This is a genomic window from Seonamhaeicola aphaedonensis (assembly GCF_003386195.1).
Taxonomy (GTDB): domain Bacteria; phylum Bacteroidota; class Bacteroidia; order Flavobacteriales; family Flavobacteriaceae; genus Seonamhaeicola; species Seonamhaeicola aphaedonensis.
Genome location: NZ_QRDX01000002.1, coordinates 153,844 through 211,514, shown reverse-complemented (window position 1 = coordinate 211,514; position 57,671 = coordinate 153,844). Strand labels below are relative to the sequence as shown.

The 57,671-nt window shown below is 32.4% G+C and carries 55 protein-coding genes (1 of these 55 running past the window's edge); 32 read left to right on the top strand and 23 right to left on the bottom strand.

Translation table 11 applies throughout. The features are described 5' to 3' along the window. Nucleotides 1-50, top strand: the end of a protein-coding gene (locus DFQ02_RS04645; RefSeq protein WP_116039828.1) for a hypothetical protein. 1,204 nt of this gene lie to the left of the window's left edge; 50 of the gene's 1,254 nt are visible here — the last part of the coding sequence; its start codon lies beyond the left edge, outside the window; the stop codon is at nt 48-50. A gap of 71 nt (nt 51-121) precedes the next feature. Here DFQ02_RS04645 and DFQ02_RS04640 read toward each other — a convergent pair whose 3' ends face one another. The 4 genes from DFQ02_RS04640 to DFQ02_RS04625 are packed head-to-tail and all read right to left on the bottom strand — an operon-like array spanning nt 122 to nt 5,624. After that, nucleotides 122-1,582 (bottom strand): lipopolysaccharide biosynthesis protein, encoded by a 1,461-nt coding sequence (locus DFQ02_RS04640; RefSeq protein WP_116039827.1) that lies wholly within the window; start codon nt 1,580-1,582, stop codon nt 122-124. Continuing rightward, nucleotides 1,582-2,859, bottom strand: coding sequence for a glycosyltransferase family 4 protein (locus DFQ02_RS04635; RefSeq protein ID WP_116040053.1), 1,278 nt, complete (start codon nt 2,857-2,859; stop codon nt 1,582-1,584). The genes DFQ02_RS04640 and DFQ02_RS04635 overlap by 1 nt, the downstream gene beginning before the upstream one ends. A gap of 1 nt (nt 2,860) precedes the next feature. Continuing rightward, nucleotides 2,861-5,305, bottom strand: coding sequence for a YfhO family protein (locus DFQ02_RS04630; protein WP_116039826.1), 2,445 nt, complete (start codon nt 5,303-5,305; stop codon nt 2,861-2,863). Nucleotides 5,306-5,336: 31 nt separating this feature from the next. Next, nucleotides 5,337-5,624 carry a DUF4834 family protein gene (locus tag DFQ02_RS04625; RefSeq protein WP_116039825.1) on the bottom strand — a complete coding sequence of 96 codons (288 nt, stop codon included), beginning with the start codon at nt 5,622-5,624 and terminating at the stop codon, nt 5,337-5,339. 146 nt (nt 5,625-5,770) lie between these two features. Between DFQ02_RS04625 and DFQ02_RS04620 the strand changes: the two genes are divergently transcribed. Continuing rightward, nucleotides 5,771-6,769 (top strand): transporter, encoded by a 999-nt coding sequence (locus tag DFQ02_RS04620; protein ID WP_116040052.1) that lies wholly within the window; start codon nt 5,771-5,773, stop codon nt 6,767-6,769. A 37-nt stretch (nt 6,770-6,806) separates the two neighbouring features. After that, nucleotides 6,807-7,928, top strand: coding sequence for a GTP cyclohydrolase (locus DFQ02_RS04615; protein WP_116039824.1), 1,122 nt, complete (start codon nt 6,807-6,809; stop codon nt 7,926-7,928). A gap of 57 nt (nt 7,929-7,985) precedes the next feature. On the opposite strand, the gene DFQ02_RS04610 is transcribed toward DFQ02_RS04615, so the two are convergent. From DFQ02_RS04610 to DFQ02_RS04600, 3 genes are all read right to left on the bottom strand, one after another. Continuing rightward, entirely contained in the window at nt 7,986-9,245 is a 1,260-nt protein-coding gene (locus tag DFQ02_RS04610; protein ID WP_116039823.1) for an aminotransferase class I/II-fold pyridoxal phosphate-dependent enzyme, read from the bottom strand. A gap of 245 nt (nt 9,246-9,490) precedes the next feature. Further along, the gene (locus DFQ02_RS04605; RefSeq protein WP_116039822.1) at nt 9,491-10,531 is read right to left on the bottom strand and encodes a PLP-dependent cysteine synthase family protein; all 1,041 of its coding nucleotides are present in this window, start codon (nt 10,529-10,531) and stop codon (nt 9,491-9,493) included. Between the two features lie 77 nt (nt 10,532-10,608). Continuing rightward, nucleotides 10,609-12,747: a S9 family peptidase gene (locus DFQ02_RS04600; protein WP_116039821.1), complete on the bottom strand. Its 2,139-nt coding sequence runs from the start codon at nt 12,745-12,747 to the stop codon at nt 10,609-10,611. Between the two features lie 66 nt (nt 12,748-12,813). Here DFQ02_RS04600 and DFQ02_RS04595 point away from each other — a divergent pair, with 66 nt between their 5' ends. Next, complete coding sequence (locus DFQ02_RS04595) at nt 12,814-13,137, top strand: YbaB/EbfC family nucleoid-associated protein (protein WP_116039820.1); 324 nt, start codon at nt 12,814-12,816, stop codon at nt 13,135-13,137. A 45-nt stretch (nt 13,138-13,182) separates the two neighbouring features. Here DFQ02_RS04595 and DFQ02_RS04590 read toward each other — a convergent pair whose 3' ends face one another. Continuing rightward, complete coding sequence (locus DFQ02_RS04590) at nt 13,183-14,214, bottom strand: threonine aldolase family protein (protein ID WP_116039819.1); 1,032 nt, start codon at nt 14,212-14,214, stop codon at nt 13,183-13,185. Nucleotides 14,215-14,329: 115 nt separating this feature from the next. Between DFQ02_RS04590 and prfB the strand changes: the two genes are divergently transcribed. The 3 genes from prfB to arsC all read left to right on the top strand — a co-directional run bounded on the left by prfB (nt 14,330) and on the right by arsC (nt 16,400). Then, nucleotides 14,330-15,440, top strand: a protein-coding gene (gene prfB, locus DFQ02_RS04585) for a peptide chain release factor 2 (RefSeq protein ID WP_116039818.1) whose coding sequence is annotated in 2 segments (ribosomal slippage) — nt 14,330-14,392 and nt 14,394-15,440 — 1,110 coding nt in all. Because the reading frame shifts where the segments join, the coding sequence is not laid out codon by codon here. A gap of 1 nt (nt 15,441) precedes the next feature. Further along, nucleotides 15,442-16,059: an HAD family hydrolase gene (locus DFQ02_RS04580; protein ID WP_116039817.1), complete on the top strand. Its 618-nt coding sequence runs from the start codon at nt 15,442-15,444 to the stop codon at nt 16,057-16,059. Further along, nucleotides 16,059-16,400 (top strand): arsenate reductase (glutaredoxin), encoded by a 342-nt coding sequence (gene arsC / locus DFQ02_RS04575; RefSeq protein ID WP_116039816.1) that lies wholly within the window; start codon nt 16,059-16,061, stop codon nt 16,398-16,400. The genes DFQ02_RS04580 and arsC overlap by 1 nt, the downstream gene beginning before the upstream one ends. A gap of 171 nt (nt 16,401-16,571) precedes the next feature. Here arsC and DFQ02_RS15155 read toward each other — a convergent pair whose 3' ends face one another. After that, nucleotides 16,572-16,739: a hypothetical protein gene (locus DFQ02_RS15155; RefSeq protein WP_181896353.1), complete on the bottom strand. Its 168-nt coding sequence runs from the start codon at nt 16,737-16,739 to the stop codon at nt 16,572-16,574. 199 nt (nt 16,740-16,938) lie between these two features. On the opposite strand from DFQ02_RS15155, the gene fumC reads away from it, so the two are divergent. Beyond that, nucleotides 16,939-18,336: a class II fumarate hydratase gene (fumC, locus tag DFQ02_RS04570; RefSeq protein ID WP_116039815.1), complete on the top strand. Its 1,398-nt coding sequence runs from the start codon at nt 16,939-16,941 to the stop codon at nt 18,334-18,336. Nucleotides 18,337-18,483: 147 nt separating this feature from the next. Here the strand turns inward: fumC and DFQ02_RS04565 are convergent, their stop codons facing one another. The 5 genes from DFQ02_RS04565 to DFQ02_RS04545 form a co-directional block, all read right to left on the bottom strand. Next, nucleotides 18,484-19,059: a Crp/Fnr family transcriptional regulator gene (locus DFQ02_RS04565; protein WP_116039814.1), complete on the bottom strand. Its 576-nt coding sequence runs from the start codon at nt 19,057-19,059 to the stop codon at nt 18,484-18,486. A 114-nt stretch (nt 19,060-19,173) separates the two neighbouring features. Beyond that, on the bottom strand, nt 19,174-20,178 hold the full coding sequence (locus DFQ02_RS04560) for a glycosyltransferase family 9 protein (RefSeq protein WP_245940197.1): 1,005 nt from the start codon (nt 20,176-20,178) through the stop codon (nt 19,174-19,176). A 127-nt stretch (nt 20,179-20,305) separates the two neighbouring features. After that, nucleotides 20,306-21,607, bottom strand: a complete 1,302-nt coding sequence (locus DFQ02_RS04555; protein ID WP_116039812.1) for an MFS transporter — start codon at nt 21,605-21,607, stop codon at nt 20,306-20,308. Between the two features lie 6 nt (nt 21,608-21,613). Beyond that, complete coding sequence (locus DFQ02_RS04550; protein WP_317124689.1) at nt 21,614-22,462, bottom strand: DMT family transporter; 849 nt, start codon at nt 22,460-22,462, stop codon at nt 21,614-21,616. Nucleotides 22,463-22,491: 29 nt separating this feature from the next. Continuing rightward, a complete protein-coding gene (locus DFQ02_RS04545) occupies nt 22,492-24,048 on the bottom strand; it encodes a DEAD/DEAH box helicase (protein ID WP_116039811.1) in 1,557 nt (518 codons plus the stop codon). Between the two features lie 423 nt (nt 24,049-24,471). Between DFQ02_RS04545 and DFQ02_RS04540 the strand changes: the two genes are divergently transcribed. Genes DFQ02_RS04540 through DFQ02_RS04530 form a run of 3 tightly spaced genes read left to right on the top strand, consistent with a single transcriptional unit; the run spans nt 24,472 to nt 27,005 of the window. Beyond that, entirely contained in the window at nt 24,472-25,242 is a 771-nt protein-coding gene (locus DFQ02_RS04540) for an MlaE family ABC transporter permease (RefSeq protein ID WP_116039810.1), read from the top strand. A gap of 3 nt (nt 25,243-25,245) precedes the next feature. After that, complete coding sequence (locus DFQ02_RS04535) at nt 25,246-26,001, top strand: ABC transporter ATP-binding protein (protein WP_116039809.1); 756 nt, start codon at nt 25,246-25,248, stop codon at nt 25,999-26,001. Between the two features lie 14 nt (nt 26,002-26,015). After that, a complete protein-coding gene (locus DFQ02_RS04530) occupies nt 26,016-27,005 on the top strand; it encodes an MlaD family protein (RefSeq protein WP_116039808.1) in 990 nt (329 codons plus the stop codon). A 30-nt stretch (nt 27,006-27,035) separates the two neighbouring features. On the opposite strand, the gene DFQ02_RS04525 is transcribed toward DFQ02_RS04530, so the two are convergent. From DFQ02_RS04525 to DFQ02_RS04500, 6 genes are all read right to left on the bottom strand, one after another. Further along, nucleotides 27,036-27,485: a pyridoxamine 5'-phosphate oxidase family protein gene (locus DFQ02_RS04525; protein ID WP_116039807.1), complete on the bottom strand. Its 450-nt coding sequence runs from the start codon at nt 27,483-27,485 to the stop codon at nt 27,036-27,038. A gap of 136 nt (nt 27,486-27,621) precedes the next feature. Then, nucleotides 27,622-28,833 (bottom strand): metallophosphoesterase, encoded by a 1,212-nt coding sequence (locus tag DFQ02_RS04520; RefSeq protein ID WP_116040050.1) that lies wholly within the window; start codon nt 28,831-28,833, stop codon nt 27,622-27,624. Nucleotides 28,834-28,840: 7 nt separating this feature from the next. Continuing rightward, nucleotides 28,841-29,437, bottom strand: a complete 597-nt coding sequence (locus DFQ02_RS04515; protein WP_116039806.1) for a CDP-alcohol phosphatidyltransferase family protein — start codon at nt 29,435-29,437, stop codon at nt 28,841-28,843. An 11-nt stretch (nt 29,438-29,448) separates the two neighbouring features. Then, nucleotides 29,449-29,739, bottom strand: a complete 291-nt coding sequence (locus DFQ02_RS04510) for a chaperone modulator CbpM (RefSeq protein ID WP_116039805.1) — start codon at nt 29,737-29,739, stop codon at nt 29,449-29,451. After that, complete coding sequence (locus DFQ02_RS04505; protein WP_116039804.1) at nt 29,739-30,623, bottom strand: DnaJ C-terminal domain-containing protein; 885 nt, start codon at nt 30,621-30,623, stop codon at nt 29,739-29,741. The genes DFQ02_RS04510 and DFQ02_RS04505 overlap by 1 nt, the downstream gene beginning before the upstream one ends. 139 nt (nt 30,624-30,762) lie before the next feature. Beyond that, entirely contained in the window at nt 30,763-31,170 is a 408-nt protein-coding gene (locus DFQ02_RS04500) for a hypothetical protein (RefSeq protein WP_116040049.1), read from the bottom strand. 135 nt (nt 31,171-31,305) lie between these two features. Between DFQ02_RS04500 and DFQ02_RS04495 the strand changes: the two genes are divergently transcribed. From DFQ02_RS04495 to mgrA, 15 genes are all read left to right on the top strand, one after another. Continuing rightward, the gene (locus tag DFQ02_RS04495; protein ID WP_116039803.1) at nt 31,306-33,219 is read left to right on the top strand and encodes a PAS domain-containing sensor histidine kinase; all 1,914 of its coding nucleotides are present in this window, start codon (nt 31,306-31,308) and stop codon (nt 33,217-33,219) included. Nucleotides 33,220-33,233: 14 nt separating this feature from the next. Further along, a complete protein-coding gene (locus tag DFQ02_RS04490; RefSeq protein WP_116039802.1) occupies nt 33,234-34,274 on the top strand; it encodes a response regulator in 1,041 nt (346 codons plus the stop codon). An 83-nt stretch (nt 34,275-34,357) separates the two neighbouring features. Then, a complete protein-coding gene (locus DFQ02_RS04485; protein ID WP_116039801.1) occupies nt 34,358-35,200 on the top strand; it encodes a universal stress protein in 843 nt (280 codons plus the stop codon). A 10-nt stretch (nt 35,201-35,210) separates the two neighbouring features. Next, nucleotides 35,211-35,597 carry a hypothetical protein gene (locus DFQ02_RS04480; RefSeq protein ID WP_116039800.1) on the top strand — a complete coding sequence of 129 codons (387 nt, stop codon included), beginning with the start codon at nt 35,211-35,213 and terminating at the stop codon, nt 35,595-35,597. Between the two features lie 597 nt (nt 35,598-36,194). Continuing rightward, complete coding sequence (locus tag DFQ02_RS04475) at nt 36,195-37,034, top strand: universal stress protein (protein ID WP_116040048.1); 840 nt, start codon at nt 36,195-36,197, stop codon at nt 37,032-37,034. Nucleotides 37,035-37,046: 12 nt separating this feature from the next. Next, nucleotides 37,047-37,877, top strand: a complete 831-nt coding sequence (locus DFQ02_RS04470; protein ID WP_116039799.1) for a universal stress protein — start codon at nt 37,047-37,049, stop codon at nt 37,875-37,877. Between the two features lie 78 nt (nt 37,878-37,955). Next, nucleotides 37,956-38,222 (top strand): hypothetical protein, encoded by a 267-nt coding sequence (locus tag DFQ02_RS04465; RefSeq protein WP_116039798.1) that lies wholly within the window; start codon nt 37,956-37,958, stop codon nt 38,220-38,222. A 58-nt stretch (nt 38,223-38,280) separates the two neighbouring features. Beyond that, nucleotides 38,281-39,135, top strand: a complete 855-nt coding sequence (locus tag DFQ02_RS04460) for an ATP cone domain-containing protein (RefSeq protein WP_116040047.1) — start codon at nt 38,281-38,283, stop codon at nt 39,133-39,135. Next, nucleotides 39,128-40,501 carry an MBL fold metallo-hydrolase RNA specificity domain-containing protein gene (locus DFQ02_RS04455; RefSeq protein ID WP_116039797.1) on the top strand — a complete coding sequence of 458 codons (1,374 nt, stop codon included), beginning with the start codon at nt 39,128-39,130 and terminating at the stop codon, nt 40,499-40,501. The genes DFQ02_RS04460 and DFQ02_RS04455 overlap by 8 nt, the downstream gene beginning before the upstream one ends. Before the next feature lie 188 nt (nt 40,502-40,689). After that, nucleotides 40,690-41,184: an Hsp20/alpha crystallin family protein gene (locus DFQ02_RS04450; RefSeq protein WP_116039796.1), complete on the top strand. Its 495-nt coding sequence runs from the start codon at nt 40,690-40,692 to the stop codon at nt 41,182-41,184. A gap of 286 nt (nt 41,185-41,470) precedes the next feature. Further along, nucleotides 41,471-41,686 carry a hypothetical protein gene (locus tag DFQ02_RS15050; RefSeq protein WP_147297730.1) on the top strand — a complete coding sequence of 72 codons (216 nt, stop codon included), beginning with the start codon at nt 41,471-41,473 and terminating at the stop codon, nt 41,684-41,686. 12 nt (nt 41,687-41,698) lie between these two features. After that, nucleotides 41,699-42,367 carry a hypothetical protein gene (locus tag DFQ02_RS04440; protein ID WP_116039794.1) on the top strand — a complete coding sequence of 223 codons (669 nt, stop codon included), beginning with the start codon at nt 41,699-41,701 and terminating at the stop codon, nt 42,365-42,367. Continuing rightward, the gene (locus DFQ02_RS04435; protein ID WP_116039793.1) at nt 42,348-43,001 is read left to right on the top strand and encodes a hypothetical protein; all 654 of its coding nucleotides are present in this window, start codon (nt 42,348-42,350) and stop codon (nt 42,999-43,001) included. The genes DFQ02_RS04440 and DFQ02_RS04435 overlap by 20 nt, the downstream gene beginning before the upstream one ends. Before the next feature lie 158 nt (nt 43,002-43,159). Then, the gene (locus DFQ02_RS04430) at nt 43,160-45,463 is read left to right on the top strand and encodes a S9 family peptidase (RefSeq protein WP_116039792.1); all 2,304 of its coding nucleotides are present in this window, start codon (nt 43,160-43,162) and stop codon (nt 45,461-45,463) included. A 99-nt stretch (nt 45,464-45,562) separates the two neighbouring features. Continuing rightward, on the top strand, nt 45,563-46,576 hold the full coding sequence (mgrA, locus tag DFQ02_RS04425; protein ID WP_116039791.1) for an L-glyceraldehyde 3-phosphate reductase: 1,014 nt from the start codon (nt 45,563-45,565) through the stop codon (nt 46,574-46,576). On the opposite strand, the gene DFQ02_RS04420 is transcribed toward mgrA, so the two are convergent. Then, entirely contained in the window at nt 46,573-47,262 is a 690-nt protein-coding gene (locus tag DFQ02_RS04420) for a hypothetical protein (RefSeq protein ID WP_116039790.1), read from the bottom strand. The two genes, mgrA and DFQ02_RS04420, sit on opposite strands and share 4 nt — an antisense overlap. A gap of 642 nt (nt 47,263-47,904) precedes the next feature. On the opposite strand from DFQ02_RS04420, the gene DFQ02_RS04415 reads away from it, so the two are divergent. Further along, nucleotides 47,905-48,465, top strand: a complete 561-nt coding sequence (locus DFQ02_RS04415; protein WP_116039789.1) for an ExbD/TolR family protein — start codon at nt 47,905-47,907, stop codon at nt 48,463-48,465. A gap of 162 nt (nt 48,466-48,627) precedes the next feature. On the opposite strand, the gene DFQ02_RS04410 is transcribed toward DFQ02_RS04415, so the two are convergent. Next, complete coding sequence (locus tag DFQ02_RS04410; RefSeq protein ID WP_116039788.1) at nt 48,628-50,631, bottom strand: alpha-ketoacid dehydrogenase subunit alpha/beta; 2,004 nt, start codon at nt 50,629-50,631, stop codon at nt 48,628-48,630. A gap of 134 nt (nt 50,632-50,765) precedes the next feature. Here DFQ02_RS04410 and DFQ02_RS04405 point away from each other — a divergent pair, with 134 nt between their 5' ends. The 5 genes from DFQ02_RS04405 (at nt 50,766) to DFQ02_RS04385 (ending at nt 54,792) form a co-directional block, all read left to right on the top strand. Then, nucleotides 50,766-51,716, top strand: a complete 951-nt coding sequence (locus DFQ02_RS04405; protein ID WP_116039787.1) for an isopenicillin N synthase family dioxygenase — start codon at nt 50,766-50,768, stop codon at nt 51,714-51,716. An 80-nt stretch (nt 51,717-51,796) separates the two neighbouring features. Then, the gene (locus DFQ02_RS04400) at nt 51,797-52,129 is read left to right on the top strand and encodes a translation initiation factor (RefSeq protein ID WP_116039786.1); all 333 of its coding nucleotides are present in this window, start codon (nt 51,797-51,799) and stop codon (nt 52,127-52,129) included. Between the two features lie 2 nt (nt 52,130-52,131). Next, complete coding sequence (locus DFQ02_RS04395) at nt 52,132-53,073, top strand: DUF1835 domain-containing protein (protein WP_116039785.1); 942 nt, start codon at nt 52,132-52,134, stop codon at nt 53,071-53,073. Next, nucleotides 53,063-53,938: a nucleoside phosphorylase gene (locus DFQ02_RS04390; protein ID WP_116039784.1), complete on the top strand. Its 876-nt coding sequence runs from the start codon at nt 53,063-53,065 to the stop codon at nt 53,936-53,938. Before DFQ02_RS04395 ends, DFQ02_RS04390 begins: the two co-directional genes overlap by 11 nt. Continuing rightward, nucleotides 53,938-54,792, top strand: a complete 855-nt coding sequence (locus DFQ02_RS04385) for a substrate-binding domain-containing protein (protein WP_116039783.1) — start codon at nt 53,938-53,940, stop codon at nt 54,790-54,792. The genes DFQ02_RS04390 and DFQ02_RS04385 overlap by 1 nt, the downstream gene beginning before the upstream one ends. A gap of 54 nt (nt 54,793-54,846) precedes the next feature. On the opposite strand, the gene DFQ02_RS15150 is transcribed toward DFQ02_RS04385, so the two are convergent. After that, nucleotides 54,847-57,671, bottom strand: a 2,825-nt coding sequence (locus DFQ02_RS15150) for a T9SS type A sorting domain-containing protein (protein ID WP_181896352.1), incomplete at its 5' end; no start/stop codon positions are given.

Genomic DNA, 57,671 nt, shown 5'->3' with positions numbered 1-57,671 from the left:
GTTCCTCTAGTAGAGATACAAGATCTACTCTATCTAGAAGAAGATCATAACCGTTTTGGTTGGTTAGTTGGAAAGTCCTGCGATATGTTTGCCTCAAAGCAACGTCGTGGGATTTTCTCTTTTACTGATTTCTTTTGATAGACTTACTTATGATACTCGAAATATCACTAGACAAGTTAAACTTATAAACGACTAGAAGATAACTTACACAAATCAGTATTGATTTCAGTCCTATATTAATAACAGGACTAAAAGAAAAATCCCAAAAATAAAAGAGTAAAGCCATTACTATAATAAGGCCTCCTGCCCTTAAACTATGCATCGTAAAAGGTAACATTTTAAAGTATCGATACACAAAAAACAATTTGCCAGTATTGTAGAAAAAAATGGCTAAAAAAGTGGCCAGAGCTGCACCATTAATACCATACAAAGGAATAAAAATCATATTAAGAACTATCATTGATACAACTAAAACAACTCCTAAAATTAAAACTATTTTGTAATAATCGCTATTAAATAAAATGGCATTATTACTACCTAAAAGGGAGTCGTAAAGTTTTGCTACACTAATCAGTAAGACCACGTTTAAGCCCGAGCTAAATGCTACATCAATTAAAAGATACAACTCATTGATATTTAAAATAATCAATAAAAAAACCAATCCACTTATTACCAACAAGTTTAAAGAACTTTTTTGATACAAATTTTCTAAAGCATCATAATCTTTTTCATTTAAATAAGTAGCTGCGAGAGGTAATAAAATTTGATGCATAGATCTTTGGGGAACCGCTATGACTGTTGCTATAAATATGGCCACATTATAGTAGGCTATCTGCTCTATTGGTATATATTTTCCGAGCATTACTTTATCAACATCTAATAAAACTGTAGCTACAGAACCTGCAATAATTATTAGTGAAGAATATTTTAATATACTCCTTAAATTGCTAATTTTTTTAAAAACTATAACAGGCAATTTAATGCTAAAAGCAAAAAACATCATTATGAAAGTCCTTATCAAATAAACTACCACCAATCCCACCATAAACTGCTCTACATTAATTATATCAATGTAAAGTGACAACAGTAGAATCATGGTGCCTACTCTATGAAAGACCTCTTTCATAAAGTTTCCAAAAACCGTTTTCATTTGTACTTTCGCCCAAGCAAAAAATACCTCAAAGTATGCTAATGCTATGGCTATGAGCAAAGTATGCCATAAGTAGTTTTTTATGATGGTATTTTCTGTTGACAGAAACGCTCCAATTGATTCATGACAGATATACCCAATAACGCTTACAGGAAGCATAATAGCCAATGGTAAGAAAATCATCAAAGTTAAAAAGCTATGCAATGATACACGTGTTTTAAACGATGAATAAAACTTTACTAGGGTATTATGTGTACCAAAAGCCATTAAAGGCATCATAACGTAAGCTGCAGACAACATAAACCCAACCATTCCGTAGTAAGCATCACTTAGAAATTCAGTATATAAAAACAAGGTGTTAATGGCTCCAATCAAAAACCCCAAATAAGTAGTGATAACATTTTTAAAAGATTGTGAAGCAACAATACCCATTAGATTAATTTAGATAATGATTCTGTTAATTTCTTTCTGCTATATTTTTGTAAACCAATAGGAAATGATTGTAACGCTTCATTTTTATAGGCCTTGTAATGACTCAATATAGTTGTTTTTAACAAAGTGTAATCATCATAGCTAAAGTAGTTCCCGGTATTGGTATCCTTTACTATTTTTTCTACATCAGAGCCTTTAGGACCTAATGCAATTATAGGCCTATTAGATATCATATATTCAAAAAGTTTTCCAGGAATTATGCCCTTAGTTTCTTTGGAATTGATTTCAATGAGCAATAAAACTTGAGACTTTTTCTGATATTTCAGTGCTTCTTTATGCGACACATAACCCACATTACTTATATAACTTGTTAAATCATGTTTTTCAAGAGACTCAAGCACTTCGTTGCTTATTGAGCCAACAAAATTAATTTGCAAGTCTGTTGAAAAATTAGGTTCTTCCTTTATCAAATCACTCAAAGCTTTCCATAAAACTTTGGGATTTCGTTTTGACAGTAAAGACCCAATGTGTGATAAACTAAATTTAGAGTCTAATACTACAGGGGCAACAGATTCATAATCATATCCATTAGTAATGACTTCAATGGGTTTTGAGGTGATTTTAGAAAATTCATCTTTGGTAACAAAACTGGTTACAATAATTTGATTGGCGCTATTCAATACGCTTTTTTCTAAAAACAAATGCTTTTTTCTGGAACGCTTGGAAAGCTTCAATTTTTTATGATATCCAATGGTTGTCCATGGATCTCTGAAATCTGCAATCCATTTAACCTTTAAATTTTCTTTAAGCTGTATACCAATTAAATGTAGGCTATGAGGTGGTCCCGTAGTAATAATGGTTTCGATATTTTCTCTTTTAATATACTCAGAAAGAAACTTAACCGATGGTGCTACCCAATGCTTTCTAGCGTCTGGAATAAAGAAATTTCCACGTATGTAAAGCATAATCCTTTCAGTTAAACTCTGTGTTTGCTCATCTGAAATAATACCTTTACTTATCGTATTTGATTTCTTTTTAGAAAGGAATCTCGCCAATTTATAAGGCTCTTTTATGGGTAGCTTCAAAATAGCTACATCTTTAGAAACGTCATCAGTTAAAGTTTCATCAATTAAAGCATAATTAGGGTTTTCAGGTATAAATACAACAGGCTCTATATTAAAATCTGGTAAATACTTTACAAATTTTAACCAACGTTGTACTCCTGGACCACCAGCTGGAGGCCAATAATAGGTGATTATGAGTGCCTTTTTACGCACTTTACGTTTTGTTTTGTTTAAACTCAAAAAATAAACCTCCTAGAACTAATAATACCAATAATACAGAACTAGCTAAAGCAATAGTGCTACCCGTTTTTACTACATCGGGGTCAAATTTGAATTCGATGACGTGTTGACCCTTTGGGATATTCATACCACGTAAGGTGTAGTTTACGCGCACATGATTAGTTGGCGCTCCATTGATATATGTTTTCCATCCATTACCGTAATAAATCTCAGAAAACACCGCAAAACCATCATTTGAGTTGTTGGACGCGTATTTTAAATAATTGGGTTTTACTTCTTTTAAAGTGATTGAAGTTAAAGAATCTACTTCAAAACTAAGATTGTTTTCTGGTTTAAAGACTGAAGCTTTTAGTTGAGATTTGTGTATGGTTGCCACGTTCTTGTTATCTAAACTATCTAGCGCTAAAATTTCTTCGTTGGCAGTTTCAACAACTTTTAATTTTTTAACAAACCAAGCATTACCATTAGCTTTGTCATTTACGTAAGATATGATGCCTTCTTCACTGTCGGCAATGATATATTTGGTGTTTAGCATGTTTAGAACGTTAATGTTGTTCTTTGATACATAAAAGTCAAAAACTTCTCTGTATCGCTTTAATTCGGCAGCATTATATCCATTAAGAGAGTTATGAAAATAGGACGCCTTTGTTCTATTTTGAAGACCCTCATTGGAAATATCAAATACTCTGAAATGCGATTTATCTTTAAGTATTTCCTTATCAGCCGCATTGGCATTAAATGGTTTATTCATAGTAATGGCGGGGACAAAGTCATCATTATTGACATAACGTCGATTAACACCAATCAAATCGAAAAGAATGAGCACTCCAAAAATCACAAGCAACCACTGTTCTTTGAGCTTGCCTTTTAAATAATAGTAAATAGTTGCAGCAGAAAGTAATACCAAAACTAGTGTTCTTATAGTATCTGAAGTAAAAATAGCCCGCCTATCCTCTTTTATGGATCTGATAAAATCTTGCCCGTAATTCTGTATATAAACACCATCAGAAGCTCCAGAGAAATTAAACAACGTATCTTTTAAAAGTAAAAATAATATTGCTAAACCTCCTGTTATAACTGTAGTGTACTTTAATGCTTTTAACTTTTCTTCGTCTTTTTCAAAATTATTTAAGAGCTTTACCAAACTAAATACTGCCAATACAGGAACACATAATTCTAAGAGTACCTGAATAGAGCTTACCGCTCTAAACTTATTGTACAACGGTACATAATCAATAAAGAAATTAGTTAAAAAACTTAAATTTTTACCATAAGAAAGCAATAATGATAAAATTGTACCGCCAACCAACCACCATTTCAATCGTCCTTTTACCAAAAACAATCCTAGAACAAACAAAAACAAAACCACAGCCCCAACATAGGCAGGCGCCTCTACAATAGGCTGTTTTCCCCAGTACATGGGTGCATATTCGGCCGCTTCAAGTGCTTGTGTATGAGAGGCTCCTAATTTTCTATACGCCTCATAGGTATTGGAGTCTTTTCCAAGATTTTCAGAATTACCTCCACCCATAAATCTTGGAATAAAAAGATTAAAAGTCTCTACCAAACCATAACTAAATTGAGTAATATAATCTCTGTCTAAACCAGAAGTTACTTCCTTTGGCGATCCATCTGGATTTATAGTTAATTCACTTTTACCTCTGGTGCTTTCCTTTACATATTCTTTAGTAGCTAAAACACCTGTAGCATTTAATCCAATGGATAAAAAAACAGCTAACACGAGTATTCCAACAGATTTGAAATAATGCGACAACACCTTCTTTTTGTAAGCATCAATTAAATAAACCAAACCCAAAACAATAACTAGCAGTAACAAATAATAAGTCATTTGAAAATGATTAGAAACAATTTCTAATCCCATAGCTATCGTGGTAAGTAGAAAACCAGTAAAGTATTTTCGTTGGAAGGTGAGCAAAATGCCACTTAAAACCATGGGCATATAAGCAATGGCATGTGCTTTACTATTGTGACCTACTCCTAAAATAATAATTAAATAAGTTGAAAATCCGAAGGCTAAAGCGCCAATAGCAGCCAGTTTAAAATCGACTTTTAACACTAAAAGTAATATGTAAAAACTTAATAAATACAAAAATAAATAATCTGCTGGCCTTGGCAGAAACCTCAAGGCTAGGTCTAATTTTTTAATGTAGTTATTTGGATAAATAGCACCCAATTGGTAGGTAGGCATCCCTCCAAAAGCACTGTTAGTCCAATAGGTTTCCTCACCGGTTTCGGCTCTAAAATCCTTTTGTTGTTTAGACATCCCAATGTACTGCTTGATGTCATTTTGAAAAATAGCTTTCCCTTGTAAAACTGGACTAAAATAAGCTAATGAAATCGCTACAAACCCCAATAAAATTAGAATGTGAGGTAAGATTTTTTTAAATGAAATTGGCATGAAAGTGCTTTAAAATCAAATGATGGTGAAATTAATCAATTTCTTCGAAATCTACATAATCACCTACATTTTTATTGGAAGTCTTTTGCTTAGGTATTTTATCAATACTCACTTCACCTTCTTTTTTTGGTTTATCATGTTTTTGATTCCTTTGGAACTGTCCTCCAAATTGCTGACCAAAACGCTCTTCAGCTTTTTTTGCAACAAAGCGTATTAAAAAAGGAGATAATAAGCGTGCTATTATCTTCACCCCAAAATATATTAATAAAATGATAAGTATTGTTCTAACTAAACCCACTGCCGACGCATATTGAAGCATAAAATTTCTTTTTAGCAAAAATACAATTCTACTTGCTTAAAAAACGTTTAAAAATGATAAAAAAAGTATAAAATATCTATCTTTGGTAGCACATTGACAATGTGTTTGTAAAGTTTTTAAGCTTATTAAAACATAAAAAATTAATCATGAAGCCTTTCAAATCTACCCTATTCATTTTATTCTGTTTAATTACAACCTGCTGCTTTAGTCAATATACAGAGGTTATTAACTCCAATCGCCCCGGAGTCTCAAGAAGTGCCTTTTCCGTAGGTAAAAACGTAGTTCAATTTGAAATAGGCCCTTACTTTGTTAAAGAGAAACGAACCCCTGCGACTACTTACGAAGTGTCTGGTTTAGGCGCAGATTTTGCAGCTAGGTATGGCTTATTATTTGAGGAATTAGAGATTAACATTGAAGGCAATTATCAAAATGATATTAAAAAATACACCTATAATGCTGATGCAGAAGATAAACGGGCTAATTTTAAACACCTTTCTTTTGGTGCTAAATACTTAGTTTATGATCCCTACAAGAATGAAGAAGCTAACAAACCAAATCTATACAGTTGGAAAGCTAATCATGGCTTCAAATGGAACGATTTAATCCCAGCAATAGCAGTGTATGCCGGCATTAATTATGACACAAAAAACAACCCTTACACAGCTCCTGGTATTGAGGGGTTTAGTCCTAAAATAATGATTGCTACACAAAACAATTTTTCTGGTGGTTGGGTGCTCGTTATGAATTTAATAAAAGATAGGATTGGAACAAACCAATCTGATTTTCAATATATCTTAACACTTACACATTCTTTTAACCCAAAGTGGGTCATTTTTGGTGAAACCCAAGGGATTCAAAGTGAATTTTATGCAGACAATCTTTTTAGAGTTGGTGGTGCTCACTTGCTAAGTAAAGATTTTCAGTTAGATGCTGCTATTACATTCAACACAAAAGACACGCCTTCTGTTTTTAATGCAAGTTTGGGAGCTTCCTACAGGTTAGATTTTCACAGAGACCCCGAAGCAGAAAATACAAATGATAACTCATTTAAGCCTACCAAAAGAAATAAATCATCCAGAAAAAATAAAGATTCCAGTGATAATAAAATAAACAAGCGTAAAAAGAAAGCAATAGATTTCGATTAAATAAACCAATTCAACCAACCAAAGACTTTAACTATACATGATTACTATTAAAGAAGTTGGCTCTAAAAAAGATTTAAAGGCATTTGTAAAATTCCCTTTTAAGCTATACAAGGACTCCAAATATTGGACGCCACCAATTATAAGTCAAGAATTAAAAACCTTTGATAAAGACGAAAATCCCGTATTCAATGATGCTGAGGCTAGGCTATTTCTAGCTTATAAAAACAATGAAATAGTTGGTAGAGTGGCTGCCATTATTAATTGGTTGGAAGTGAAAGATCAGAATCAAAGAAAAATGCGTTTTGGCTGGTTTGATTTTATTGATGATTTAGAAGTATCTAATGCATTATTAAAAGAGGTTGAAGCTATTGGTAAAACACATAGCCTTGAATATACCGAGGGCCCTGTAGGATTTTCTAACCTTGATAAAGTTGGGGTTGTTACCGAGGGTTTTGAACATGATTCTCCTATGGTAACATGGTACAATTACCCTTATTATGCAAAACATTACGAAGCCGCTGGCTATAAGATAGAAAAAGGCTATATAGAAAGTGAATTTCCATTTAGCAATGTTAAACCTGAAACCTTTGAGAAAGCACAAGCACTTATAAAGAAACGTTACCAATTAACAGCTTTAAATTTTACCAAAACATCTGAGGTGATGCCTTATGTTGATAAAATGTTTGATTTGTTTAACGAAAGTTACGCATCTCTATCATCATTTGTAGCTATAACAGATATTCAAAAAGAATATTTTAAAAAGAAGTTTATCAGTTTTGTAAATCCAGAATACATAAAGTTTGTAATTGATAAAGATGATAATTTAATTGGATTTGCTATAGTGATGCCTTCTTTCTCTAAAGCACTACAAAAAGCTAAAGGCAAACTTTTTCCTTTCGGTTTTTTACATATTTTGAAAGCAAAAAAGCACAGTAAAGATGTTAATTTCTACCTTATTGGCATTCATCCAGAATACCAAAAGAAAGGGGTTCACGCTGTCATTTTTAATGAGTATTATAATACTTTTACAGAAAAAGGCATTGAATACTGTTACAGAACCCCAGAACTGGAAGACAATATAGCTATTCAAAAAATCTGGAAACATTTTGACCCAGTTATATACCGGCGACGAAAAACTTTTAAAAAAACCTTGTCATAAAAAAAGTCCGATGGTAAATCGGACTTTTTATTTTTCTAATACAATATCTACAATATTTTATTCACCCATAGCAGCCATAACTGCAGCTGACAACCGCTTGTAGGTGCCATTTTCAAGTCTATCTCTAATACCTTCAAAAGCGGCTAATGTTTCATTAACATCTTCTAAAGTATGAGTAGCCGTAGGGATTAAACGTAGTAGAATCATTCCTTTAGGTATTACAGGATAAACTACTATAGAACAGAAGATTCCGTAATTTTCACGTAAATCCTTCACTAAAGCCATAGCCTCTGGAATACTTCCTTTTAAGTATACTGGTGTTACACAACTTTGTGTAGTTCCAATATCAAATCCACGTTTTTTTAAACCAGACTGTAAGGCGTTTACATTTTCCCATAACTTAGCCTTTAATTCTGGCATGGTTTTAAGCATTTCTAAACGCTTTAGTGCTCCAACTACTAATTGCATTTGAAGCGATTTAGCAAACATTTGAGATCTTAAATTATATTTTAAATAATCTATAATTTCTTTGTCTCCTGCAATAAATGCTCCTGTACTAGCCAAAGATTTAGCAAAAGTTGCAAAATAAACATCAATATCATCTTGAACCCCTTGCTCTTCTCCTGCTCCTGCTCCGGTAGCTCCTAAGGTTCCAAAACCATGGGCATCGTCAACAAATAATCTAAAATTGAATTTTTTCTTTAAGGCTACAATTTCTTTTAAACGACCTTGCTCTCCACGCATTCCAAAAACACCTTCACTGATAACTAGAATGCCTCCACCAGTTTGTTCTGCCATTTTACTGGCGCGTTCTAAGTTTTTCTCTAAACTTTCAACATCATTGTGTTTATAGGTAAAGCGTTTCCCCATATGCAAACGTACACCATCTATAATACATGCATGTGCATCAACATCATATACAATAATATCATCTTTTGCAACAAGCGCATCAATAGTTGACACCATGCCTTGATATCCAAAATTTAAAAGATAAGCAGCTTCTTTGTTTACAAATGAAGCTAATTCATTTTGAAGCTTTTCATGTAAGTCTGTGTGACCAGACATCATTCTAGCACCCATTGGATAAGCTGAACCATATTGAGCAGCAGCTTCGGCATCCACTTTTCTAACTTCAGGATGGTTTGCTAGCCCCAGATAATCGTTAATGCTCCACGTAATAACTTCTTTGCCCTGAAACTTCATTCTATTTGAAATCTCTCCTTCTAACTTAGGAAATACAAAATATCCTTCTGCTTGAGATGCCCATTTACCTAATGGCCCTTTATCTCTATAAATTTTTTCAAATAAATCTTTCATTTATATAAATCTAAATGCTATAAAACTATATGATATAACTAAAAAAGGAAGTGCATTATAAGTCAACTGAACAATGTCTTATTTATACGAAATTATCAAAAAATAGTCCTTAGTTAGTTCGTGCAAAATTAACTATTTAAATGATTTAACCATAATTTTTAAAGCCCAATTATTCGTAAAACAAAAAAAGAGATTAAATTCTGCATTATAACAAAACCCAACCTCTTTTTTTGTAAAAAATATTTTTATTTTATGTACTGAACCTTCTGTATGGATTCTTCATGAATACTATCAAAAAACCCTTGGTCATTCATCCATTTATCACTGTAAACTTTACTCATGTATCTGGAGCCATGGTCTGGAAATATCACTACAACCTTATCACTATTTTTAAACTCACCAGCCTCACTAAGTTGTTTTAAAGCCTGAACAGCAGCTCCAGACGTATAGCCAACAAACATACCTTCTGTTCTTGCTATTTCTCTTGCTGTATGAGCACTGTCTTCATCGGTTACTTTAATAAACTCATCTATAGTGTCAAAATCTGTGGCTGTTGGAATTAGGTTTTTTCCTAAGCCTTCAATTCTATAGGGGTATATTTCATTAGCATCAAATTCTCTGGTCTCATGGTATTTTTTAATTACAGAACCAAAAGCATCTACACCAATAACTTTAATATTTGGATTTTGTTCTTTTAAATACTTTGCTGTGCCACTAATGGTACCACCCGTTCCACTACAAGCTACAAGATGTGTAATCTTTCCTTCTGTTTGATTCCAAATCTCAGCACCCGTTGAATGATAATGGGCATCAATATTTAATTGATTAAAATATTGATTGATGTAAACAGAACCTTTTCTTTCTTCGTGTAATCTTTTAGCAACTTCATAATATGACCTAGGGTCATCTGCACTAACATGCGCAGGACATACATAAACCTTTGCTCCCATGGTTTTGAGCATGTCTATCTTGTCTGGCGATGATTTAGAACTTACTGCCAAAACACATTCATAACCTTTAATGATACTAACCATAGCTAAACTAAACCCTGTATTACCAGAGGTGGTTTCTATGATAGTGTCACCTGGTTTTAAAATGCCCTGTTTTTCGGCTTGTTCAATAATGTAAAGTGCTATTCTATCTTTTGACGAGTGTCCAGGATTAAAGGATTCAATTTTAGCGTAAAAATCACCTTTAAATTTAGAGGTTATTCTATTAAGCTTAACAAGTGGCGTATTACCTATTAAGTCTAATACACTGCTATAAACCTTATTCTCTTGTTTCATTAAATGAATTTTATAAGCCGCAATATACTAATTAATACACGTCTTAAAACCTGACAAAAGTAAGGTTTTTTTTTAAATTAATTATTAATACCCTCTAAATCTAACAAAAATGCATATTCTAGAGCTACTTCTTTTAAGCTTTCAAATCTTCCAGATGCGCCACCATGACCAGAATCCATGTCGGTATGCAACAAAAGTATGTTGGAGTCTGTTTTCAGTTCACGTAATTTTGCAACCCACTTGGCAGGCTCCCAATATTGAACTTGAGAATCGTGTAAACCTGTTGTAACCAGCATATTTGGGTAGTCTTTAGCTTCAATATTATCATAGGGTGAATACGATTTCATATAATGATAATACTCTTTTTTATTAGGGTCTCCCCATTCATCATATTCTCCTGTTGTTAAAGGAATGCTATCATCTAACATGGTTGTGACAACATCTACAAATGGAACAGCAGCTAAGACCCCTTTATACAATTCAGGATTTAAATTTATCACAGCACCCATTAAAAGACCTCCTGCAGATCCTCCATAAGCGTATAAATGATGTTTAGACGTGTATTTTTTTTGAATTAAATATTTAGAACAATCAATAAAATCAAAGAATGTGTTCTTTTTAGTTAGTAATTTACCGTTCTCATACCAACTTCTCCCTAAATATTCACCTCCTCTTACATGTGAAATGGCATATATAAAGCCACGATCTAATAAACTCAGCCTAATGGTTGAGAAGGATGGATCTATTGTAGAGCCATAGGAACCATAAGCATATTGTAATAATGGATTGGAACCATCTAATTTTATTCCTTTTTTGTAAACCAATGAAATAGGAACTTGTACACCATCTCTTGCTGTTGCCCAAATTCTTTTAGACTCATAGTTGTTTTTATTAAATTTTCCACCTAAAACTTCTTGTTCTTTTTTAATCTCACTTTGTTTTGTTTTAAAATTGTAATCTATAACAGAGCTAGGGGTTGTTAAGGAGTTGTAGGAATATCGAAGAAACTCACTATCAAAATCTGGATTATTACCTATATAAACGGTGTAAGTTTCAGACTCGAATGGCAGATAATAATCTTCGGTTCCATTCCAACTCATGATTCGTAATTTATTCAATCCATTTTCACGCTCATTAACCACTAAGTGGTTTTTGAAAATCTCAATATCTTCTAGCAAAACATCATTTCGGTGTGGAATAACTTCTTCCCAATGGTTTATAGAAGTGTTATTCTCATCAGTTTTCATTAATTTAAAATTTGTGGCGCCATTGGCATTGGTCATTATGTAAAAACAGCCATTATAGTGAGCTATACTGTACTCTAATTTTTTTTGACGCTCCTGAAACACTTTAAACGAACCATCGGGGTCATTAGCATTCAAAAATCTATACTCTGTTGACAGGGTGCTAGATGAACCAATGATGATGTATTGTCTGGATTTTGATTTATAAACAAAGGTGTTAAAAGTATCATCTGCTTCATGATATACTTCAATGTCTTTCTCAACTTTAGAACCTAACTTGTGTTTGAATATTTTGTGAGAGCGCAGTGTCACTTCATCTTTCGTGGTGTAAAACAAGGTCTTGTTGTCATTTGCCCAAGTTACACTACCTGTAGTGTTTTTAATGTTGTCTTCTAAAATCTCACCAGTTTCTAAGTTTTTAATTTGAATGGTATATTGTCTCCTACTTACTACATCTGTCGAAAATGCTGCTAACTTGTTATCTGGACTTATAGCAATCCCCCCTAACTTGAAATACGCGTGTTCCTTGGCCATATCATTACAATTAAACAGCAATTCCTCTGGGGCTTCTAGGGATTCTTTTTTTCTGACATAAACAGGATAATCTTTTCCTTTTTCATAACGTGTCATATACCAATACCCATTCAGTTTATAAGGAACGGTAGTATCTTCTTCTTTTATCCTAGATTTCATCTCTTCAAATAATATTTTTTGAAAAGATTCTGTATGTTGCATTACTTTTTTAGTATATGCATTTTCAGCATTTAAATAATCAATAACTTCTTTATTTTCTCGCTGGTTTAACCAATAATAGTTATCAATTCTAACATCGTTATGAATTGTTAGTTTTTTAGGTTTTTTTATGGCAACAGGTGCATCATCCAGAATATTAGGTTCTGTCATTTTAGTTTCTTCTTTACACGAAAGCGCAAAAATAATACTTAAGAATAAAATAAAACTCCAACTTTTCATTTTAAAATTTCTATGTCATTAATTTACCTATTAAATTTGTACTTCTAACCATTAAAATTAAGATTTATGTTTGGAGATATGATGAATATGATGGGTAAGCTAAAGGAAACCCAAAGAAAAGTTGAAGAGACAAAAAAACGTTTAGATACCGTTTTAGTTGAAGAAAAAAGTTCTGATGGTAAATTAAGTGTAACCCTTACGGCTAACAGAGAGATAAAATCTATTTGTATTGATGATGAACTACTACAAGATAAGGAGCAACTTGAAGATTACTTAATATTAACACTAAATAAAGCGATTGAAAAAGCAACGAAAGTAAATGAAACTGAACTGGCAGCAGTAGCCAAAGAAGGCATGCCTAATATTCCTGGAATGGACATGTTTAAATAGTGATTAGTGTTTAGTGTTTAGTGTTTAGTGTTTAGTGTTTAGTGTTTAGTGTTTAGTGAAATCAATTTTATTTAGCAAACGTAAAAATTTTTCATGCATATTATTTGTGTAATCTAAATGGGTGACTACTCTTAGTTTATGACCTCCCATACTAATGATGTGTATGTTTTTGTTGGCTAACTTTTGAACAAATTCATTTTCATTTACATCATCATTTAGTTCAAAAATCACAATATTAGTTTCTACAGGTTCTACCTTTTTTATGCAGGATAGTTTAGAAAGCACACCTCCTATGTCTTTAGCTTTTTTATGATCTTCGGCTAATCTATCCATATTGTTTTCTATAGCATAGATACCCGCCGCAGCCAAATAACCTACCTGCCGCATGTTGCCTCCAAAAACTTTTCTAAGTCTTAATGCATTTTGCATGATAGTTTCATTTCCAACTAAAACAGACCCCACAGGACAACCTAATCCTTTACTTAAGCACACCGAAATAGTATCGAAAATTTCTCCATATTGCTGTGTTGTTTCTTTTTTAGCAACTAATGCATTCCACAATCTGGCTCCATCTAAATGAATCCCTAAATTATTATTTAAACAAATATCTTTAATCTTTAGTAGTTCATCATAATCCCAACAAGCCCCGCCACCTTTATTAGTTGTATTTTCAATGGCTACCATACTTGTAGGTGCATACCAATAGTCACTAGGATTAATAGCTTCATCAACCTGTTTTGCTGTAAACATACCTCTATTTCCATTTAGCAATTTGCAGGAAACACCACTATTAAAAGCAACACCACCCGATTCATAATTATAAATATGGGCGTATTTATCAGAAATAATTTGATCACCAGGTTTAGTATGTAGTTTAACAGCTGTTTGGTTTGCCATGGTTCCACTAGGAAAAAACAAGGCTTTATCTTTTCCAAACATATTTGCTATTCGTTCTTCCAATAAATTAACAGTCTCATCTTCTCTAAAAACATCATCACCAACATTTGCTTGAATCATATAATCCAACATAGCTTTTGTTGGTTTTGTAACTGTATCACTTCTTAAATCAATTTTCATATTGAATAATTTATAGAAAGTTATTCTCTTGTTAAAGAGTTAAATCTAAAAAAATATACGAAGTTATTTCAGCTAATCACTATTAATTATATTTTTGTTCCAAACAAATACAACTATGATTACATCAGATCAAATTAAAGATCTTAATACCCGCCTTGACAAACTAAGGCACTATCTTTGACATAGATAGGAAGCTTATTGAAATTCAAAACGAAGAAGAACAAACCTTTGATCCTAATTTCTGGGATGACCCTAAATCTGCCGAAGTAGTTATGAAATCACTTCGAGTAAAAAAGAAGTGGGTTGAAGATTATAACACAATTAAGGCTCAAATTGAAGATTTAGAAGTACTTTACGAGTTCTACAAAGAAGGAGAAACTCCTGCCGAAGAAATTGAATTGCATTTTAATAAATCTGCCACATTTCTAGAAGATATTGAGTTTAAAAATATGTTATCTGATGAAGGTGATGGATTAAGTGCTGTGCTTCAAATTACTGCTGGTGCTGGAGGTACTGAAAGTTGTGACTGGGCCAGTATGCTCATGCGTATGTATTTAATGTATGCCGAGAAGAGCGGTTATAAAGTCAAGGAACTAAATTATCAAGAAGGGGATGTTGCTGGCATAAAAACAGTGACGCTTGAAATTGATGGTGATTTTGCTTTTGGTTGGCTGAAAGGTGAGAACGGTGTACACAGGCTAGTGCGGATTTCCCCATTTGATAGCAATGCCAAACGGCATACAAGCTTTGCCTCAGTGTATGTATATCCATTGGTGGATGATACGATTGAAATAGAAATAAATCCTGCCGATATTGAAATAACTACGGCTCGTTCTAGTGGTGCCGGCGGACAAAACGTTAACAAAGTTGAAACCAAAGTACAGTTAGTTCACAAACCTACTGGTATTCAAATTTCATGTTCTGAAACGCGTTCTCAGCATGATAACAGAGAACGTGCTATGCAAATGTTGCGCTCTCAACTGTACGAAATAGAACTAGAAAAGCAACGTGCCCAAAGAGATGACATTGAGGCGAGTAAAATGAAAATTGAATGGGGTAGCCAAATACGAAATTACGTGATGCATCCTTATAAATTGGTAAAAGATGTGCGCACGGGTCATGAAACTGGTAATGTAGATGCGGTAATGAATGGCGATATTAATTCATTTTTAAAATCCTATTTAATGAGTATGGGACAAAAACAAGAAGAAACAGACCAATTATAATATGCATAAAATAGATACATTTATTTTCGACCTTGGTGGTGTTCTTATAGATTGGAATCCAGAATATGTTTACCTTGATGAATTCAATGGTGATAGAGACAAAATGCAATGGTTTTTTGATAACATTTGTACAAACAACTGGAATGAAAACCAAGATGCTGGTTACCCTATGGCAAAAGCTACTGAAGAGCGTGTAGCCATGTTTCCAGAACACGAAGAACTCATTAGAATGTTTTATGGTCGATGGGTAGATATGTTGGGAGATTCCATATCAGGTACCGTTGAAATTTTGAAAAAAATCATAAATTCTAACAACTATAAAGTTGTGGCTTTAACTAATTGGAGTGCAGAAACTTTTCCAATAGCACTAGATAGGTTTGAATTTTTACAATGGTTTGAGGGCATTATTGTTTCGGGAGAAGAAAAAACCAGAAAACCCTTTGATGAAATTTACCATTTAACTTTAAATCGTTTTAATATAAAACCAGAAAAATCAATTTTTATTGATGATAATGCTCGAAATATTGAAGCAGCAAATAATTTGGGGATTAATGGTATTAGATTTAAAAGTCCAGAGCAACTAATTGAAGATTTAAAACCATACAACATCAATTTGTAATGATTAAAATATATCACAACAATCGCTGCAGTAAATCACGTTTGGGGGTTGCAGTATTAGAAGCATCTGGTAAAGATTTTGAAATTGTAAAATATTTAGAAGATATTCCAAGTAAAAACGAATTACAGAATATTATCAATCTTTTAGGTATTAAACCTATAGCGCTTGTTAGAAAAAGCGAAGCTGTTTGGAAAGAGCAATACAAAGGCAAAGATTTAACGGATTCTGAAATTATTACCGCCATGGTAGAAAATCCTAAACTCATTGAAAGACCCATAGTTGTATATGGCAACAAAGCCGTTATTGGAAGGCCCACGGAAAAAATTCTTGATATAATTTAATTTTGTAATAAAACAAAATAGGATTTAAAATTTATTTTTAAAGGAATACTAATAATTGTATTTAATAAAAAAATAAGGACTCTTGTAAAGGCAGGAGTTTTATCTAACAAAAAAAAGGAAGCTAAATTAGCTTCCTTTTTAATATTTATTTAAAAAATTTATTAAACGTTTTTAGCGCTTAGCTTTCTTGGCTTCTTTTATTTCTTTCATTCTTTCAATAAACGCACCACCAATCCAATATGGAATTACGAATGTTAACAAAAAAATCATTAACCAAAACCCAATGGTCAAAATAGTTAAAAAAGCTAAAAATCCTAAATATTGGTCAAATTCAAACATAATTTTTGGTTGTATTTTTATAAATCTCTTGCAAAGATAATGCAAAGCCATTTGTTATACAACATGTAATTTAAATTTATTAACAGAGTTTTCCACTACACGAGCTTCATGAAAGGATAGCTGAAAAACTAACAAAAATCTTATCAATAACCACTTAAAAAAAGGTAACTTTGTGCTTCATTATTAATAATAAATTACAATGAGTTTCAGAATAGAAAAAGATACGATGGGTGAGGTAAAAGTTCCTGCCGACAAACTTTGGGGAGCCCAAACAGAGAGATCTAGAAATAACTTTAAAATTGGACATTCAGCATCAATGCCTTTGGAAGTAATTTATGGTTTTGCTTACTTAAAAAAAGCTGCTGCATTCACCAATTGTGAGTTAGGAGTATTACCTATTGAAAAGCGCGATTTAATAGCTCAGGTTTGTGATGAGATTCTGGAAGGAAAACATGACGACCAATTTCCGTTGGTTATTTGGCAAACGGGCTCTGGTACTCAAAGCAACATGAATGTTAACGAAGTTATAGCTAACAGAGCACATCAATTGGCTGGCAAAGTTATTGGTGAGGGCGAAAAAACCATCCAGCCTAATGATGATGTTAATAAATCACAATCGTCTAATGATACTTTCCCTACTGGAATGCATATTGCAGCTTATAAGAAAATTGTAGAAGTTACCATTCCGGGAGTTAGACAGTTAAGAGATACATTAAAGAAAAAATCTGAAGCTTTTAAAGATGTTGTAAAAATAGGTAGAACCCACTTAATGGATGCTACGCCATTAACCTTAGGACAAGAGATTTCGGGGTATGTAGCGCAGTTAGACCACGGGATTAAGGCCCTTGAAAATACGTTACCACATTTAAGTGAATTAGCTTTGGGAGGAACTGCTGTTGGTACGGGGCTAAATACTCCCAAAGGTTATGACAAACGCGTGGCAGAGTACATAGCCAAATTTACCAACTTACCATTTATAACAGCACCCAATAAATTTGAAGCTTTAGCTGCTCATGATGCTTTGGTTGAAACTCATGGAGCATTGAAACAATTGGCTGTTTCTTTAAATAAAATAGCCAATGATATTAGAATGATGGCCTCTGGCCCTAGAAGCGGTATTGGTGAAATAATAATTCCTGCCAATGAACCGGGAAGTTCTATCATGCCAGGTAAAGTGAACCCTACCCAGTGTGAAGCCATGACTATGGTATGTGCTCAAGTTATTGGTAACGATGTTACCGTTTCTGTTGGTGGCACACAAGGGCATTATGAATTGAATGTATTTAAGCCTGTTATGGCAGCTAATGTATTACAATCTGCACAACTAATTGGTGATGCCTGTGTAAGTTTTGATGTTAATTGTGCTATAGGAATAGAACCCAATTATACTATTATTAAAGAATTACTTAATAATTCACTAATGCTAGTTACAGCTTTAAACACAAAAATTGGCTATTACAAAGCCGCTGAAATTGCAAATACCGCTCACAAAAATGGTACTACTTTAAAGGAGGAAGCTATTAACCTAGGGTATGTTACTGCCGAAGAATATGACGATTGGGTAAGACCCGAAGACATGGTTGGCAGTATGAAATAAAAAAACAGTAATAATATAAAAAAGAAAAAACAGGTAAATATTTACCTGTTTTTTTGGTTGGTTAGCTATCAATCCTTTATATTTCGTAATTGCGAAAGGAAATCATTCAAATATATTATTTAACATTTTGTTAACTATTAACAAATGTTAACTTTCGTCTATTTTTTTTCTAATTCTACTTAATTGTACGGCTGTTATCCCTAAATAAGAAGCAATATGATACTGTGGAATTAACTCATCTACATTTGGTGTTTGCTCTCTTAAGGCTAAATATCTGTCTTTGGCATCAAGCGATATGAGTTCTACAAGGCGACTTTCATACTTCATATATACCCCTTCCAAAACTTTAGAATAAAGGGTATTTATTGAATCGTCAATTTTACAAAGTCCTCTGAATTTATAATAGTCAATTTCATAAATTTTACAATCTGATATAGTTTCAAAAACAAATATTGATGGTTTTTTTCTAATTAAGGCTGTTAGGGAAGCAAAGAAACATGTTGGCAGGTAAAAACTTTTATTAAATTCTTTACCAGACTCAGTAGTTAAATAACATCTTACAATTCCAGACACTAGCATGTATATTTTTGACGGAACGTCGCCCAATCCTACCAATTCTGTACCTGCTGGAACTCTTCTAAAACTTGTTATGGCCTCTAATTCTGTAAAAGTGCCCTCTGAAACACTAATAAAAGAATTTAAAAAAGCTAAGTTTGGATTCATTCATTTACAAATATGAATTCTAAAATAAGATTTATTATGACGTCCGTCAAACTAATTTCCATTATTTATCAGTAATTGTTATTAAATTCCATCAAAAAAATGTGAAAAATTCAACTAGCTTAAAATACCTTTAATACTTTTAAACCAATCATCTATATTGGTATTATTGGTATTTAGAGCCAAACTACCGTTTCCATAAGACCCATAAACCTCTTCTTTTGTTACTGAAAAAAAGCCAACGGTAGGCACTAACGATGCACTGGCTAAATGCATAACGCCATTATCAGCGGCTATAAAAATAGCTGTATTACTAAGCACGCCTCCCATTTCCCTTATATCTTTACTATAGAAATTTGGAGCTTTAAAATTAATTTTTGAAATGTTTTCTATGGGTAACATTTCTATAATATTATAATCTGGAAACTCTTTTAATAACCTTTGATAAAATGTTTCCCACCACGTTTCAGAATAGCACTTATCTCCTGTGGCATTGGTATAAATACAAATGGTCTTTTTATTATTCTTCACTAAATCATCAAGAATCTTTTTACCAGCAGCTATTTCATTTTTATTTAATTTAATATCTAGAAGAGGTAAAGCTATACCGTTGAAGTCATAACCCACCTTTTTTAAATAATAACGCAAATTATAGATAGGATATTTAGAAATATGTTTGTAATCATCATACTCATTTTTAACAACTTCGATTGATTCTCCAAAAATTTTGAATTTGGCTTTAGCCATTTTAGTTAACAGCCTACCAGAAGAAGAATTCTTATCCCCATTTATAACTAAATCATAAGACTTACCCTTTATGGACAACCAACTTTTAGCATATCTAAACAAATTATCAAAAGGCTTTCTAGGTAGCTTTATAATTTTGTCTACCCTATCATAATTTTGAAAAACAGGATGTGCTACTCCACCCTTTACAAACAAATCTACTTGACAACTGGGAAACGTGTTTAAGACCTCCTGCACAAGTGGCGTGAGTAATAATTGATTACCTAAACGATGATTAGGGCGAATAATTAAAACGTTTTTTACTTCTTCTTTTTTTAGATCTCCCTTTTTAGGCTCTACAGAAACACTACCAATATTTTTGGTTAGCCCTTTCATTAATTTTCTCCTAAAACTATTTATGCGCGATTTAAAGGTCATGTTTCTAATAATCTAATATTTAAAGCATCTAAAAGTACAAATATCGTGGGTTAATCAAAGTAAAAAACACTCTAAATACCACCTTTTATTGTGGGTTCTTTACCTTAAAAAATCCAATAAAAAGAACAGTTAAAAACATCATATTAATTAAACTTATAAATTCATAAGTTCCTAAACTACTATAGGAATAACTGAATATTGTAGGTGCTATGGCACTAGCAACAACTAAAAAACTCATGACTTTACCCGTTATGGCACCCAAATGTTTTCTTCCAAAATATTTTGGCCATGTTACGGCATTTACCACGGCAAACAAACCTCCTAAAACCCCACAGCCTAGTATTAAAAGGTACACCCCTATCATTTCTGACAAAAACAACAACCCAAATGACGCTAAAAACCCACTAATAATCATGAGTAAGATATATATTCTGTGCTTAATGTAATCACTTAAAATATTACATAGCGTTGAAACTATAATGGCGATTATTGAAATGGGTACAAAAACAGCTATAGCTTGAGATTTTGGAAACCCTTGACTTTCAAAAATTGAAACCACATGAAACGTAAAACCCGTTATAAAAAAACTATTAAAGGCTAAAATGAAACCTATAATCCAAAAAGCTCTTGTTTTTTTAGCTTCAGTAAGCGTAAAATCTCTTTTAACCGAAATTTTGTTTGAGTCTTGTTTATTAGCAGAAAAACCATCGGGTATTAAATTAAAATCCTCTGGTTTATCTCTGTAAAACTGCATTATAAAAATGCTAAAAGTAAGCAAACAAAGTGCCAGTATTTGCCAGCTTTTTTCCCAACCATAATTATCTATTAAATAACTGAAAACTATAGGGGAAATTGAAAAACCAAGAGACACCGCTATGCTACTTATAGAGTTTACTTTACCCCTATTTTTATCAAACCAAAGCATAATCATGTTTCTTGATGCCATAGTAATCACGCCTTGTCCACTAAATCGAATTAAAAAAAATAACATGGTCATAACCGTAAACGGTACAAACCAAGACTGGATATTAAATAGCAAGGAAAAAGTTTCACTTATATTAACTGAAAATGAACATAAGATAAGTGAAAACCCAAGTAATAATGCCGCAAAAAAAGCCACAAAACGAGAACCATATATATCAAACCACTTTCCAGCACTTCCTATTAGTAATGAGCTGGATAATGTTCCAATCATATAAGCATTACTAAATTGATTTCTGGTAAGCCCCAAAGCGTCTTTTACAGGGTCTGTAAATACAGAAACTCCCACGGTTTGACCTGGTATACTAGCTAGAACCCCTATGGTTCCAAAAAAGAGAATAACATATCCATAGAATACAGGAGATTTTTTAGGTTCTATAAACGAATACTTGTTTGCTCTATCCATATACTTCTAACTTCTTAATTTTTCCCTAAACTGGGTATTCAAGACTAATCCTAAAATGATTAATGAAATACCCAACAAACTCCAGAATGTATAAACTTCAGCAAAAACAAGGATTCCAAGAAGTAAAGTGAAAATGGTTTCCATATATTTAAGTGGTGCTATTTGACTTGTAGATGATACCGTTTGAAAAGCTTTGGTCATATATACTTGTCCAAAATACCCAAAAACACCTAAACCAAGTAATAATGACCATTCAACACCAATAGGGTTTACCCAACTACCAATTGATAAAAAACCTCCAGCCAAAGTGGATACTGCCATGAAATAATTGACCACTACAACCGGATGCTCGCTCTTTCCTATCTTACTTAGAACAACATAAACTAAGCCGCTAAATATGGCTGAAATTAATATAAGCATGAGCCCATAGCTATTAAGTTCCATATCAAAGCCTTTTAAGATAACAACACCACTAAAGGCCATTAAAAAGAAGAGCCATTGCATGGGTTTCACCGTTTCTTTTAAAAATAAAATAGCAAAAATAGCTGCAAAAATAGGTGCTAAATATCGTAATGAAACTGCGGTTCCTATAGGTAAATACTTAGTAGACATAAAAAAGAGTGTCATTGAGGTAACACCTACCAATCCTCTTAAAACTAAAATCTTTTTGTTATTTCCCAAAATAGGAATACGATTTCTGAGAAGAAATACCATGGTGAAAGCCAAGGTAGAAACAGATCTAAAAAACACTATTTGATAAGCGCTAAAATGGACTAAATACTTTACAATACTGTTCATACAAGCAAAAGACAATGTACTAATGAGCATAAATTTTAAAGCCTTTTTAATATCCAATAGCTTTAGTTTTAAATAGGTATAAATTATTAGTCTTCAGGTGGGTATCCGTGAATGCTTTCAAAAACCTTATCAAAGTTTACACGAATATATGAATTAAGCTTTTTTCTATACTCACCTTTTAACCACTCTACAAAATTATAGGTGCTTTTACTAATACACTTGGTATAACGGTTGATTCTAAAATCTATATCATCACCTAATTTTCTAGCCAAAGTTAAAGCATCATAAACGTCTTCACTATTTTCAATACAAATATGACCGTGTTGTGCAATGGAACGTTCCAGTACTACTTTAGAGGACTCGCCTGCTCTTATAGAATCTACATAGGTTTTTTGAATATCAAAATGAACATCATCAGAATTAGCAAATTCTTCCCTGAGGTCATCTGGCATTTCGTACCTAAAGTTACTTTCTAATTCTTCATCACTTAACAAGGAATCTAAATAGTAATTAGGCGATTTAAAAATACGTTGCCAATCTAAATTATCTCCCCAAGGTCCAAAACGATGAAAGTTATTTCCTAAATCAATGACTTGGAATGTTTTTTTATTTTCTAACACCCTAGAACCTCTACCTATCATTTGGTAGTATAAGGTAAGTGATTTGGTAGCTCTATTTAAAATAATACTTTCAACGGTGGGTTCATCAAAACCTGTTGTTAAAATACTAACTGATGTTAAAATAGCATCTGGTGTGTTTTTAAACCACTTTAAAATTTTAGCTCGTTCTCTTTTAGAGTTTGTATTATCTAAATGTGCAATGGGGTAACCTGCTCTTCTAAAAGTATCATAAACATGTAAAGATGTATTAATACCATTATTAAAGATTAATGTTTTTTTACCTTTTGATCGCTCTTCATAAGCCCTTAAAAGCTTGGTAAGCATATTATCATCGGTATATAAATCTTCTGAAGACTTAACCGTATAATCACCATTAGCTCCAACAACCAAAGAGGTTAAGCCTACATTATAGCTAAACATTTCAGCTCTTGCTAAAAACCCATTTTCAATTAAAGATTCAATGCTTTCACCTACAATTAACTCGTCATAATTATCTGTCATTGGCAGTTCTATGCTGGAGCTTAAAGGTGTTGCTGTAACACCTAAAACAAAAGACTGACTAAAAAATTTAAATAGTTTTGTAAATGAATTGTAATGAGCTTCATCAATAATCACCAAACCAATATCAGATATATCAAGCTTATCGTCATGTAACCTGTTATTTAAGGTTTCTACCATCGCCACAAAACAGCTGTATTGGGCTTGATCACTCAAATCTGCTTTACTATCAACCACTTTATTCACCACACCAAACTCCGTAAGCATTCTAGATGTTTGTTTACACAACTCAATACGGTGTGTCATCACTAAAACTTTTTTCTGATGATTTTTAAGGTATTGTCTAACTATTTCAGAAAAAATTACTGTTTTACCTCCTCCTGTTGGCAATTGATATAGTAAGTGGTAATCTGAAGGCGATTCATCAAAACTTTTGAAAATTTTATCGATAGCGCCTTTTTGATAGCTGTAAAGATCTTTACCGGTTTTTCTTTCTTCTAATTCGATTTGAGATATAACGGACATGCAAATAATTTTGACCAAGCAAAAATAACATCTTTAAAAGGTTTTTGACGAAAGAATACCTTAAAAATATTAATGAAGTTTTAAACTATTCATAAACTTGAAAGTTAAGAACAGAAAATATCCCTTTATTGATCTATTTGTTTTATTCATTAGTTTCTTGCAATTCAAATATTTAAGGTATTGATATTTAAGTAAGGACAAACACCTACATAACAACTAAATATAATGACATGACTAGTATTTATAAATCTTTTTGTGAGTATCACAGACATAACTCTCACAGAATCAAAAGCCGATTTATTACTGATATATTCAACTTTACAAAACACATTAAATGTAATTAACTTAATGTTCCAATATGATATTTATCATTCAGTATCTGCCATTTAATATCTAAATTTAGTAGATTGGAGATTACATGTTATGTCAAAATCAAGTCTTATAAAGTCTTTTTTTATAGAAATAGGTGAGCTTACATATTTTGCTCTTCGGTTCTTCAGAGAACTAATCTCAAAACCTTTTGAGCTCAAAGCACTCATTAAACAGTGTTTCGCTATAGGCTACAAATCGCTATTATTAGTTAGTATAACTGGTTTTATTATCGGCTTAGTTATTACACTACAAACTCGCCCTACGCTAGAAGAATTTGGTGCAGAGTCATGGATGCCTTCAATGGTAAGTATTTCTATAATCAGAGAAATTGGTCCCGTTATAATAGCGTTAACATTTGCAGGTAGAATTGCTTCTGGAATAGGTGCTGAATTAGGCTCTATGCGAGTTACAGAGCAAATAGATGCTATGGAAGTTTCTGGAACAAATCCTTTTAAATTTTTAGTTGTTACTAGGGTTTTAGCTGCCACGCTTACCTTACCTATTTTAGTAATCTTTGGAGATGCTATTGCCTTATATGGTTCATATTTAATAGAAAATATAAAAGGAGATGTGTCTTTTCAATTATACTTTAACAAAGTTTTTAATTCCATAGCCTTTGGCGATATCATTCCTGCTACCATTAAAACTTTTTTCTTTGGATTTGCCATTGGTCTTGTGGGTTGTTATAAAGGCTATTATTGTGATAAAGGTACCGTTGGTGTTGGTGATGCGGCCAATTCTGCTGTGGTTTTTTCATCAATGCTGCTTTTTGTTTTAGATTTTATAGCAGTGTTTGTGACAGATTTATTTTTTGAAACTTAAGAGATGACCAACACTGGAAACATACAAAAGAAGTCGATATTAAAAATTAAAGATTTACGAAAAAGCTTTGGTGATAATCATGTTTTGAACGGATTTAATTTAGAGCTTTTTGAAGGCGAAAATCTTGTAATTATGGGTAAATCGGGATCTGGAAAGTCTGTTATGATAAAATGTTTGGTAGGATTGATGGAGCCCGACTCTGGAAGCATCCATGTTTTGGGAAAAAACTTATTAAACCTCAACCAATTAGAATTAGATGCGCTACGCATCAATATAGGCTTCTTATTTCAAGGTAGCGCCTTATATGATTCTATGACAGTTAGAGAAAACCTTGAATTTCCATTGCGTAGACACAAAAATAAGTTTGGCAATTTAAAAGATACTACACCTCTTGTGGAAGAAACATTGAAAAGTGTTGGATTGTTAAAAGCAATCGATTTAATGCCTTCAGAACTTTCGGGAGGCATGAAACGTAGAATAGCCTTAGCTAGAACACTCATATTAAAACCTAAAATTATTTTGTATGACGAACCTACAAGTGGTTTAGACCCAATAACATCAAAAGAAATTATTGAACTCATGAGACGTGTTCAAAAACAATATAATACCTCATCCTTAATAATAACGCACGATGTAGATTGTGCACGGGTCATATCTGAACGCATGATTCTACTTGTAGATGGTGTAAACTATGCTGAAGGCACTTTTAAAGAACTAGAAGCTTATAAAGATGAAAAAGTAAGAGCGTTTTTTAAATAATTAAAACTACAGTCATGAAAAATACAACCGATGAAAAATTAAAATTAGGTGTCTTTGTTATTGTTGGACTACTTCTTTTTATTGCTGCTATTTACTTAATAGGACAACGTAAAAATATGTTCACTAAAACTTTTACAATAAGTGCCAATTTTAACAATGTAAACGGACTTTTACAGGGCAATAATGTTAGATATTCAGGGATAAATGTTGGTACAGTTAAAAGAATCAACATGATCAACGATTCAACTATTAACGTAATAATGATCATAGACGAAAAAATGGTAACACATATTAAGAAAGATGCTATTGCTACTATAGGGACCGATGGATTGGTAGGAAACATGCTCGTTAATATTACACCAGGTAATGGTAATGCTACTGTCATTTCTAAAGGGGACACTATCAAATCATATTCTAAAATTGGTACAGACGACATGCTTAATACGCTGAATGTAACCAACGAAAATGCAGCCCTTTTAACAGCAAAACTACTAGATATTGCAAACTCAATAACTAACGGAAATGGCACTATAGGTATGCTAATAAATGATTCTATTACAGCTAAAAATATTCAGAAAACCATAAACAATTTGAAACTAACAAGTATAGAAGCCAATAGAACTATGGGAGAAATAAATGAACTTGTGAATGCTTTAAATATAGATGAAAGTATTGCGGGAGTGTTATTAAAAGACACCTTAGAAACTCAAAAAGTTAAACAGGTTATTAACAATCTCGAAGTCTCAAGTAAAAATATTAATGAGGTAGTCATCAATTTAAACGAAACCTTGTTAAATATAAAAGATGGAGATGGTGCAATGAACTATTTGGCTAATGACCCCGAATTTGTTAAAAATCTAGATAAAGCCATAAAAAACATCAATAACGGAGCAGATAAATTTAACAAAAACATGGAGGCCTTGAAACATAATTTTTTGACCCGAGGATACTTTAGAAAATTAGAAAGAAAGCAAAAACGAGAAGCTAAAACAAATATGGAATAATTAGAATGTAATTATTAACCATTGTATTACCTAGTACTCTCTGCTTTTCCCAGTTATATCCATTACTTTTATGGTGTATACTATGGGTATTCCTGAGGTTACTTTACTAGAAAAATCACTTATCAAATCTGGATATTTATTACTTTCCTTAAAAATCATTTTTTTTACTCCCAAAACAAACTTATGCAATTGTTGCTTAGCATATGCTCCTTGAAGTTGTTGAAATTTACCCTGTACCATTACTGACTCCCATTTATTTACATTATCTATTTCGGTTACACAAAAAGACACCAAATCATTTGAACGCATTGCATCTATCTTGTGACCTTCTCCTGAATAGCTAATTATATAATCTCCTTCCTCGGAATAATAATAAGTGATTGGAACAACATAAGGTTTGCCTTTGCTTATATATGACAAGTAGCCAATATAATTGTTCTTTAGAATACAAGAACTTTCAAATTTATTTAAATCTTTCATTTAATTATATAGTTTCGTTTTTTCAGAATAACAGCATCATAACTCAACAGAAAACTAAGATTTTGTTGAATTAGTAAGATGAAACTAACTTATTTTTAAAACTAGAACAATGATAAAAGTCAGTTGTTCAATTTGTTTAAACAATTAGTTCTAAACAAGTAATTTCTGGACGCATACCCAATCTACCCGGGAAACCTAACCACCCCAACCCCCTATTCACATACAAGAATTGCTTGTTTTTTTCATATAAACCAGCCCAATATTTATACTTGTATTTTATAGGGCTCCATTTCAAGTTCTTAAACTCAAAACCAAGCTGCATACCATGTGTATGACCAGAAAGCGTAAGGGAAATATTTGTTTCTTTAACAACAACTTCTTTCCAAAAAGTAGGGTCGTGAGATAATAGAATTTTAAAAGGGGTATCCTTACAGTTTTTCAAGGCAACAGCAATATCGCCATATTGCTTAAAGGGTGGTTTTCCCCAATTCTCAACACCTACAATAGCTATTTCATCACAATTTCTCCTAATAGTATCGGAGTCATTAAGGAGAAGTGAAAAACCTATATCTTTATAGAATTGGGTAATTTTATTAAAGTTTTCAATCTTCTCTTGGTCAGTGTTCCAATTGGAATAATCTCCATAATCATGATTTCCTAAAACCGCATATTTTCCACTTTTTGCTTTTAGTTTATTAAAAATATTTTCCCAACCAACAAGTTCCCAAGCATAGTTATTTACCAAATCTCCTGTAAAAAAGATTAAATCTGGATAAAGATTATTAATGAGTTTAATTGCAGCATTTAAGATCTTATATCGGTAATTGAAACTTCCTAAATGTAAATCTGATATATGAACTATTTTCAAACCATTGAACACTTTTGGTAGGGTATTAAAACGTATTTTATGATGATGTATTTTAAATCGATGTACTGCTTTAAAAATAGCATACAATACAGCTAAAAATGGCACTACACCAGATAGCAAACCAATTAGGGGTATGACAAAAACAGATGTCTGTTCTGAAAACACATAGTTAGTAAAAAACAATATGGATATTACTACCACAAAAATAATTTTGGGAATAAATGAGGCTACAGTAAGACCGTATAGCGACGATATAAACACATGCTTTCGTATTGGAGAAATATCATCTAAAGTTACTTTAAGTATTAAAATAGCTGATACTAGTCCTAGGGCAAAAACCCAGAATAAAATATGTATTAGTACTTTAAAAAATGAAGGCAATAATTTAGTAATAGATTGTAGCCAGTAAAAAGCCAAAATATCTACACCTAAAATCAATAAACATAAAAGTAATATGGCAAATATTGAGTAGCTGCGCATATTATAATTATTTGGAATTATCATTCTTTAACCTACGTTTATCACGCAAAGCCCAATAAACACCTTTAACATCAGACACCCAATTATCATACATAAAAATGAGTGTTATTTCTTCAAAAGTTTCCAGTAGTCCAACAACTATCATGACATAGAATAATATATACTCAGGAGAAAAAAACAAAGACCATAAGATAAAAAGACTTTGTAGTAATGCTGAAAGCTTAGCCAAATATGTATGAAAAGCGGTGGCTTTACCATATTTAAAATAGGCTAAAAACATTTGTAAAATATAAGGTACAAAAGCAATTATTATTAAAACAAGATTTGTTTTTATGAATTGTGTTTCAAAATAGAATAACCCTATTAAACCTACGGTCAGTGTTATTTGATCCCCCATAGAATCAAGCTGAGATCCTCTTGGGCTTGTAATTTTTAATTTTCTAGCTAAATAACCATCAAGAGCATCTGTAACATAACTTACCAATAAAAACCAGGTAAAAACCAATTGTAAGTCAAACCAGATAAGTACCAACAAAAATGGAGCAGCCAATATACGGTAAAATGAAAACCAATCTGCTATGTTAAAGTTTTTAAACGTGAGCATTTTATAATATATTACTCATAACGGTTTAACTTGTTTTTGAGAGACTTAATTTCTTCTTGTAAATCCTCTACTTGTTTCAATAAATTATATATAACATCTACGCCTTCTAAATTAATATTTAGGTCAAAATGTAAACGCATTAGTTTCTCAACTTTTTTTATTTGTGCTACATGAATAAAAAAATCTTCTTGCCTAACAATGACTTCAATGAGTTGATATTCCTGTAATTTTTCTATGAACGAATTTGGAACATTATAACGCTTACAAAGCAACTGTACTGATATTAAATCTTGCTCTTTCATTATTTTCTTATATTTTGTAACGCCTTTATTAACTCCTTTTCTTGAGTGGTTAAGTTGGTAGGTATCTTAATATAGTAAGTAACATAAAGGTCTCCAAATTGTCCTTCTTTTCTATATTTAGGAAAACCCTTGCCCTTCAACTTGACTTTAGTTCTATTTTGAGTTTCTGGTTTTATGTTAAGTTTAACTTTACCGTTAAATGTATCAATGGTAATCTCTCCTCCTAGTAGAGCTATATATAAATCTAAATCTACATCAACATAAAGATTGTTTTTATCTCTTTTAAAATTGGTATGGTTTGAAATTGAAAACTGGATATACAAATCACCATTTGGACCTCCATTTACACCTTTGCCACCATGGCCCTTAATTTTAATTATTTGTCCGTTTTCTACACCAGCAGGTATAGTAATACGTATATTTTTATTGTTTACTGTTAGTGTACGTTTATGAGTTGTATAAACATCTTGAAGGCTTAGTTGTAATTCTGCATTATAGTCTTGTCCTCTAAATTTTACTTGTCCTCCTCTGGCTCTTGAAGATGTACCTCCAAACATATGTTCAAAAAAATCTGAAAAATCCTCTTCTGAATACCCATCAGAACTAGTATAACTGCCTTTGCTTTGCTCTTGCTGTTTGGCCTTCTCAAATTCTTCAGCATGTTGCCAGTGTTCTCCATATTGATCATATTTCTTCCTGTTTTCAGGATGACTCAATACTTCATTAGCTTCATTAATTTCTTTGAATTTTTTTTCGGCTACCGTATCATTTGGATTTAAATCTGGATGGTATTTTCGTGCCAATTTCCGGTAGGCCTTTTTAATGTCTGCCTCAGTGGCAGTTTTTGACACACCTAGTATTTTATAATAGTCTATAAATGACATTTCAATAATTATTTAAAAAAGGGTTATAAACCAAGTAATCTCTTGTTTTTCAAATCAATTTTTGATGTAATAACAATTAATAGGTCAAGTAAATATTACCTTCAATGGAGCATTTTATATAAGAAAACTTAGTCTTAACCTATTTCTTTAATTCTATACTTAAATTGGCTAGCATCATTAGTTCTGATTTATTTATACCTGCAAATGCGTTGGCAATTGTATTACCTGTTTTAAGAATGAGACTATTTACCTCTTCAGTAAATAAATGAGGCTGTTCATTTTTGTAATTTATAAAGGCATCATAGCAAGCTTGAGCATTTAAGTTTTCTTCATTATTCAGCCAATCAAAAACAATTTCTATTTGATAAGCGGCATCTGAATGATACTCATCTTCTGTAGAATCTAAAGGTAACCACTGTTCTCTAACTAACTCCTTAAGCTTATTAAATTCTACTTTTCTTACCTGCTTGTCAGCGGCGGCTATGGCATAGAATAACCTGCCAAGACTTTGATAGAACTTGAGTGTCATCCTTTTTTGAGTTTTCATGTCTACAAAATTTAGTTTTAATAAAACTAGACACTTATTAGCTTTTTTCATATGACAAAAATCAGTCAAATCCAAATGAACAATTCGTAACTTTATAAATAATAATTTGTAATTATTAGAAAAACATAGTGTATCATGTTCAATCAGGATCAAGAGATATTTAATATTTTATTGGAGGCCGTTTTTGAAGGTGTTATTATTGTTGATAATCAACAAAAAATCATGGAGGTTAATCTGGCTGCTGAAAACATTTTCGGATATTCTAAAAATGAGTTGATTGATAAAAAACTAAGTTTACTTCTTCCGGCAGATTATCGTAAAAAACACACTACTTTTTTCAACATTTTTTTAAAAAGGGGGACTCGCAGAAAAATGGGAGAAACCAAAAATATTTATGGCTTAAAAAAAGATGGCGCTATTTTTCCAATGGATATTGAATTGAATCCATTTTCAATATACAACAAAACCTATGTAATGGCTTTGATTAGGGATATTTCTGAAAGAAAAAAGATTGAAGAAAGCCTAATGCTTAGAACCAAAGCATTGCAATCTGCTAGAAATGGTATAATAATAACTGATGCCTTAAAAGACGATAACCCTGTGGTATTTTTCAATTCAGCCTTTCAAGATCTTACCGGATATTCTAATACAGAAATACTCAATCACAATTGCCGATTTTTGCAAGGTAAAGATAGAGACCAAGCACCACTTAAAAAACTAAGAGAAGCTATTAAAAAAGGTGAAAGCTGTCAGGCAACACTTCGTAATTATAAAAAAGATGGCACTATGTTTTGGAATGATCTTTATGTTTTTCCAATAACGAATACAAAGGGTATTGTAACAAATTTCATAGGTATACAAAACGATGTTACCCAACGTAAACAGGTAGAAGAAGAACGACATCATCTAGCCACTATTTTTGATGAATCTTTAAACGAAATTTATGTATTTGATGTTGAAACATTAAAGTTTATAAATGCTAATTACGGAGCTAAAAAGAACATAGGCTTTAGTTTAGATGAATTGCAAGTAATGACCCCTTTAGAAATTACTACTAAAAGCAATGTGTCTAATTTAAAAGAATCTATTAACACCTTATTAAATAGAAATATGGATAAAATTGAGTTTGAAACAGTACATCAACGTAAAGATGGCTCAACCTATCCTGTGGAGGTTCATTTACAAATTTCAGACTTAGGAGAAAAAAAAGTATTTGTTGCTATTGTTTTAGATATAACGGATAGGAAAAATTACACCACCAAACTTGAAAACGAAGTAGAGATAAGAACACAACAATTAGAAATTGCTTTAAGTAAAGAGAAAGAGCTAAATGAATTAAAATCTAAATTCCTATCTCTAGTATCTCATGAATTCAAAACACCTTTAAGTGGCATATTAACTTCTACACAACTCTTAAGTAAATACCAATTGTCCGAACATCAAGAAAAAAGAAATAAGCACATAAATATAATTACTGACAAAGTACATTTTTTAAATAATATTTTAAATGACTTTTTATCTATTGAAAAATTAGAATCTGGTAAGGTAAATTACAAGTATTCCCATTTTAAATTAAGTAAGGTTGTTAATGAGGTCGTTTATGATTACAATATGTTATTAAAAGAAGGACAAAAAATAAATTATCCAGAGGATATTGATGACATATCGGTTTACCAAGATGAAAAGATTATTCAGTTAATTTTTTCTAACCTATTACACAATGCCATTAAATATTCACCTGAAGAAAGCTGTATAGATTTAAACATTAAACAGCATGATGGGTTTACAACTTTAAAAATAACAGACAAAGGTATTGGTATTCCTGAAAAAGATCAAGCAAGAATATTCCAAAGATACTTTAGAGCTGATAATGTCATGAACACTCAAGGAACTGGCATAGGATTAAATATTGTAAAAAACCATTTAGAAAATTTGGGAGGCACTATAAAATTTGAAAGTGAAGAAAATATTGGTTCTACGTTCAAAATTAGCTTTCCAAATAATGCTGAACAAATCCATATGGAATACAACCTTGAAGGCACAAACTAATAAAATTCAAACTCATGAAAACAATTTTATTAATAGAAGATGATGTTGTTTTAAGAGAAAATACGGCCGAACTTTTAGAACTGAATAACTATAAAGTCTTAACTGCATCAAATGGTAAAACGGGGGTAACATTTGCAAAAAAACACCAGCCAGACATTATTGTATGCGATATTATGATGCCAGAACTTGACGGCTACGGCGTTCTAAAAAAACTCTATAAAAGTAATTTAACAAAGTATATCCCTTTCATATTCTTGTCTGCCAAAACAGAGCACGAAGATATTAGAAAAGGCATGAATTTGGGAGCCGATGACTACATTACAAAACCATTCTCTGAAGATGATCTCATAAGTGCTATTGAAAGTCGTTTGGCAAAAGTGTCTATTCTAAAAGAAAGGGATAAACAACCCAAAGAAGATGATGAAAAAATAAAAACACTTAACGATTTAAAGATTTTTTTTGATGATTATGGAGACGAATTTGCTTTTAACAAAGAAGAAATTATATATCGTGAAGGAGACCACTCTAACTATATTTACTTAATAAGCAAAGGGGCAGTAAAATGTTATCAAATAAACGAATTAGGCAAAGAACTTGTTACAGCCTTATATAAAGAAGATGATTTATTTGGATACAATTATTTCACACAAAACTCACCTCATAGAGAAACGGCCTCCGCAATTGAGGACACCAAATTAGTTGGGATTTCTATTTTAGAGTTTAAGAAAATCCTCGATGAAAACCACAAAGTGGCTATTGAGCTTATTGAATTACTGGCTGATAATCTGTCTACTGTAAAGAAAGAACTCATTCAAATGGCTTATAGCTCTGTCAACAAGAAAACGGCAGCTACCATTTTGAAATTTGCTGAAAAAATGAACCGCAATCCAGATAAACTCATTAAAATATCAAGAAATGATTTAGCTAGTGTTGCTGGTATATCTCCCGAAACATTTATTAGAACTTTATCAATTTTTAAAAAAGAAGGCATCATTAAAGCAGATGGCAGAAACATTAAAGTAATTGATATTGAAAAGCTTAAAAAAATCTGTTAGCTAGCTTAATGAGCTTAAAATGACCGATATCATTTCCTTTTAAGTGTCTACTAAATATATTAGTGTAAGTAAAATACTAGCAGATGAAAAATTTACTACTTCCTACAGATTTTTCAGAAAACTCTTGGAATGCAATTAAATATGCTATTAATTTTTTTGGAGACGAAATATGTAATTTTTATTTACTACATATAAATAGGTTTGATAACTTCACGACTGATAACTCTCATTTTATTGCTGAAGAGGATACTATAAATGACGTCCACACCTTAACAGGTAAATTAGAGTTACGCAAGGTGTTAAAACGTATTACAAAACAATTTACTGCAAATAATAAGCATAAGTTTTATACTATTTCAGATTACGGATTTTTTATTGAATCTATTCGAAACCATGTAGAAGAAAAAAAAATAGATTGTATTGTGATGGGTACCAAAGGTGCCTCTGGACTAAGAAAAGTTATAGTGGGAAGTAATACAGGAAGTGTTATAACAAAAGTAAAATGTACTATTCTGGCAGTTCCTGAGCTTGCTAATTTTTCAGGAATTAAAGAAATTGCTTTCCCTACAGATTTTTCATTAACATATGATATTAGCATTTTAGAACCCATAACTGAAATTTTAGAAAAACACCCATCATCATTAAGAATTCTCCATATCTCTAAGAATGGAGTGAATTTAAATAGAGAACAAAATAGAAATAGGGATTTATTAGAGGATTATTTTGCACATTTTAGTCATAGTTTCCACTATTTAACCAATAAAAAAGTTGAGGATGCCATACAATGTTTTGTTGAAAGTAGAAATACAGACATGATTTGTATGGTAGCAAAAAACCTTAACTACTTTCAACAAATTCTATTTCATTCTAAAGTAGAACAAATAAGTTATAATACAGAAACACCTTTTTTGGTGTTACATGAATAATTAAAACACTATGGATATATCAATTTTTTTAGCAAAATTCTGGGGTTGGTATTTACTCATTTTCTTCATGATACTAAGTTTCAACCCAAAGCGCATTAAACAAATCTTTAATGATCTTCATGATGAGAAATTTTTAATTATCTCTGCATTTGTAGCTATTATTGTAGGCTTAATAAATATTTTATTCCATAATGTCTGGGAACCAAACTGGAAACTTTTAATCACAGTTATTGGTTGGTCATCGCTGTTTATTGGCTTATCACTATTTATGTTTCCAAAACGTGCAGTACCAGCCTTACAAATCATGAATATTAAACTAGTGCAAGTTATTTATACTCTACTGTTATTTACAGGTCTATTTTTATTAAATATTGCTTATGAAATTATTCCATCATAAATTTCATTAAAACTGAGGAATATCATTTATTATTAATATTTTCAAGCATATATTAGTACAATAAGTAAAAAGTTCTATTACGTATTGAAAAAGCCTAAGTGTTATTTTAAACAATAACACAAAGTAAGGTGTTTGATGCTATTGTTTAAAATGAAAACATCAGCATAGTTTTTAGTTAAAAAGTTTATGTTGAAGAAAACCGAAAGTTGAACAATGACATTGATTACCTTATAAAAACAGTTTTTGGATTTCAAAATACTAAAGACTGTTTTAGAAATATCTAAATCTATTAGATATCCAAAGATTTAATATAACTATTGAAAATATTAATGATTAGAAAAGGATGTTTAAAAGAATTAAATATTTCAATAAAGGAAACAGGAAGTTCTATCTTCCTGTTTCTGTTTATTTAATGGCTATTAATTATTTCACAACTTGTATTGTGATTGAAAAAGGGAGTTTTTTTATAAATACTCCCTTTTTTAATTTATTATAAACAAAACCTTAACCCCTCCTCATAGCTTAGATTCTATCTGATATATATCATTGTGTATGTGTTTTGAGGTACCTAACTTTGGTAATAAAGCATTAGTAACCATGAAAAAAATACTTTTACCTACCGATTTTTCAAGCAATTCCTGGAATGCCATAAGCTACGCTATGCAACTTTTTAAAGATGTAACTTGTAAATTCTATCTACTACACACTTATACACCAATGATATATCACACAGAGTTTGTTTTAGGCAATCCAACTCAATATGGTTTGGGTGACGCTGTAATGGAAAGAGCGCTTAAAAAGTTTGACCAATTAAAAGAACGAATTGATTTAAACTACAATAACCCTAAGCATGCCATAGAGGTTAAAGCTGTTTTTAACACACTAGTTTCAGAAATAAAGGATATGGTTAAAGAGAAAAATATAGATTATGTAGTTATGGGCACTAAAGGGGCTTCTGGGATTGAAGAAATTTTGTTTGGCTCTAATACTGTTCATGTTTTTAAAAATGTTAAGTGCCCCATTTTAGCAATACCTGAAAATTATGTATTTGAATCACCCCAGGAAGTTTTATTTCCTACAGATTATGAGATTGAATTCGATGATACTCACATGAAACCTATCATTGATATTCTTTCACTTTACGAAACTAGAATTAATGTTTTAAATGTGTCTTACGGCTATGATCTCTCTGAAAAACAAAATATAAATAAAAATAAACTAGAGGCATACCTTAATCGTGTATCATATTTATTCCACAGTGTGAGTAATCAAACGGTTCCTCAGGCCATTAGTGATTTTCAATTAAAAGCACATATCAATCTATTGGTTATGATTAATAATAAACACTCCTTTTTTGAAAATTTATTTTTTAAATCTACAATTAATCAAATAGGTTTCCACTTAAATATTCCCTTCTTAGTGATTCCTGCTCAATAAAAACCAAACAATATGAAAAGAAATATTTTACTACCTACAGATTTCTCAGATAATGCTTGGAGTGCTGCAGTTTATGCCCTGAAGCTTTATGCTGATGTAGAATGCACATTTTACTTTCTAAACTCACAAGTAATAAAGATTTCTGTAATATCAAACCTTTCTAATAAACTATTGGAAACAATGAAAAAGGAATCTTTAAAAGAGTTAAAAGCACTTAAGGAATTATCCGAAACAAGTAATGCTAACGCAAATCATGAATTTGAAACAATATTGAGCACACTAGATTTAACAACTGCAATTAAAAAAGCTATTAAAGATTTAAATATTGATATGATTGTTATGGGTACTAAAGGCAGCACAGCTTCAAAAGAGTTCTTCTTTGGAAGCAATACGGTGCATGTTATTAAAAGTAATCCGTTTTGTCCTTTATTAGTAGTTCCTGATGAATTTGATTTTGTAAAACCTCATCAAGTTGCATTCCCCACAGATTTTAATAGGCTTTATGCAGATAAAGAATTAAACACATTAAAAGAATTGGTTGAACTGTATAATTCTAAAATTAGGGTTCTTCATATTGAAGAAAAAGAATATATAGATGATAATCAAGAACGCAATTTATCTGTTTTAGATAAATTCTTATCTAATTATGAGCACTCATATCATTGGATGCCAAATTATGCAAATAAAACAACTGAGATTAATGATTTCATTGAGGAATTGAACATTGATATTCTAGCCATGGTAAACTATAAAAAAAGTATTATTGAAAAGTTTACCAAAGAGCCAATAATAAAAAAGTTAGGATTTCATCCAACCATACCTTTTTTAGTTATTCCTGCATAGGTACCGCTAATACCTAAACAGATAGACAATGGTTGTTTGAATGATGCTTTTTTCAAGTAAATTAAGATATAGATAATAATGAAACGCAAAATAGATGTTGTACAAGACAGTAAGTATCTAGAACGAGAGAAACATCAATTAAAGGACTATTTTAAAGATTTAGCAATGAAAGTTAAAGATGCTAAGGCTATCGTTCTTTTTAGACCTGCCGAAACTGGATTAAAATTTCATAAGGAATTATCAAATAATTACAAAGATTTGGAATCTAAAGTCATAGATCTAATAAAGGTAGATAGTATGACTAATAATCAAGTAATTGCTTGGGTAAAAACCTACTTTGATTAAACAATCCTTTGCTTTACCAAAATCACTAAGTGCTGCTGCTTCACAAAGTATATCTAAAATGGAAACTAATACAATTGATATTATAAAAACATCTGGTACAAAAGTTAAGTTTTCATTAAATAAGTTAAGAACTTCACTAAACCGAACCGGAGCAGATTCTCAAACAATTGATGAAATAATCAATAAGGTAAGAGACGAATTATATCATGGTATTTCTACTAATGAAATTTACAACAGAGCTTACGCCTTACTTAAAAGAAAGAAAAGTTATCTAGCCTCAAAATACAAATTAAAAAAAGCAATCTATGAATTGGGGCCAACAGGTTTTCCTTTTGAACGTTTTGTAAGTTCTATTTTAGAGTTTTCAGGATATAGAACAGAAGTAGGTAAGATATTGCAAGGTCAATGTGTAACTCACGAAGTAGATATATTAGCTCATAAAAATAATGAAACTACCATTGTTGAATGTAAATTTCACAATGAAGAAGGACTTAATTGTAATGTAAAAATCCCTCTTTATATTAATTCACGTTATAAAGATGTACAAGTACATTGGAACAGGAATTTCAAAAATACTTCTAAGCTTACCAAAGGATGGGTAGTAACTAATACACGGTTCACAGAAGATGCCATACAATATGGTAGTTGTGCTAACCTGTACTTACTCAGTTGGGATTATCCAAAAAATGACGGCTTAAAAGACCGTATAGATCGTTTAGCACTCTACCCTATTACGGTTTCTACACTATTAACGAAAAGAGAAAAACAATTTCTAATAAACCGAGACATAATACTATGTAGAGAACTAATTGGAGATGTTTTCTATCTCGATCATCTAGGAATTTCAGAAATACGAAAAGAGAAGATTATGAATGAAATAGTTATGCTTTGTGAAAGTCAAAATCATGAATAAAAATATAAACATACACTTTTTAGGGGGCGCTGGTGTAGTTACTGGTTCTAAATTCTTATTAGAAACTTCAGAAAAAAACATCTTGATAGATTGCGGCATGTTTCAGGGTTTAAAAGAATTACGAGATCTTAACTGGAATAATATCCCTTTTGATGTTCAAACCATTGATGTAGTTTTATTAACTCACGGGCATCTAGATCATGTTGGTTATTTACCAAGATTAGTAAAACAAGGCTTTAGAGGTGAAATTATTGGTACGGCACCCACTTTGGCTATAGCAGAAATCATTCTAAAAGACAGTGCAAAAATACACGCAGAACATACTGAAAAAGCAAACAAAGAAAAATATTCAAAGCACCATCCTGCATTACCATTTTTCACTGAAGAAGACGTTGAAAAAACAATAACACTATTTAATGTTGAAATGATTGATAAATGGGTTAGGTTGTCTAAGAATATTTCCTACCGTTTTCAATACAACGGACATATTATAGGAGCTACTTTTGTAGAACTAGATATAAACAGTAAACGTTTTGTTTTTTCAGGAGATATTGGAAGACCTAATGATTATTTGTTAGAAGACCCCAAGAAACCAGAATGGGCAGATTTTTTATTTTTAGAAAGTACTTATGGCAATAAACTACACCCTAAGGAAAATATTGAAAACACACTTACTGAACTTGTAAATGAAGTCATTTTAAAAAAAGGAAATCTAATTATTCCAAGCTTTGCAGTAGAACGTTTACAAACTTTAATGTTTATTCTATGGAGACTTTATCAAAAAAACAAAATACCTAACATCCCTATTTTTATAGATAGTCCAATGGGCAATAACGTCTTAGAAGTCTTTAATCGCTTTCCAAAGTGGCATAAATTATCAACTCAAGATTATAATGCCATGTGCTATCACATAAACATTATTCAATCTTACAGAGAAACTTGGGAAACTATAGATGATAAAAGATCAAAAATTATAATTGCTGGAAGTGGAATGGTTACTGGCGGACGCGTTCTTACGTATTTACAACAAATCATAGACAACCCTACAACAACGGTTTTATTGGTAGGTTATCAAGCTGAAGGAACCAGAGGGAGACAATTACAAGAAGGTGCTCATGAAATTCGATTCTTTGGAAAATATTATCCTGTAAAGGCAAACATTAGAACTATAGAAAGTCTATCGGCTCACGCTGATCAAAACGAAATAATTGATTGGATGAAGCTTATTAAAAACATCCCTGAAACCGTTTATTTAACACATGGAGAGCCTTCTGCTTTGGATGCCCTTAGACTTAAAATAAAACATGTTTATAAATGGAACTGTACTATCCCGAAGCTGTTACAAATTGACAAAGTAATGATATAGAATTATCATTTAGTAATAGATTAATTTATATCAGGCTTTTAAACTTCAAAAGTTATTTAAAAAATACTCCATCCTATCTCAGCTATCAAACAATTCCTTTATTTTCAGACTGATATATATCATTGCATAAACCCATTTCTATAAATACATTAGGGCTAGAATCAAGTTTAATCTAAACAATTAATATCATGACAACATTATTAAAACAAAGAAGAAAAAATAGGTTGTCGCCCTTTAGAGACCTATTAATTTCACCTTGGGATAACAGAATTTTTGATAAAAACTGGGGTAATATTTCAAGGTTTGGTGACATTTTTAATGGTGATTTCTTAGAAGAAGATAGCTTAATGCCCGCAATGAATGTTAAAGAAAATGAAAAAGATTTTGAAGTTGAGTTTGCGGTACCCAGCTACAATAAAGATGATTTTGAAATAACCATAGAAGACGATGTGCTTCATGTAAGCGGAAAAAAAGAAATTGAAGAGGAGGAAAAAGAAGATGATTTTACCCGTAAAGAATTTAGTTATAAATCCTTTAGAAAATCATTATTACTGCCTCCATCAATTGATTTTGACCAAAATATTAAAGCCACCTATGAAAACGGTATTTTAAAAATAAATCTTTTGAAAAAGGAAGAAACCAATGTAAAAGAACCTCCTAAAAAAGTAATAGAAGTTCTTTAGAATGTATCGGGCAGGAAGAGTAAAACTTTCTGCCTTTTTTAACTTTAAAATTTATATCATGAAAACAATACAAACCAATCACAAATACCTTGTATGGTTGAGTCCAGAAGTAATGCATAATGATTCAAAAAAATAGTTATCTGAATTAGAATTTGCTAGAGATGAGCAATTGTTTTTTAATGATTTAATAAAAACATACACCTTACAACTCACAGATTCAAAACATTTTAACAAAAGTAAAGTCATTATAAATAACCTAAGTAAGCTTCAAAAAGTAACAGACAAATTGATAGAAATCATAAAAATACACGCCAGAGATCTTAAAATAATGGTTGATGGTATGGACCAATTACCAGAGGAGCGCGCTTATAAGAAAGCACATGAAAAATATGCTTATAAAGTGAGTACGTTTTTTAAAAATTACAGATTACAAAAATCACAACTCTTTAATCACATTAAGGATATTTTAAAAGAAACAAAACAAAAGCGCTTATTAAAATAAAACGCTAAGGCCATGAGATACCTATGTTTACTATTTATCAGTTCACTTGTAATAAGTTGTTTTTCAACAGAATTGATTGAAAATTGGAAAAACCCAGATATTGAAACCTATAGCCCTAGTAAAGTTTTAATTTTAGGTATAACTCCAAATATTGAAGCAAGAGTACAATTTGAAAAACAATTACGAGATGAACTTACAATAAGAGATATAGAAGCGGTAATGAGTATTGATTATTTATCACCTACCTTTACATCGTATAAGAAAACTGAAGAAGAACTCAAATCTCTTGAAGACAGCCTTATATATAATGGATTTGATACCATTATTTTATCTAAAGTCATTGGTATTGAAGATAAGATTGACTATAGAGAAGATTTTAATGATTATGAAAATAGTTATATAAAGTTCAAGGAAGACTATTTACGGTATCAAGATGCATATTACAATCCAGACTATTATAACGAATACACAATATATCATACCGAAACCTCTATGTATTGCATTTGTCCTTCTAAAAATAGAGAGCTTATATGGAAAGGGTATATAGATATTACGGACCCAAATTCAATGAACGAAACCATAAATGAGTATGTGAGGTTAGTAATTATTGTTTTAGAAGAACAGCAGCTCATTTACTCAAACATTTTAGAAAACAAACCTGATGAAGACGCTATTAATTAACATTTTATTAATTGCCCTTTTTTGGGGATGTTCTACCGTTAAAATGATTAGTAGTTGGAAAAATCTAGAGTTTACAGAATATAAACCTCATAAAGTATTAGTAATTGGTGTAACACCTAACCACGACTCTAGAAAAGTATTTGAATTTCAACTTGTTACTGAATTGAATAATAGAGGAATTAACGCATTACAGAGTTATGTAGTTTTTGAATCTTTATTTCAAGACACCAATCATACTGAAAAAGATATTGAATCAGAAGTGAATAAATTAATCGCTTACAATTATGATAGCGTTTTGGTTTCACTAGTTAAAGGTGTAGATAATAATTTATCATATGGATTTGAATCTGCAAAAACCCATTATCATTTAAAACGTTTTTTTCTCTATTACTTGCTTTATCAGGATAGGTATTTTGAGCAAAACGATAACAGAAATTATAAAGTTTATAGTATTGAAACTTCAATATATAACCTAAAATCGAATAGTGACAAATCTTTAATTTGGCATGCTTCATTTGACCTTATAGACCCAAACAACTCAAAAAAAACTATAAAATTATATAATCAAAAACTTATCAAAGCTCTGGAGAAAGCAAAAATAATTCCAAAAAGGTCTAACCAAGAGTTGCTTTAGAGAATTCCTTTCTAGATTAGAAACCTTAAATTGATGTTAAAATTTACATTGATGTTGTAACGAATCTTGAAATTTATACTCTAACTGAATTAACATCGTGTTATGATGTGTTTTTGAATGACTAAAAACACGTTTAATTATCAATTTTAATCTAAAAAATGAGTACAATTTCAAAATTAGGCACAGTAGTTATTCTTTTCATTATTTTAACTACACAAATACAAGCCCAAGACATCACAGGATCGTGGAAAGGAAATTTATCGGTACAAGGAACCGAATTACCATTAGTTTTTGATATTAAAAGTAGTGATGAAGGTTTTACTTCTACCATGGATAGTCCTGCGCAAGGCGCCATGGGTATTCCAATGGATGAAACTACGTTTACCAATGATACCTTAACTATAAAGTTCATAAAAGCGGGAGTCAAATATATTGCAACTTTGAATGAATCTACTCTGAGTGGTACTTTTTATCAAGGAGATATGGAACTCCCTTTGACACTTGAAAAAACTGAAAAAACACTACCGGGTGACCCTTCCCTACCTACCTCAGATGCCGAGCTAGAAAAATTGGCAAATTGGAATCCTACTAATTACAAATACACCGTAAAAGATTATTTCGCAAGACCAAAAGCAAGTTCCTTTAATTTATCACCCAACGGAGATTATATGTCATATAGAGAAAAGGACGAAAATGCTAAAAATCACGTCTACGTAAAGAATCTAAAAACCGGAGAGGTTTTAAGAGTGATTGAAGAAAAAGAGGAACTTATCAGAGGCTTTGGTTGGGCAAACAATGCTAGGTTAGTTTATATAATGGATAAGGGAGGAAATGAGGACTATCATTTATTTGCGGTAAACTTAGATGGTACCAATCAAAAAGAACTAACACCATTTGATGGTGTTAAGGTTAATATCTTAAACGGGTTAAAAGATGATAAGGACCATATGATTATTTCAATGAATCAGAACAACCCTCAAATTTTTGAGCCCTATAAAATTAATATTGTAACTGGCGAAGTTGAACAATTATATAAAAATGAAGATGCTTCGAATCCAATTAATAGTTATGTATTCGATAAAGATGGAAATTTACGTGGATTTGTTAAAATGAGAAACGGCGTTCATATGGATTTTTATTACAGTGAAGACGGTGAAAATTTTGATTTAAAGAAGGAGTTATCCTGGAAAGATAGTTTTAGTATTGCATCCTTCAATTATGCATCCGATAACCCTCATGAAGCATATGTAGTCTCCAATCTTGAAACAGATAAAACACAAATTTTCTTATATGATTTAAAAGAAGATAAAGTCATAAAAATGCTTTATTCAAATGACGATTATGATATCTCAGGACTTGGTATTTCAAGGCACAGAAATTATGAACTAGACTATTTTTCATATGAAGGCGAAAAAAGAGTTATTGTGCCAGTAAGTGATTATGCTAAAAAAATGCATAAAAAATTAACTGATAAATTCCCTGGTTATAATATTTCAATAGCTGATATTACTGATGATGAAAGCAAATACTTGTTTTTTATTCAAAGTGATAAGTTATATGGTACCTATTATTCTTATGATACTGCAAAAGATGAATTTGAACTTCTATATAATTTAATGCCAAATCTTGTAGAAGATGACATGGCAGAAATGCGCCCAATTACATTTAAGAGTAGAGATGGATTAACCATACATGGCTACATTACATTACCCAAAGAGGCATTGGAAGGTAAAAAAGTTCCTGTAATAGTTAATCCCCATGGAGGCCCGCAGGGAATTAGAGATTCTTGGAGCTTTAATCCAGAGGCTCAACTATTTGCAAGCAGAGGTTACGCTACACTACAGGTTAATTTTAGAATTTCAGGTGGGTATGGTAGAGAGTTCCTAGAATCAGGTTTCAAGCAAATTGGAAGAAAAGCTATGGATGATGTTGAAGATGGACTTCAATACGTTATTGATCAAGGCTGGGTAGATAGAGACAATGCAGCTATTTATGGAGGAAGCCATGGAGGCTATGCTGTATTAAGAGGTTTAACAAAAACTCCAGATTTATATGCATGTGGTGTTGATTATGTTGGGGTGTCAAATATTTTCACCTTCTTTGATTCGTTTCCAGAATATTGGAAGCCATACACAAAAATAGTAAAGGAAATCTGGTACGATTCTGATATTCCCGAAGAAAAAGCTATTATGGAGGAAGTATCTCCGGTATTTCATGTAGACAAGATTAAAAAGCCTCTATTTGTTGTTCAAGGCGCTAATGACCCAAGAGTAAATATTGATGAATCAGATCAAATTGTAAGTGCACTAAGAACTAAGGGAGTAGACGTACCCTATATGGTGAGATATGATGAAGGACATGGTTTTGGAAAAGAAGAAAACCGTATTGCCTTATATGAAGCTATGATGGGCTTTTATGCAAAGCATTTAAATAAAAAACCCGTAACACCTTTAAAAGATTAATATATCTAATTTAATATTGAAAAGCCTTTAGATGCATTCTAAAGGCTTTTTTATTTTATTACAAAACTAATTTATACTTTTACTTAATATAAACAAGTTATGGAAATCAACGATAAATCTGAAGTGACAGAATACAAACCATCACAAAAGCGTTATGAGTCAATGATCTATAATCGTACTGGGAAAAGCGGAGTTCTTTTGCCCGCAATTTCTTTAGGGTTATGGCATAACTTCGGATTTGTAGACAATCTTCAAAATGGTAGAGATATCATTCGTTGTGCCTTCGATTTGGGAATTACACATTTTGATTTAGCAAACAATTATGGACCACCTTATGGCTCTGCAGAAAAAAATTTCGGAATTATTTTAAAGGAAGATTTTAAAAATTATAGAGACGAACTTTTTATTGCCACCAAAGCTGGTTATGATATGTGGCCGGGACCTTATGGTAATTTTGGGTCTAGAAAATACTTGATGGCTAGTATAGACCAAAGTTTAAAGCGTATGAGATTAGATTATGTTGATGTCTTTTACCATCATAGACCAGACACTAAGACCCCTTTAGAAGAGACTATGGTAGCTTTGGCAGATATTGTACGGCAAGGAAAAGCTTTGTATGTGGGTATTTCAAACTATAAATTAGAAGAAACCCAACAGGCAGCATCTCTTCTTAAAGAGTTGAACGTTCCTTTTATTTTGCATCAAGCTCGATACTCTATGTTTGACTGTTGGGTGGAAGACGGACTTCTAGATACTTTAGAAAAAAATGGTGTAGGATGTATTGCATTTTCGCCATTAGCACAAGGTATGCTTACCGATAAGTACTTAAATGGTATTCCCAATGATTCTAGAGCCGCAAAAAGTTTATCTTACTTAAATACTGATACAGTTTATAGTAATATTGAAAAGATTAGAAAATTAAATGTTATGGCAAAAGAACGCAATCAAAAGTTATCTCAAATGGCTATAGCATGGATATTAAGACAACCTGCTGTCGCCTCTGTGCTCTTGGGAGCAAGTTCGGCAAATCAATTAAAAGAAAATGTGAAGGCTTTAAACAACCTAGAATTCTCTAACGAAGAATTAAAACTAATTGATGCAATAGTCTCTTAATTTGGATCTTTAATGATATTTACCGTCCCCTTCACATTAACAGAAAGCGCCCACATATCGGCGGCAACAATATTATTATTTTCATCAACCACTCTAAAGTGAGCGGTATTGGGTAGTGCATAGCCTTCATTTAAAGCTAAAAATTCAATTTTATTTACACCTTCCCTAAGTTTAATTGTAAAACCTCTAAAGGTATTAACTAAACCAACTCTATATTCAACAATTTCATCATTGACTGAGACCCTAATTAAATCGCCATCCTCTAAACCATAATCTCTGTAAAGCACCTGAACGGTTTTTGATTTTGTTCGGTGATTACCAAAAAACACATCTACTTTACTGCCTTTAGAACCTAGTTCTAACTTATCAGTAATAGAATTTTGGTGTTTCTTTAGCCTATCGGCATATAGTTCACCGGGGTCTCCAAAATCTTCACCAAACATAGAGAACTCCTTTTTAGGCATAGAAAGATTTGGAGTTGGCTTTGGTGTGGTAATACCACCAAAGTTACCTATATTACCTAAAGATTTTACAGGCGTTGTTGGTGAAGCATCTAAGGTATCCTTGTCATTTTCTATAGCAGGAATAGATACATTTTTCTTCTTTGAATCTATTTGTGCCTGGATTGATACAGAGAGCGATAGAAAAATAAAAAAAATAATATGTGTTCTTATTTGTTGTGACATGATAACTTTTGGATGTTTCAAAGATATTTCATAATCTTTAAAAGCATAAAATTTTGTATTCTTTTTAACTCAAAAACTATTCCGTAACAGATAAAAGTCACCCAAAATATACACCTACCCTTCTTTTTTTGTTAAAATATGTTAAATTACTACTTTGCTATGCATAGTACTGTAACAAAATTAATAAATGGTCGTCTATCTAGTATAATCAATAAAAAAACGAATCATTATGAGAACTTTAAACAACAATCAAATTTCAGGAACCCTAAGTAACACTAAAACTTACACTTGGAACACAAAAAGACGTTACAGATAAGTAACGTCTTTTTACTAACTTTTATCAATCATCAATCAAAATGCGAACAGTACAAAACATATCAAATCGTTTAAATCAAATCACACAAGAAACTTTCTTGTCATCCAGAAGGTATATTAACTTTAAATCTTCAAACGGTATAGTGTGGAGTGGCTCAAAGCGCTATGCCCACTAAGATAACTTCCAGAACTAAAATGATTTGCATTGTCCTTCTTATGTAATCATTATAAAGATCCCTGTAAATCAATTTTTCTTATGGTATTGTTTTTGGTGAATGTACTCACATTAACCTGTCTGCCTAAAGGCAACATTTAAACTATAATTTTATGAGACATTCAAAATTCAGACCCGAAATTAATGCTGGGTCTATGGCAGATATTGCCTTTCTACTGCTTATTTTTTTCTTAGTAACAGCAACTATTTCAACAGAAGAAGGTATCAATAGAATGCTTCAAAAAGAATGCCCGCAGGGAGTAGATTGTACACCTCCTATTAACAAACGCAATATTTTAAAAGTAATGATTAACGACAAGGATCAAATTATGGTAGAAGGAAATACCATTATTAAACTTGAGGATTTAAAAGATATTGCCAAAGATTTTCTAGACAATAATGGTGATGGCTCTTGTAACTATTGCAATGGAAAAAAAGACATTACCTCTTCTGATAATCCCAAAGAAGCGGTGATATCGTTACAAAACTCAAAATTAACTAGCTATAGACAATATATTGCAGTTCAAAACGAACTCACAAGAGCATATTATGAGTTGAGAAAATCATACGCTAACAATATATTTCATAAGTCAGTTGACGATTTAACAAAAAAAGAGTTTAAACAAGTAAGGGAAGCATATCCCTTTATTTTATCGGAAGCAGAGACCAAGTAGCTCATATGCTCTATAAAACTGAGATGTTTTTCGAAAATCTTTTAAGAATCATTACTTTAGTAAATATGCTAATCTTAAAATGATTAAGCAATACATAAAACAAATATTATTATCATATTTACATTCATTTAACTTGCAAATATGGTAGTTTTAATAAAGCCATCAATAAGCTAATAAAGCCATTAATTCCGTTTCAAACCTAGCCTTTGGTAAATATTGATCTTCTAATGATTTAGCAAAAGGTATGGGGGTGTCTAAACTTGCAACTCGTTTTACGGGAGCATCTAAAAACTCAAAACAATTTTCAGTAATTAATGCTGAAATATCGCTTGCAATACCTCCAAAAAGAGAGTCTTCTTGAAGTACTATGGCTTTTCCAGTTTTCTTAACAGATGAAAAAATGGATGCCGTATCTAAAGGCTGAAGTGTTCTTAAATCAATAACATCTGCCGATATATTGGTATGCTTGCTTAAAGTTTCCAAAACCCAATGAACCCCTGCTCCATATGAAATAATTGTAACATCTTCTCCCGTTTGCAAAATAGATGCTTCTCCAAATGGTAATGTATAATAATCTGCTGGCACTTCCTGACTAATGCTTCTATACAATGCTTTATGTTCAAAAAACAACACAGGATTTGGGTCATTAATGGCAGTGATTAACAATCCTTTAGCATCAAAAGGGAATGCAGGATATACCACTTTCAATCCTGGCGTTTTGGTAAACCAAGCTTCATTGCTTTGTGAATGAAACGGCCCCGCACCAACATCGCCACCACAAGGCATTCGTAAAACAACGTGGGCGTTTTGTTTCCAGCGGTAATAAGATTTCGCTAAATAGTTAACCACCGGATTAAACCCAGAACTAATAAAGTCCGCAAATTGTAATTCTACAACCGCTTTCATACCTGCAATTGATAAGCCCATAGCGGTTTCAATGATGGCCGATTCACAAATAGGTGTATTACGAATACGTTCTTTTCCAAACTGTTCTACAAAGCCCTCGGTTATTTTAAATACCCCGCCATATTCTGCTATATCTTGCCCCATAATAATTAGGTCATCATAGCGCTCTAGGCTTTGTTTTAATCCTTCAGAAACAGCATCAACAAATCTTGTTTCTTTTAACATAGAATTACTCTTAACACTCTGATATTTAAACTCTTTAAAAACATCATTTAACTCACTAGTTTTATCACAAAGTATATGCTCTTCATGTATAGCGACATCTAAATGTTCGTTAATTTCAAGGTTGATTTCATTCTTAATATCAGTTTCAAAAACAGTATTAATAACCCCCGTTTCTATTAAAAATTTCTGATAATTTTCTACTGGGTCTTTTTGAGTCCATAAATCCAATAATTCTTGGGGTACATATTTAGTACCACTAGCCTCTTCATGTCCACGCACTCTGAATGTTTTAAACTCTAATAAAACAGGGTGTGGATTATTGCGAATACTTTCTGCTATTTCAGAAACTTTGGTGTAAACTTCTAAAATATTATTACCATCAATAATATGAGATTCCATACCATAACCTATACCCCTATCAGCAATATGAACGCAATTATACTGTTCATTGGTGGGAGTTGATAGTCCGTACCCATTATTTTCAACACAAAACATTACCGGTAACTGCCATATCGAAGCTACATTTAAAGCTTCGTGAAAATCACCTTCACTGCTCCCCCCCTCACCTGTGAAAACTGCTGTTACTTGTCTTTTATTCTTTAATTTACTTGCTAACGCTATTCCATCTGCAACGCCAAGTTGAGGTCCTAAATGTGAAATCATACCAACAATATGGTATTGCTGAGTCCCAAAATGAAACGACCTATCTCTGCCTTTTGTAAAACCCGACATTTTTCCTTGCCATTGTGCAAATAACCTGTATAATGGGATTTTTCGTGTGGTAAAAACTCCCAAATTTCTGTGCATTGGTAATATATACTCATCATCATTTAAGGCCATGGTTACTCCAACAGCAATAGCTTCCTGCCCTATTCCAGAAAACCACTTACTTACCTTTCCTTGCCGTAGTAGCAGCAACATCTTCTCCTCTATCAATCTGGGTTTCAGAATGTTTTTATACAACTGAATTAATGTTTCTTTTTCAAGATTTCCTGAAGAATACTGCAGCGGTTTTAAAGAAAAATCGTTGTTCATAAAATGAAAGTAATCAAATCAAAAGTACAGTATTTTTTTCGTTCTAAAACACATCGGATAACCAGAAAAACTAGAATTAAACTTAACATTGTTTTTGTATTTTTGTAATACTACTTTCAAAAACAAATAATCTTATGGATAGTATCCCTAGTGTTAATTTAAAAGATTTTCTCTCTGATGATCCTTCTAGAAAACAAAACTTTGTAGATGCTATAGGAAAGGCTTACGAGGAGATTGGTTTTGTGGCTTTAAAAGGTCATTTTTTAGACGATGCTTTAGTTAAAAAATTATATACCGAAGTTAAAAACTTTTTTAGCTTACCTGTTGAAACGAAGCAGAAATACGAAATTCCGGGAATTGGGGGACAAAGAGGTTATGTTTCTTTTGGAAAGGAAAGTGCTAAAGGCAAGAAAGAAGGGGATTTAAAAGAGTTTTGGCATTTTGGACAATATGTTGAAAATAACGATAAGCTAAAAGCCGAATACCCAGATAATGTGATTGTTGAAGAACTACCAGAATTTAACAAAGTTGGAAAAGAAGCTTATAGAATGCTTGAGAAAACGGCGAAATATGTATTACGAGCCTTAGCGCTTCATCTAGGTTTAGAAGAAACTTATTTTGACAAGTATATCCACAATGGAAATTCTATTTTAAGACCCATTCATTATCCACCAATTACAGTAGAGCCCAAAGAAGCAGTTAGAGCTGCAGCTCATGGCGATATTAATTTAATTACGCTTTTAATGGGTGCCCAAGGTAAAGGGCTACAGGTTCAAAACCACAAAGGCGATTGGATTGATGCTATTGCCCAACCCGATGAATTAATGATAAATGTTGGAGATATGCTATCTAGACACTCTAACAATAAACTAAAATCTACCATTCACCGAGTAGTGAACCCTCCAAAGGAGCTTTGGAGGACATCGCGTTACTCTATTCCTTTCTTTATGCATCCCATTAGTGATATGAAATTAAATGTACTTGAGAGTTGCGTGGATGAAAATAATCCCAAACAATTTGAAGATATAACAGCTGGAGCATTTTTAAACGAAAGATTAATTGAACTTGGGCTGATAAAGAATTAGACAATATATGGTCTTCAGTATTCAGTAAGACACCAACTGAGTACTGCTTACTAATAACTAGCAACTGAATACTAAAACAAATGGATTTACAAGATCAACTTAAAAACCTATTTCCAGATCATGTTTCTGAAAATCTTTCAGAAGACAATAAAGATAATAGTAATGGCTTATGGATTCAAGACGAGCCCATAATTTGTAAGTATGAAAAAAGAAAAGGGAAGCCAATCACTATTTTAGAAGGTTATACTGGGGCCGCAGAGGACTTTAAACAACTTGCCAAAGAATTAAAGACTAAACTAAGTGTGGGTGGTACTTTTAAAGGTGACAAAATCATTATTCAAGGCGATTATAGAGATAAAATAATGAATATCCTTATAAGCAAAGGTTTTAATGTAAAACGTGTAGGAGGTTAATCTTGAAAAAAAACCAATTACATATCACTAATGGCTCTGCATTAACTAATTATCTTAATGATACTGGTTATAGTGGAGATATCATTACTTGGCATGAAATGCTGTGTGAAGGACCAACACATGTGGATTTATTATCTGATGATTTTTTAAAAACTAGAGCCCATTTTTTTAGCGCATCTTATAATATTGAACTTGACATTGAAGCGTTTAAATCAGAAATAAGTAAACTAGATAATGTCGATGGTTATTCTGAAATTGTGCTTTGGTTTGAATACGATTTGTTTTGTCATATCAATCTTATTGCTGTTATTAGTCTTATTCAACAGAAGAGAATCAAACTACCTCTTTTTCTGGTTTGTAGTGGGAGGGTTAGCAGCAGTAAAAACCTTAAAGGACTTACAGAGCTTAGCACCGAGGAACTCGCTGTTCATTACACCCACAGAATTAAACTCAATAATGAAGACATAGAATTAGCAAAGACACTATGGCAAATTTATAACGGTAAAGACCATAACTTGTTTAAACCTTATATAGTTAAAAGTTCATCTTTTGACTATATGAGTAATTGTTTGAAAGCCCATTTAAAGCGCTTTCCAAACAGCAAAAGTGGCTTGAGTACCTTAGAAAAAAACATACTAGAAATTATTGACAGGAATACTATAAAATCTCAACACCACCTTTTAGGCTATGCTCTCAACTATCAAGGATTTTATGGTTTTGGAGACTTGCAATTAAACAGAATTATTAAACAACTGGCCATATTTTATACTGAAGACAAGAAAGGCATCAAGTTAAACAGAAAAGGACACGAAGCTTTATTAGGTCAACATAATTTCTCTACTGAAATAAATGACCAATCATTTTTTGGTGGTGTTAGAAAGCTAGACTTTCAATTTAACAAACAAGAAAATAAGCTCGTTAAAACAGTCATAAATGCCCATTAAAGAATCTGAATTGATTTTGAATCCTGATGGTAGTCTTTATCATCTAAGCTTAAAGCCTGAGCATATAGCCAATACCATTATTTTAGTTGGTGATCAAGATAGGGTTGAAAAAATCTCCAAACATTTTGATTCCATTGAGTTTAAGATTCATAAACGTGAGTTTAGAACACATACTGGTTTTTATAAAGGTAAACGTATATCGGTGCTTTCAACAGGAATAGGCCCTGATAATATTGATATTGTTTTAAATGAATTAGATGCGCTTGTTAATATTGATTTAGAAACCAGAAAACCAAAAGAAACTCTTCAAAGCCTCAATATTATTAGAGTTGGAACCTCTGGATCACTTCAAAAAGATATTCCAGTAGATTCTTTTGTGTTAAGTGAGTACGGATTGGATTTGAATGGTATGCTACACTTCTATCAAATAGACGCTATTAAAACCCCTGAAATTGAACAAGCATTTATTCAGCAAACTCATTGGAGCAAAGACAAAGCATCGCCTATTGTGGTTAAAAATAGCCTGTGGTTAGAAAAAAAACTAGAAAGCAATAAAACTTTTAAAGGTATGACAGCCACCGCGGCAGGATTTTATGGTCCACAGGGGCGTATTTTAAGATTACCCATTAAAAACCCTGATTTAAACCATAAAATGAATCACTTTAATTATCATGGTCTTCGGGTTACCAATATAGAAATGGAAACATCTGCTATTTATGGCTTAGCTAAACTTTTAGGACATCATGCTGTATCTCTTAATGCTATAATAGCCAATAGAGCTACCGGTAATTTTAGTAGAAATCCTTCAAAAACCATTGAAGATCTTATCACTTATACATTAAATAAAATTGTAGAAATAGATTGATGAAGCAAGTAAACATCGGTGGCGTTCCCGAGCATTTTAATTTAGCATGGTATCTAACTCTAAAAAATGGGGAGTATAAAGATAAGGACATTGATTTGAGGTGGCACGATTATTATGGTGGTACAGGAGCCATGTGCAAGGCGTTAAGAAATAAGGATATAGATATTGCTGTAATACTTACTGAAGGCATTATAAAAGATATTATTGCTGGAAACCCAAGTAAGATTGTACAAACCTTTGTGCAATCGCCACTTATTTGGGGTATTCACGTGGCTGCAAATTCTAATTATAATACCATTGAAGATATAAAAGGCACCAAAGCAGCTATTAGTAGATATGGTTCGGGCTCTCATTTAATGGCCTATATAAACGCTGAAAACAATAACTGGAATTTAGAAAAAGATTTAGATTTTGAAGTAATTAAAAATCTAGAAGGGGCTGTTGCAGGTTTAACAAAAGGCATTGCTGATTATTTTCTTTGGGAAAAGTTTACTACAAAACCCTTGGTAGATGATGGAACTTTCAGAAGTATTGGCAATTGCCCATCACCTTGGCCATGTTTTGTTATTGCGGTTAGAGAAGATTTTATTGAAAACGAAAAAGAAACTTTAAGAACTATTCTCAACATTATTAATAATACCACCATTGACTTTAAACATATCCCAAGTATTGATAAAACCATTGCTAATAGATATGAGCAACAATTAGAAGATGTTCAAGAATGGTTAAGTTTAACCGAGTGGTCGCAAGATATAATTGATGAAGACACTATTCTAAAGGTTCAAAAAGAACTTTTAAACCTTAATATCATTCCTGAAATTGTTGATTATGACCAACTTGTTTACAAACTTTAGATCATTAAAGTATTAAGTTTCCACACTATTGTAACCTATCTATATCTTAAATAATTAGTGCTTAATTATTTTTTTAATAGTATATACTTCAGAAGCATTTAATGAGATTTTGATAAAGTATACAGCTTCATCTAAATTTTGAAGATTTTTAATTAGAATTTGTCCTTTTCTATCTGAAACTACATCATGATTATGAACCATTCTACCATTGATATCAAATATTTTTATGTTTAAATTCTGAGTACTATACTTTGAATCTAAATCAATAATTACCTGATGACTGAATGGGTTAGGATAAATCTTTATATTATCTAATTCATCTACTTTTTCAGTAGTCAGCCCCTCACATGCATTCCCTACACCATTTCCATTGGAATCTGCTTGATCCACATTAGGGTGATTAGGACAATTATCACAACCATCGGGAATACCATCGGAATCGACATCAGCTGTATCGTCAAACCCTGAACATGTATCTTCAGAATCGCAGACGCCATCACCGTCGCTGTCATCATTCACATCATTCGGACAGTTGTCATTACAATCTGATACACCATCCCCATCGGAATCTATATCGGACACACCACAACCACAATCCCCAGGTTCGGTCTTGTTAACATCGTTCGGACAATTGTCATTACAATCTGATACACCATCGCCATCGGAATCTGTGTCTGCTACTCCACAACCACAATCCCCAGGTTCGGTCTTGTTGACATCGTTCGGACAGTTGTCATTACAATCTGATACACCATCGCCATCGGAATCTGTGTCTGCTACTCCACAACCACAATCCCCAGGTTCAGTCTTGTTGACATCGTTTGGACAGTTGTCATTACAATCTGATACACCATCGCCATCGGAATCTATATCGGACACTCCACAACCACAATCCCCAGGTTCGGTCTTGTTGACATCGTTTGGACAGTTGTCATTACAATCTGATACACCATCGCCATCGGAATCTATATCGGACACTCCACAACCACAATCCCCAGGTTCGGTCTTGTTGACATCGTTTGGACAGTTGTCATTACAATCTGATACACCATCGCCATCGGAATCTATATCGGACACTCCACAACCACAATCCCCAGGTTCAGTCTTGTTAACATCGTTCGGACAGTTGTCATTACAATCTGATACACCATCCCCATCGGAATCTATATCGGACACACCACAACCACAATCCCCAGGTTCAGTCTTGTTGACATCGTTCGGACAGTTGTCATTACAATCTGATACACCATCCCCATCGGAATCTATATCGGACACTCCACAACCACAATCCCCAGGTTCAGTCTTGTTAACATCGTTCGGACAGTTGTCATTACAATCTGATACACCATCGCCATCGGAATCTATATCGGACACTCCACAACCACAATCCCCAGGTTCAGTCTTGTTGACATCGTTCGGACAGTTGTCATTACAATCTGATACACCATCGCCATCGGAATCTATATCGGACACACCACAACCACAATCCCCAGGTTCAGTCTTGTTGACATCGTTCGGACAGTTGTCATTACAATCTGATACACCATCCCCATCGGAATCTATATCGGACACTCCACAACCACAATCCCCAGGTTCAGTCTTGTTGACATCGTTCGGACAGTTGTCATTACAATCTGATACACCATCGCCATCGGAATCTGTGTCTGCTACTCCACAACCACAATCCCCAGGTTCGGTCTTGTTGACATCGTTCGGACAGTTGTCGTTACAATCTAAAATACCATCACCATCGGAATCAGTATCCACTTCTCCCGGACAAATATCACAGCCATCAGGAACACCATCATTATCACTATCTTCATTATCATTAAAACCAGAACAAATATCACAAGCATCTGCAACCCCATCCCCATCACTATCTGTTGGATCACCAACACAATCATCACAACCATTAGGTATTCCATCGCCATCATTATCTTCTGCATCATTAAAACCTGGGCATAAATCATTACAATCTGGGGTGCCGTCACCATCAGCGTCCATATCTGATGTACCACAACCACAGTCACCAGGTTCAGTCTTGTTAACATCGTTTGGGCAGTTGTCGCTACTATTTGCAACATAATTATCAGGTTGATTACAAGATGTTATACTTGTATCAGGGTCTCCAGAACCATCACCGTCTAAATCCGCATACCAAATGGTTTGCCCAACGATACTAGAATCGTCATCATCAATGTCGCCATCACAATCATCATCTATACCATTGCATATTTCTGTAGCTCCAGGGTTTATAGACCCATTGGTATCATTACAATCTGTATTGTCTGAAACATAATTCGCCGGTTGCGTGTTTGATAAGGTTGAATTAGCATTGTCGCCATAACCATCACTATCCGAATCTAAATACCATGTCTTTATATCAGCGCCATCACAGTCTTCATCTATGCCATTATCTGGAATATCTGTAGCTCCTGGGTTTATAGAAGCAACACTATCATTACAGTCATCATTTGTGAGACTATAACCCGTTCCTGGGTCTGAACAAAAACTAGTTCCTGAATCATTCTCATCCCCATAACCATCCTCATCAATATCTATATAATAGGTAATAAAGGTTAAACCATCATCAGCACCATTAGCACAATCATCATCTATACCATTGCATATTTCTGTAGCTCCAGGGTTTATAGACCCATTGGCATCATTACAATCTGTATTGTCTGAAACGTAATTCGTAGGTTGGGTATTAGATAAGGTTGAATTAGCATTGTCGCCATAACCATCACTATCCGAATCTAAATACCATGTCTTTATATCAGCGCCATCGCAGTCTTCATCTATGCCATTATCTGGAATATCTGTAGCTCCTGGGTTTATAGAAGCAACACTATCATTACAGTCATCATTTGTGAGAT

Bases quoted from the DNA above. Each gene is read 5' to 3' on its own strand.
- DFQ02_RS04640 (WP_116039827.1), bottom strand. From the start codon at position 1,582: ATGGGTATTGTTGCTTCACAATCTTTTAAAAATGTTATCACTACTTAT.
- DFQ02_RS04630 (WP_116039826.1), bottom strand. From the start codon at position 5,305: ATGCCAATTTCATTTAAAAAAATCTTACCTCACATTCTAATTTTATTG.
- DFQ02_RS04625 (WP_116039825.1), bottom strand. From the start codon at position 5,624: ATGCTTCAATATGCGTCGGCAGTGGGTTTAGTTAGAACAATACTTATC.
- DFQ02_RS04620 (WP_116040052.1), top strand. From the start codon at position 5,771: ATGAAGCCTTTCAAATCTACCCTATTCATTTTATTCTGTTTAATTACA.
- DFQ02_RS04615 (WP_116039824.1), top strand. From the start codon at position 6,807: ATGATTACTATTAAAGAAGTTGGCTCTAAAAAAGATTTAAAGGCATTT.
- DFQ02_RS04610 (WP_116039823.1), bottom strand. From the start codon at position 9,245: ATGAAAGATTTATTTGAAAAAATTTATAGAGATAAAGGGCCATTAGGT.
- DFQ02_RS04605 (WP_116039822.1), bottom strand. From the start codon at position 10,531: ATGAAACAAGAGAATAAGGTTTATAGCAGTGTATTAGACTTAATAGGT.
- DFQ02_RS04600 (WP_116039821.1), bottom strand. From the start codon at position 12,747: ATGAAAAGTTGGAGTTTTATTTTATTCTTAAGTATTATTTTTGCGCTT.
- DFQ02_RS04595 (WP_116039820.1), top strand. From the start codon at position 12,814: ATGTTTGGAGATATGATGAATATGATGGGTAAGCTAAAGGAAACCCAA.
- DFQ02_RS04590 (WP_116039819.1), bottom strand. From the start codon at position 14,214: ATGAAAATTGATTTAAGAAGTGATACAGTTACAAAACCAACAAAAGCT.
- DFQ02_RS04580 (WP_116039817.1), top strand. From the start codon at position 15,442: ATGCATAAAATAGATACATTTATTTTCGACCTTGGTGGTGTTCTTATA.
- arsC (WP_116039816.1), top strand. From the start codon at position 16,059: ATGATTAAAATATATCACAACAATCGCTGCAGTAAATCACGTTTGGGG.
- DFQ02_RS15155 (WP_181896353.1), bottom strand. From the start codon at position 16,739: ATGTTTGAATTTGACCAATATTTAGGATTTTTAGCTTTTTTAACTATT.
- fumC (WP_116039815.1), top strand. From the start codon at position 16,939: ATGAGTTTCAGAATAGAAAAAGATACGATGGGTGAGGTAAAAGTTCCT.
- DFQ02_RS04565 (WP_116039814.1), bottom strand. From the start codon at position 19,059: ATGAATCCAAACTTAGCTTTTTTAAATTCTTTTATTAGTGTTTCAGAG.
- DFQ02_RS04560 (WP_245940197.1), bottom strand. From the start codon at position 20,178: ATGAAAGGGCTAACCAAAAATATTGGTAGTGTTTCTGTAGAGCCTAAA.
- DFQ02_RS04555 (WP_116039812.1), bottom strand. From the start codon at position 21,607: ATGGATAGAGCAAACAAGTATTCGTTTATAGAACCTAAAAAATCTCCT.
- DFQ02_RS04545 (WP_116039811.1), bottom strand. From the start codon at position 24,048: ATGTCCGTTATATCTCAAATCGAATTAGAAGAAAGAAAAACCGGTAAA.
- DFQ02_RS04540 (WP_116039810.1), top strand. From the start codon at position 24,472: ATGTCAAAATCAAGTCTTATAAAGTCTTTTTTTATAGAAATAGGTGAG.
- DFQ02_RS04535 (WP_116039809.1), top strand. From the start codon at position 25,246: ATGACCAACACTGGAAACATACAAAAGAAGTCGATATTAAAAATTAAA.
- DFQ02_RS04530 (WP_116039808.1), top strand. From the start codon at position 26,016: ATGAAAAATACAACCGATGAAAAATTAAAATTAGGTGTCTTTGTTATT.
- DFQ02_RS04525 (WP_116039807.1), bottom strand. From the start codon at position 27,485: ATGAAAGATTTAAATAAATTTGAAAGTTCTTGTATTCTAAAGAACAAT.
- DFQ02_RS04520 (WP_116040050.1), bottom strand. From the start codon at position 28,833: ATGCGCAGCTACTCAATATTTGCCATATTACTTTTATGTTTATTGATT.
- DFQ02_RS04515 (WP_116039806.1), bottom strand. From the start codon at position 29,437: ATGCTCACGTTTAAAAACTTTAACATAGCAGATTGGTTTTCATTTTAC.
- DFQ02_RS04510 (WP_116039805.1), bottom strand. From the start codon at position 29,739: ATGAAAGAGCAAGATTTAATATCAGTACAGTTGCTTTGTAAGCGTTAT.
- DFQ02_RS04505 (WP_116039804.1), bottom strand. From the start codon at position 30,623: ATGTCATTTATAGACTATTATAAAATACTAGGTGTGTCAAAAACTGCC.
- DFQ02_RS04500 (WP_116040049.1), bottom strand. From the start codon at position 31,170: ATGAAAACTCAAAAAAGGATGACACTCAAGTTCTATCAAAGTCTTGGC.
- DFQ02_RS04495 (WP_116039803.1), top strand. From the start codon at position 31,306: ATGTTCAATCAGGATCAAGAGATATTTAATATTTTATTGGAGGCCGTT.
- DFQ02_RS04490 (WP_116039802.1), top strand. From the start codon at position 33,234: ATGAAAACAATTTTATTAATAGAAGATGATGTTGTTTTAAGAGAAAAT.
- DFQ02_RS04485 (WP_116039801.1), top strand. From the start codon at position 34,358: ATGAAAAATTTACTACTTCCTACAGATTTTTCAGAAAACTCTTGGAAT.
- DFQ02_RS04480 (WP_116039800.1), top strand. From the start codon at position 35,211: ATGGATATATCAATTTTTTTAGCAAAATTCTGGGGTTGGTATTTACTC.
- DFQ02_RS04475 (WP_116040048.1), top strand. From the start codon at position 36,195: ATGAAAAAAATACTTTTACCTACCGATTTTTCAAGCAATTCCTGGAAT.
- DFQ02_RS04470 (WP_116039799.1), top strand. From the start codon at position 37,047: ATGAAAAGAAATATTTTACTACCTACAGATTTCTCAGATAATGCTTGG.
- DFQ02_RS04465 (WP_116039798.1), top strand. From the start codon at position 37,956: ATGAAACGCAAAATAGATGTTGTACAAGACAGTAAGTATCTAGAACGA.
- DFQ02_RS04460 (WP_116040047.1), top strand. From the start codon at position 38,281: ATGGAAACTAATACAATTGATATTATAAAAACATCTGGTACAAAAGTT.
- DFQ02_RS04455 (WP_116039797.1), top strand. From the start codon at position 39,128: ATGAATAAAAATATAAACATACACTTTTTAGGGGGCGCTGGTGTAGTT.
- DFQ02_RS04450 (WP_116039796.1), top strand. From the start codon at position 40,690: ATGACAACATTATTAAAACAAAGAAGAAAAAATAGGTTGTCGCCCTTT.
- DFQ02_RS04440 (WP_116039794.1), top strand. From the start codon at position 41,699: ATGAGATACCTATGTTTACTATTTATCAGTTCACTTGTAATAAGTTGT.
- DFQ02_RS04435 (WP_116039793.1), top strand. From the start codon at position 42,348: ATGAAGACGCTATTAATTAACATTTTATTAATTGCCCTTTTTTGGGGA.
- DFQ02_RS04430 (WP_116039792.1), top strand. From the start codon at position 43,160: ATGAGTACAATTTCAAAATTAGGCACAGTAGTTATTCTTTTCATTATT.
- mgrA (WP_116039791.1), top strand. From the start codon at position 45,563: ATGGAAATCAACGATAAATCTGAAGTGACAGAATACAAACCATCACAA.
- DFQ02_RS04420 (WP_116039790.1), bottom strand. From the start codon at position 47,262: ATGTCACAACAAATAAGAACACATATTATTTTTTTTATTTTTCTATCG.
- DFQ02_RS04415 (WP_116039789.1), top strand. From the start codon at position 47,905: ATGAGACATTCAAAATTCAGACCCGAAATTAATGCTGGGTCTATGGCA.
- DFQ02_RS04410 (WP_116039788.1), bottom strand. From the start codon at position 50,631: ATGAACAACGATTTTTCTTTAAAACCGCTGCAGTATTCTTCAGGAAAT.
- DFQ02_RS04405 (WP_116039787.1), top strand. From the start codon at position 50,766: ATGGATAGTATCCCTAGTGTTAATTTAAAAGATTTTCTCTCTGATGAT.
- DFQ02_RS04400 (WP_116039786.1), top strand. From the start codon at position 51,797: ATGGATTTACAAGATCAACTTAAAAACCTATTTCCAGATCATGTTTCT.
- DFQ02_RS04390 (WP_116039784.1), top strand. From the start codon at position 53,063: ATGCCCATTAAAGAATCTGAATTGATTTTGAATCCTGATGGTAGTCTT.
- DFQ02_RS04385 (WP_116039783.1), top strand. From the start codon at position 53,938: ATGAAGCAAGTAAACATCGGTGGCGTTCCCGAGCATTTTAATTTAGCA.